The organism is Holdemania filiformis, assembly GCF_003459085.1.
Taxonomy (GTDB): Bacteria; Bacillota_I; Bacilli_A; order Erysipelotrichales; family Erysipelotrichaceae; genus Holdemania; species Holdemania filiformis.
This window is the reverse complement of sequence record NZ_QRUP01000010.1, coordinates 57,672-115,342: the sequence shown is the minus strand read 5'-3', so window position 1 is coordinate 115,342 and position 57,671 is coordinate 57,672. Positions and strand designations below refer to the sequence as shown.

The 57,671-nt window shown below is 51.3% G+C and carries 53 protein-coding genes (1 of these 53 only partly in view); 21 read left to right on the top strand and 32 right to left on the bottom strand.

Annotated elements, in window-relative coordinates; translation table 11 throughout:
- A protein-coding gene (locus DWY25_RS09625) for a M24 family metallopeptidase (protein ID WP_181981777.1) crosses the window boundary here: on the bottom strand, positions 1-955 show its 5' portion. Its footprint begins 428 nt before the window's first position; 955 of the gene's 1,383 nt are visible here — the first part of the coding sequence; the start codon lies at positions 953-955; its stop codon lies beyond the left edge, outside the window.
- A gap of 450 nt (positions 956-1,405) precedes the next feature.
- Here DWY25_RS09625 and DWY25_RS09620 point away from each other — a divergent pair, with 450 nt between their 5' ends.
- Complete coding sequence (locus DWY25_RS09620) at positions 1,406-3,325, top strand: sensor domain-containing diguanylate cyclase (RefSeq protein WP_117895053.1); 1,920 nt, start codon at positions 1,406-1,408, stop codon at positions 3,323-3,325.
- Positions 3,326-3,525: 200 nt separating this feature from the next.
- Positions 3,526-4,440 carry an AEC family transporter gene (locus tag DWY25_RS09615; RefSeq protein WP_181981776.1) on the top strand — a complete coding sequence of 305 codons (915 nt, stop codon included), beginning with the start codon at positions 3,526-3,528 and terminating at the stop codon, positions 4,438-4,440.
- 181 nt (positions 4,441-4,621) lie between these two features.
- On the opposite strand, the gene DWY25_RS09610 is transcribed toward DWY25_RS09615, so the two are convergent.
- The 3 genes from DWY25_RS09610 to DWY25_RS09600 all read right to left on the bottom strand — a co-directional run bounded on the left by DWY25_RS09610 (position 4,622) and on the right by DWY25_RS09600 (position 7,801).
- Entirely contained in the window at positions 4,622-5,833 is a 1,212-nt protein-coding gene (locus tag DWY25_RS09610) for a S8/S53 family peptidase (protein ID WP_117895051.1), read from the bottom strand.
- A gap of 173 nt (positions 5,834-6,006) precedes the next feature.
- Positions 6,007-7,269 (bottom strand): UDP-N-acetylglucosamine 1-carboxyvinyltransferase, encoded by a 1,263-nt coding sequence (locus tag DWY25_RS09605; protein ID WP_039863882.1) that lies wholly within the window; start codon positions 7,267-7,269, stop codon positions 6,007-6,009.
- An 85-nt stretch (positions 7,270-7,354) separates the two neighbouring features.
- Positions 7,355-7,801 carry a DUF3284 domain-containing protein gene (locus DWY25_RS09600; protein ID WP_181981775.1) on the bottom strand — a complete coding sequence of 149 codons (447 nt, stop codon included), beginning with the start codon at positions 7,799-7,801 and terminating at the stop codon, positions 7,355-7,357.
- A 148-nt stretch (positions 7,802-7,949) separates the two neighbouring features.
- Between DWY25_RS09600 and DWY25_RS09595 the strand changes: the two genes are divergently transcribed.
- The 3 genes from DWY25_RS09595 to DWY25_RS09585 are packed head-to-tail and all read left to right on the top strand — an operon-like array spanning position 7,950 to position 10,859.
- Complete coding sequence (locus DWY25_RS09595) at positions 7,950-8,759, top strand: TraX family protein (RefSeq protein WP_117895049.1); 810 nt, start codon at positions 7,950-7,952, stop codon at positions 8,757-8,759.
- Between the two features lie 28 nt (positions 8,760-8,787).
- Positions 8,788-9,465 (top strand): response regulator transcription factor, encoded by a 678-nt coding sequence (locus DWY25_RS09590; RefSeq protein ID WP_117895048.1) that lies wholly within the window; start codon positions 8,788-8,790, stop codon positions 9,463-9,465.
- Entirely contained in the window at positions 9,429-10,859 is a 1,431-nt protein-coding gene (locus tag DWY25_RS09585; protein ID WP_181981774.1) for a HAMP domain-containing sensor histidine kinase, read from the top strand. The genes DWY25_RS09590 and DWY25_RS09585 overlap by 37 nt, the downstream gene beginning before the upstream one ends.
- Positions 10,860-11,021: 162 nt before the next feature.
- Here the strand turns inward: DWY25_RS09585 and DWY25_RS09580 are convergent, their stop codons facing one another.
- The 3 genes from DWY25_RS09580 to fba form a co-directional block, all read right to left on the bottom strand.
- Complete coding sequence (locus DWY25_RS09580; RefSeq protein WP_117895046.1) at positions 11,022-12,302, bottom strand: alkyl/aryl-sulfatase; 1,281 nt, start codon at positions 12,300-12,302, stop codon at positions 11,022-11,024.
- 158 nt (positions 12,303-12,460) lie between these two features.
- The gene (locus tag DWY25_RS09575; RefSeq protein ID WP_117895045.1) at positions 12,461-13,315 is read right to left on the bottom strand and encodes a YitT family protein; all 855 of its coding nucleotides are present in this window, start codon (positions 13,313-13,315) and stop codon (positions 12,461-12,463) included.
- A 115-nt stretch (positions 13,316-13,430) separates the two neighbouring features.
- On the bottom strand, positions 13,431-14,297 hold the full coding sequence (gene fba / locus DWY25_RS09570) for a class II fructose-1,6-bisphosphate aldolase (protein WP_006058291.1): 867 nt from the start codon (positions 14,295-14,297) through the stop codon (positions 13,431-13,433).
- 436 nt (positions 14,298-14,733) lie between these two features.
- On the opposite strand from fba, the gene DWY25_RS09565 reads away from it, so the two are divergent.
- From DWY25_RS09565 to DWY25_RS09555, 3 genes are all read left to right on the top strand, one after another.
- Complete coding sequence (locus DWY25_RS09565) at positions 14,734-15,018, top strand: hypothetical protein (protein ID WP_117895044.1); 285 nt, start codon at positions 14,734-14,736, stop codon at positions 15,016-15,018.
- Between the two features lie 119 nt (positions 15,019-15,137).
- Complete coding sequence (locus tag DWY25_RS09560; protein WP_117895043.1) at positions 15,138-16,760, top strand: DUF885 family protein; 1,623 nt, start codon at positions 15,138-15,140, stop codon at positions 16,758-16,760.
- A gap of 15 nt (positions 16,761-16,775) precedes the next feature.
- Entirely contained in the window at positions 16,776-17,612 is an 837-nt protein-coding gene (locus DWY25_RS09555) for an HAD hydrolase family protein (protein WP_181981773.1), read from the top strand.
- A gap of 290 nt (positions 17,613-17,902) precedes the next feature.
- Here DWY25_RS09555 and DWY25_RS09550 read toward each other — a convergent pair whose 3' ends face one another.
- Positions 17,903-18,091, bottom strand: a complete 189-nt coding sequence (locus tag DWY25_RS09550) for a hypothetical protein (RefSeq protein ID WP_117895041.1) — start codon at positions 18,089-18,091, stop codon at positions 17,903-17,905.
- 409 nt (positions 18,092-18,500) lie between these two features.
- On the opposite strand from DWY25_RS09550, the gene DWY25_RS09545 reads away from it, so the two are divergent.
- The gene (locus DWY25_RS09545; RefSeq protein WP_117895040.1) at positions 18,501-18,710 is read left to right on the top strand and encodes a cold-shock protein; all 210 of its coding nucleotides are present in this window, start codon (positions 18,501-18,503) and stop codon (positions 18,708-18,710) included.
- Positions 18,711-18,903: 193 nt separating this feature from the next.
- On the top strand, positions 18,904-20,388 hold the full coding sequence (locus DWY25_RS09540; RefSeq protein ID WP_006058391.1) for a DUF1846 domain-containing protein: 1,485 nt from the start codon (positions 18,904-18,906) through the stop codon (positions 20,386-20,388).
- Between the two features lie 243 nt (positions 20,389-20,631).
- Here DWY25_RS09540 and DWY25_RS09535 read toward each other — a convergent pair whose 3' ends face one another.
- The 4 genes from DWY25_RS09535 to DWY25_RS09520 all read right to left on the bottom strand — a co-directional run bounded on the left by DWY25_RS09535 (position 20,632) and on the right by DWY25_RS09520 (position 23,800).
- Positions 20,632-21,270, bottom strand: a complete 639-nt coding sequence (locus tag DWY25_RS09535; protein WP_006058392.1) for an HAD family hydrolase — start codon at positions 21,268-21,270, stop codon at positions 20,632-20,634.
- A 114-nt stretch (positions 21,271-21,384) separates the two neighbouring features.
- A complete protein-coding gene (rpoE, locus tag DWY25_RS09530) occupies positions 21,385-21,744 on the bottom strand; it encodes a DNA-directed RNA polymerase subunit delta (protein WP_244925957.1) in 360 nt (119 codons plus the stop codon).
- A gap of 17 nt (positions 21,745-21,761) precedes the next feature.
- Complete coding sequence (gene argS / locus DWY25_RS09525) at positions 21,762-23,408, bottom strand: arginine--tRNA ligase (protein WP_117895038.1); 1,647 nt, start codon at positions 23,406-23,408, stop codon at positions 21,762-21,764.
- On the bottom strand, positions 23,405-23,800 hold the full coding sequence (locus DWY25_RS09520) for a YwiB family protein (protein WP_006058395.1): 396 nt from the start codon (positions 23,798-23,800) through the stop codon (positions 23,405-23,407). Before DWY25_RS09520 ends, argS begins: the two co-directional genes overlap by 4 nt.
- A gap of 118 nt (positions 23,801-23,918) precedes the next feature.
- Here DWY25_RS09520 and DWY25_RS09515 point away from each other — a divergent pair, with 118 nt between their 5' ends.
- Complete coding sequence (locus DWY25_RS09515; RefSeq protein ID WP_117895037.1) at positions 23,919-25,805, top strand: transglycosylase domain-containing protein; 1,887 nt, start codon at positions 23,919-23,921, stop codon at positions 25,803-25,805.
- A 205-nt stretch (positions 25,806-26,010) separates the two neighbouring features.
- Here DWY25_RS09515 and DWY25_RS09510 read toward each other — a convergent pair whose 3' ends face one another.
- Positions 26,011-26,847 carry a hypothetical protein gene (locus tag DWY25_RS09510; protein ID WP_117895036.1) on the bottom strand — a complete coding sequence of 279 codons (837 nt, stop codon included), beginning with the start codon at positions 26,845-26,847 and terminating at the stop codon, positions 26,011-26,013.
- A gap of 240 nt (positions 26,848-27,087) precedes the next feature.
- On the bottom strand, positions 27,088-28,317 hold the full coding sequence (locus tag DWY25_RS09505) for an HD domain-containing protein (protein ID WP_117895035.1): 1,230 nt from the start codon (positions 28,315-28,317) through the stop codon (positions 27,088-27,090).
- Between the two features lie 146 nt (positions 28,318-28,463).
- On the opposite strand from DWY25_RS09505, the gene proC reads away from it, so the two are divergent.
- Complete coding sequence (proC, locus tag DWY25_RS09500) at positions 28,464-29,249, top strand: pyrroline-5-carboxylate reductase (protein ID WP_117895034.1); 786 nt, start codon at positions 28,464-28,466, stop codon at positions 29,247-29,249.
- Positions 29,250-29,485: 236 nt separating this feature from the next.
- Here proC and DWY25_RS09495 read toward each other — a convergent pair whose 3' ends face one another.
- From DWY25_RS09495 to DWY25_RS09485, 3 genes are all read right to left on the bottom strand, one after another.
- On the bottom strand, positions 29,486-29,947 hold the full coding sequence (locus tag DWY25_RS09495; protein ID WP_006058402.1) for a YbaK/EbsC family protein: 462 nt from the start codon (positions 29,945-29,947) through the stop codon (positions 29,486-29,488).
- Positions 29,948-30,335: 388 nt separating this feature from the next.
- The gene (locus tag DWY25_RS09490) at positions 30,336-31,100 is read right to left on the bottom strand and encodes a hypothetical protein (RefSeq protein WP_117895033.1); all 765 of its coding nucleotides are present in this window, start codon (positions 31,098-31,100) and stop codon (positions 30,336-30,338) included.
- Positions 31,097-31,822 (bottom strand): hypothetical protein, encoded by a 726-nt coding sequence (locus tag DWY25_RS09485; protein ID WP_117895032.1) that lies wholly within the window; start codon positions 31,820-31,822, stop codon positions 31,097-31,099. Before DWY25_RS09485 ends, DWY25_RS09490 begins: the two co-directional genes overlap by 4 nt.
- 226 nt (positions 31,823-32,048) lie before the next feature.
- On the opposite strand from DWY25_RS09485, the gene DWY25_RS09480 reads away from it, so the two are divergent.
- From DWY25_RS09480 to pepF, 5 genes are all read left to right on the top strand, one after another.
- On the top strand, positions 32,049-32,294 hold the full coding sequence (locus DWY25_RS09480; protein WP_006058412.1) for a FeoA family protein: 246 nt from the start codon (positions 32,049-32,051) through the stop codon (positions 32,292-32,294).
- A gap of 2 nt (positions 32,295-32,296) precedes the next feature.
- The gene (feoB, locus tag DWY25_RS09475) at positions 32,297-34,417 is read left to right on the top strand and encodes a ferrous iron transport protein B (RefSeq protein ID WP_117895031.1); all 2,121 of its coding nucleotides are present in this window, start codon (positions 32,297-32,299) and stop codon (positions 34,415-34,417) included.
- A gap of 243 nt (positions 34,418-34,660) precedes the next feature.
- The gene (locus DWY25_RS09470; protein ID WP_117895030.1) at positions 34,661-35,359 is read left to right on the top strand and encodes a lysoplasmalogenase family protein; all 699 of its coding nucleotides are present in this window, start codon (positions 34,661-34,663) and stop codon (positions 35,357-35,359) included.
- 188 nt (positions 35,360-35,547) lie between these two features.
- On the top strand, positions 35,548-36,306 hold the full coding sequence (locus tag DWY25_RS09465; RefSeq protein ID WP_117895029.1) for an SDR family NAD(P)-dependent oxidoreductase: 759 nt from the start codon (positions 35,548-35,550) through the stop codon (positions 36,304-36,306).
- Between the two features lie 295 nt (positions 36,307-36,601).
- Complete coding sequence (gene pepF, locus DWY25_RS09460; RefSeq protein WP_117895028.1) at positions 36,602-38,368, top strand: oligoendopeptidase F; 1,767 nt, start codon at positions 36,602-36,604, stop codon at positions 38,366-38,368.
- A 122-nt stretch (positions 38,369-38,490) separates the two neighbouring features.
- Here pepF and DWY25_RS17725 read toward each other — a convergent pair whose 3' ends face one another.
- Both DWY25_RS17725 and DWY25_RS09455 read right to left on the bottom strand, forming a co-directional pair.
- Positions 38,491-38,643, bottom strand: coding sequence for a hypothetical protein (locus DWY25_RS17725; RefSeq protein ID WP_181981772.1), 153 nt, complete (start codon positions 38,641-38,643; stop codon positions 38,491-38,493).
- A gap of 330 nt (positions 38,644-38,973) precedes the next feature.
- Positions 38,974-41,103, bottom strand: a complete 2,130-nt coding sequence (locus DWY25_RS09455; RefSeq protein ID WP_117895027.1) for an FAD-binding protein — start codon at positions 41,101-41,103, stop codon at positions 38,974-38,976.
- A gap of 167 nt (positions 41,104-41,270) precedes the next feature.
- On the opposite strand from DWY25_RS09455, the gene DWY25_RS09450 reads away from it, so the two are divergent.
- Complete coding sequence (locus DWY25_RS09450) at positions 41,271-42,167, top strand: LysR family transcriptional regulator (RefSeq protein ID WP_117895026.1); 897 nt, start codon at positions 41,271-41,273, stop codon at positions 42,165-42,167.
- Positions 42,168-42,452: 285 nt separating this feature from the next.
- On the opposite strand, the gene DWY25_RS09445 is transcribed toward DWY25_RS09450, so the two are convergent.
- From DWY25_RS09445 to DWY25_RS09435, 3 genes are all read right to left on the bottom strand, one after another.
- Entirely contained in the window at positions 42,453-43,316 is an 864-nt protein-coding gene (locus DWY25_RS09445) for a DUF4438 domain-containing protein (protein ID WP_117895025.1), read from the bottom strand.
- Between the two features lie 104 nt (positions 43,317-43,420).
- Entirely contained in the window at positions 43,421-43,894 is a 474-nt protein-coding gene (locus DWY25_RS09440) for a hypothetical protein (RefSeq protein WP_117895024.1), read from the bottom strand.
- Between the two features lie 3 nt (positions 43,895-43,897).
- Complete coding sequence (locus DWY25_RS09435) at positions 43,898-44,374, bottom strand: hypothetical protein (RefSeq protein ID WP_117895023.1); 477 nt, start codon at positions 44,372-44,374, stop codon at positions 43,898-43,900.
- Positions 44,375-44,742: 368 nt separating this feature from the next.
- Here DWY25_RS09435 and DWY25_RS09430 point away from each other — a divergent pair, with 368 nt between their 5' ends.
- Positions 44,743-45,513 (top strand): ZIP family metal transporter, encoded by a 771-nt coding sequence (locus DWY25_RS09430; RefSeq protein ID WP_006058431.1) that lies wholly within the window; start codon positions 44,743-44,745, stop codon positions 45,511-45,513.
- A 74-nt stretch (positions 45,514-45,587) separates the two neighbouring features.
- On the opposite strand, the gene DWY25_RS09425 is transcribed toward DWY25_RS09430, so the two are convergent.
- On the bottom strand, positions 45,588-46,496 hold the full coding sequence (locus DWY25_RS09425) for a YajG family lipoprotein (protein ID WP_117895022.1): 909 nt from the start codon (positions 46,494-46,496) through the stop codon (positions 45,588-45,590).
- A 128-nt stretch (positions 46,497-46,624) separates the two neighbouring features.
- Between DWY25_RS09425 and DWY25_RS09420 the strand changes: the two genes are divergently transcribed.
- Positions 46,625-47,239, top strand: a complete 615-nt coding sequence (locus DWY25_RS09420) for a TetR/AcrR family transcriptional regulator (protein ID WP_117895021.1) — start codon at positions 46,625-46,627, stop codon at positions 47,237-47,239.
- Positions 47,240-47,379: 140 nt separating this feature from the next.
- Here DWY25_RS09420 and DWY25_RS09415 read toward each other — a convergent pair whose 3' ends face one another.
- From DWY25_RS09415 to DWY25_RS09375, 9 genes are all read right to left on the bottom strand, one after another.
- A complete protein-coding gene (locus DWY25_RS09415) occupies positions 47,380-48,630 on the bottom strand; it encodes a glycerate kinase type-2 family protein (protein ID WP_117895020.1) in 1,251 nt (416 codons plus the stop codon).
- Positions 48,627-49,511 carry a 2-hydroxy-3-oxopropionate reductase gene (gene garR, locus DWY25_RS09410; protein WP_117895019.1) on the bottom strand — a complete coding sequence of 295 codons (885 nt, stop codon included), beginning with the start codon at positions 49,509-49,511 and terminating at the stop codon, positions 48,627-48,629. Before garR ends, DWY25_RS09415 begins: the two co-directional genes overlap by 4 nt.
- Before the next feature lie 2 nt (positions 49,512-49,513).
- Positions 49,514-50,173 carry an aspartate/glutamate racemase family protein gene (locus DWY25_RS09405; protein ID WP_117895018.1) on the bottom strand — a complete coding sequence of 220 codons (660 nt, stop codon included), beginning with the start codon at positions 50,171-50,173 and terminating at the stop codon, positions 49,514-49,516.
- The gene (locus DWY25_RS09400; RefSeq protein WP_006058437.1) at positions 50,170-50,835 is read right to left on the bottom strand and encodes a class II aldolase/adducin family protein; all 666 of its coding nucleotides are present in this window, start codon (positions 50,833-50,835) and stop codon (positions 50,170-50,172) included. The genes DWY25_RS09405 and DWY25_RS09400 overlap by 4 nt, the downstream gene beginning before the upstream one ends.
- Positions 50,836-50,931: 96 nt before the next feature.
- Entirely contained in the window at positions 50,932-52,311 is a 1,380-nt protein-coding gene (locus tag DWY25_RS09395) for a PTS galactitol transporter subunit IIC (protein WP_006058438.1), read from the bottom strand.
- A gap of 25 nt (positions 52,312-52,336) precedes the next feature.
- The gene (locus DWY25_RS09390; RefSeq protein ID WP_006058439.1) at positions 52,337-52,621 is read right to left on the bottom strand and encodes a PTS sugar transporter subunit IIB; all 285 of its coding nucleotides are present in this window, start codon (positions 52,619-52,621) and stop codon (positions 52,337-52,339) included.
- Positions 52,622-52,676: 55 nt separating this feature from the next.
- Positions 52,677-53,150 carry a PTS sugar transporter subunit IIA gene (locus tag DWY25_RS09385; protein ID WP_006058440.1) on the bottom strand — a complete coding sequence of 158 codons (474 nt, stop codon included), beginning with the start codon at positions 53,148-53,150 and terminating at the stop codon, positions 52,677-52,679.
- A 1-nt stretch (position 53,151) separates the two neighbouring features.
- A complete protein-coding gene (locus DWY25_RS09380; protein ID WP_117895017.1) occupies positions 53,152-55,197 on the bottom strand; it encodes a BglG family transcription antiterminator in 2,046 nt (681 codons plus the stop codon).
- A 239-nt stretch (positions 55,198-55,436) separates the two neighbouring features.
- Entirely contained in the window at positions 55,437-56,711 is a 1,275-nt protein-coding gene (locus tag DWY25_RS09375; RefSeq protein WP_117895016.1) for a four-carbon acid sugar kinase family protein, read from the bottom strand.
- 143 nt (positions 56,712-56,854) lie between these two features.
- Between DWY25_RS09375 and DWY25_RS09370 the strand changes: the two genes are divergently transcribed.
- A complete protein-coding gene (locus tag DWY25_RS09370) occupies positions 56,855-57,649 on the top strand; it encodes a sugar phosphate isomerase/epimerase family protein (RefSeq protein WP_181981771.1) in 795 nt (264 codons plus the stop codon).
- Positions 57,650-57,671 lie beyond the last annotated feature (22 nt).

Genomic DNA, 57,671 nt, shown 5'->3' with positions numbered 1-57,671 from the left:
GAATAGTTTCCAGCCATTCCGCGACGGCGGCATAATACGGCATGGCCAGCTTTTCCAGATAATCCTGCACGCCTTCCGGCAGCTGCGACGGATCACTGACAGCATAGCCGGCCCGGCTGGTCAGTCCGCCCTTGTACCCGGTCGTTAACGACAGCTTATCGCCAAGTTGGATCGCTTTGCCGCGGGGATACAGGTTTGCTTTTTCAAAGCGGTCGCCGGTGGAAAAGATTGTTACGACGCTCGGACGCTGCCCTTCGGCGTTCATCAGCGAACCGATTTCCAGCTCGGTCTTTCCCGGGGCTAACGCTTCCATCGCCCTCAGCACGCAGTCGGAAGCCAGTGAAGCACCGTATTCATAATGAATCAATTCGTTGGCGTTGTTGGTGATCCGCGCGCCGTTACGCGGATCGACAAACAGCCCCGTGGCGTTGATCAGCCGCCCGCCGGCCTGACGCAAAGCCTCGACGATGAACGACGGCACATCGAACAGCGTGCTGTTTTCCTCTGCCTGGCTGGTGAACAGCTTCCAGCCGGCCACACCGATCTTCATGCCGGCTTCAATCCCGGCCTGCGTGAAAAAATCACACAGGCGGCCGTCATCCGTCATCGGCTGATTCGGCAGTGAGAAAAACGGAACGTGCAGCATCGTCGCCGGAATCCGCGAAGTATGGACCATTTTCGTGTTTTCATTGCCCAGCAGTAAGACCGCCCGGCCCGTTTTGAACAGCAGCAGCACCGACTCCTCAAAGCGGGTCAAAAAACCGGTTAAATACTCAAAATTGGATCCATGTTCCAGATCGCAGTAAACCGCCAGGCAGTCGAGCTGATGTTCTGCCATTCGGGTCAGGATTTTATCCCGGCGCTCCTTCATCGTCTGATCGCTTAAAAAGACCGGCTGGCGTTGTGGATGAAACCGCGGGACAGGCGCGCTGTCCCAGATTACTTTTCGTGTCATGCTTTCTCCTCCTCGAGTTGGAATGTCCGGCTTGCGGATCGCTGATTCGCTTCCCGCACCGGCTTTGATATTTCGATTATAACCGCTTATCTTTGAATATGCGGGACAAGATTCGCTCCAGAAATAAAAATTCATTGCCCTGGATTCCTGGCCAGCGCTGAAACACGCTCCTGTCTTCCCGATGACCTGCGGTCAAAGCGGACGAAACCATCCCTCCGTTTTTTCCTTTTTCCAGCTGTTAGTCCCTGACTGTGAGTTTGGTCGGCAAAGAAGCGATGTTGGAAAAAAAATTGTATTCCCGGTAGGTCCTCCATACAATAAAAATAGAATTTAATCCTTGCGCTGCAGTCAAGAAGGCTTGCTTATGACAGCTGAACGTTTTTCGACATCCAAAACAGAAGAAAGCCGAGGGGAGATTGACTTTCTCACTGAATAAGGAGGGGGATTTCAATGAAGAAAAATATCCTGATCCGCACAAATTTTCTAGTCTGCCTGATCATTATCATCGGCTTTTTGATGACCGCGTTTTTAAGTTATCAGATGAATTACACAGCTTCGCTGGACAATATCGAACAAGTTTCCAGCCTGACTTCCGAAGGGATTTATTATCAGCTCACTACGCTGTTTACCAAACCGGTCAATATCTCGCTGACCATGGCCAACGACAGTCTGCTTCGCTCGACGCTGTCGCAGGAACTCGAAAATCTTGAGAATCCGGATTATATCGACACGCTGCGCGAATATCTGAACAGCTATCGCTTAAAATACAACTATGACTCGGTCTTTCTTGTTTCGACGGCGACGCATCGCTATTACAATTTTGAAGGGCTGGACCGGACGCTGGAACCTGGAAATCCGGAAAATGACTGGTATTATGATTCGTTAAGTTTGTCGCAGGATTACTGGATCAATGTGGATAACGACGAAGTCGCCGGTGCGGATAACAAGATTACGGTCTTTATTAATTGCAATATTTACGAGGATAACGGCGCGCTGTTGGGCACTGTCGGCGTCGGCTTACAGATCGACTCGCTGCAGGCGCTGATTCAGGAATATGAAAATCAATATCATGTCGAAGCCTACCTCGTCGATCAAGACGGCCTGATCGAAATTGCTTCGCACTATACCGGCTATGAAAAGGTCAATTTCTTTTCTCTTTTCGACTATCCGGAAGAAATCCGGCAATCGTTGTTATATTGGAACAAAGGGGAAGCCGCCGACAGCTTCTGGACAACGCAGGGGGATAAAAGCTCCAGCGAGGATTATCTGATCACCCGGTATATTCCGGAGCTGAACTGGCATCTGGTTGTCCGGCAGGACACCGGCAAGCTGATGACAGAACTGCAGCAGGAAATGCTTCGTTCCGCGATCATCATCCTGTTGATTATCGTGTTCATCCTGATCGTCATCACCCACGTCATCCGCACCTTTAACCGCCAGATCGTTGCGCTGACGCAATCCATGGAACAGGAAAAACGATCAATTTTCAAGAAAGCGACCGAGGAATTATTCGACGATATTTACGAGCTGGATATCACGCGCAACCGGCCGGCTAACGAAGCGACGATTCAATATTTCATGAGTCTGGGCGCACAAGCGAATACGCCGTATGACGAAGCACTGAAAATTGTTGCGGAAAAACAGATCAAAGAAGAATTCCGGCAGGGTTATATCGACACATTTAAACCTGAAAATGTAATCCGTGCTTATGAAGCGGGACAGGACACGTTAAAATATGAATTCATGATGTCGACTGGCGGCGCTTATTTCTGGATGCGGATTACAGCCCGGATCCTCCGCCAGAAAAGCGACGGTTCGCTGCACATGCTGACCTACCGGCAGAATATCGACGCGGAAAAGCGGCAGGAAAACCGGCTTCAAGAATTGGCCCAGCTGGATGAAATGACCGGCTTACTGACAAAAACCGCGACCCGCCGGCACATTGAACATCTATTGAAAGAAAAGCCAGACCAGCTGTACGCTTTCTTCATTCTGGATATCGACACGTTCAAGCAAGCGAACGATCTCTACGGTCATGCCTTTGGGGATTCGGTCATTGAGCGATTTGCGGCGGTGCTGCGCACGCAGTTCCGGGAACAGGATATGATCGGCCGGATCGGCGGCGATGAATTTGCGGTCTTCATCCCGGTCCCGGATCTTGCCTGGGTCAAAACCAGAGCCCAGCAGTTGTTAAAAGCTTTGCATTACACGCACACAGCAATGGGAAACAGCTGGGGCGTCAGCGCCAGTATCGGCATCGCGTTGACCTCTCGGGAGGCAAAGGACTTTGAAACGTTGTACCAGAAAGCGGATGACGCCTTGTACATGTCGAAGAAAAACGGCCGGAACAATTACACATTAAAACCGTAACTTTTCTGTTATTCAAGAGAGAAGCGGTCTGGGAATTCCATCGCGGAATTCCTTTTTCTTTAAATGGAAAAAGATAGTATCCGCAGCAGGATGCCGCTAACATCCCCTTCCGTACCTTTTGGCTTTCTTACTTTCCTTTTCCTATGGAAATCCGTTATAATGTCCCTAAGCAAAAAGTAAGCCCAGAGGGAGAAGCAATCATGGAATCCGCAATCACAATTTTTAATCAGATCCTTAAAATGTTTCTGATGATGAGCGTCGGTTATCTGCTTTACCGGAAACAGACGATTAACGACGATACAACCGCCCGGCTGTCCAACATCCTGTTGATGGTCGCCACGCCCTGTACCATCATAACGTCCTTTAACCAGACGTATACGCCTGAAAAGTTCAAAGGTCTGATCCTCGCCTTTCTGTTAAGTCTGGCGGTTTATGCCGCCAACATTCTCATCGCCCGGCTGATTTACAAACCGGAACAGCGTGTGGAAAAATTCGGGATGGTATTTTCCAACGCCGGTTTTCTGGGAATTCCGTTAGTCACCGGATTACTCGGAATCGAAGCGGTATTCTATCTGTCCCCGTTTATCGTCTGCTTTTATTTGTACGCCTGGACGTATGGTGTCATTCTGATGTCCGGGGATAAAAACAGTGTGACGATTAAAAAAATCGTGGTCAATCCATGTATCTGGGCAATGATCATCGGCGTCATTATTTTCCTGCTTCCCGTGAAGCCGGCGCAGCCGATCATGGAAGCTGTGAATTCGTTAGGCTCCATGAACACGCCGTTAGCGATGCTGGTGCTGGGCGCGTATCTGGCAAAAAGTCCGCTCATCCACATGTTTAAAAATAAAACCGCCTATCACGTCAGCGTCGTTCGTTTAGTTCTGGTTCCCGCGGCTTTATTAGCGGCTTTCAGCCTCATTCCGGACTCCTTCGCCACCATCCGCACTGTGATTCTCGTTTCCGCCGCCGCTCCTTCCGCGGTGCTGGCGCCAGTCTTTGCCCAGATGTTTGACCGGGATATCACCTTAGGCGCAGAGATTGTCAGTCTCTCTACGATTCTCTGTCTGTTTACCTTACCGCTGGTCCTGTTGATCGCGGAAATGATCTGGTAAACGGTTTCCACATACGTAGTAAAAAATCTGGCGCTTAAAATCCAGATTTTTTTATTGCGGCAAAAGTCCCATCCGGATCCATTGTTCCGGCGGCACTTCCACCTCGATCATTTTTCGTTTTAATAATTTGATCATCCGCTCCCGTTCCTGCGGTCCGCCCTCAATTCATATTGATCTTCTGTTATTTTTCTTTCAATGCCGCCAAATGATCGTAAAGGCGTGACGGATAAATCACGTTTTCCAATCCTGTCACCCGGTATTCCTTGTCCGGTCTTAATGTGATCGTCGAATCGGCGACAATCTCGACAAATTCATCCAGCGTTAAGCTCGGATCCATCTGCAGAGCCAGCGCGTAAAAACCAGCCAGAGTGGATATCGTGCCATAGTTTACATCGAAACTGCTCGGATAATAAACATACGTTTCTTCTCCCGGAAAAGCCAGGACCCGGTTAGCGTAAGGAAGATACAGCACATGATCTGGAGTTTCTCCAGCCTTGTCAAAATAGTAGGAATTCACATCATCCAGCGGGGCATACGGAATTTTCGCCACGGTTGTGAAGTAATGACCGTTAAAATAAGGCATTTTAGTCATCACTTCGATCCCTGCTTGTTTTAATTCCTCGACTTTCGCCCGATACGTATCATAGGCACGGTCCTGAGTGTTTATATCAGAAAGAATGAGAATCATCCGAATCGGATCTTTTTTCAAGGTTTTGTTATATTCCAACAAGGAATCCATATTCTCAAGGATGGAGGAAAGGTCTTGCTTCCCCTTTTCATCATATCCTGAATTGACGATATAAGCGATTGAAGCCTCCGGGGCATACCCCAGCGACTTCCCTGCCAGATTGGACAACATTGCGCCGCTTCCAAGCGTACTGAACAAATTTTGAGATAAGGGATCTTCACTCCCATAAAAGAGTTTCAAATTATCTTTGTATTCAGGATGATCAACGTAAAGCTGCGGTCCGATGATCGCGATCCCCACGCCCTTTCCGGTGATTCCGTTTTCATGGAAAAGCGCCGCGCCCAATGGTTTGCCCCAGGCTTGTTCCCAAAATTGTTCAATGTCCAGGTTTGGTAATGTAGCCGGCCATTTTGTGCTTGCGGTAAACATCGTTTCATTCGCAAGTTCGGATAACGTCAGCGAAGATAAATCCAATGTTGAAAGATCCTTCGCTATAAAATTATAAAAATAAAAATTTTGGGATGTCTTAATCTGATAATCGGATAGACTTGGGTTTGACAGACTCTTATCCGGCCTGGATTCCAGAAATTCTTCCATTTCCTTTCCCGCGGAGGTCCCGTGAATCCCTGGTTTCAGTCCGTCTTCGCTAAAACAGCCGCTTAAGCACAACGTTAATAACAGACTCAGGATCAACACTTTTTTCATTTTCGATCCCTCCTTATTTCTCTCTGCCTTAATCATACTTCAAATTTCAGACAATTGGGAACAAGGATCATCATTTTGATTCAATAACTTTTCCCAAACTTAAAACTTGCGGAATAACACAAAAAAAGACCTGAACGGACTGTCTGCTCAGATCTTCTGACTTCATAATGGCGTTATTCGATCGTTTCCCGCCAGATGTTTGCACCCAATGCCCGCAGCTTGCCATCCAGGTCGTCGTAGCCTCGTTCAATGTGATAGATTTCATGAATCTCCGTCACGCCTTCCGCTAACAAGCCGGCCACAACCAGACTGGCACCGCAGCGCAGGTCCGTTGCGGTGACCCGGTCGCCGTAGAGCGGCGTGATACCTTCGATTGTACAGCTGCCCTGACCGACGCTGATATCCGCGCCCATCCGCTGCAGCTCGATACAATGCTTGAACCGTTCCGGATAAATCGTCTCCCGGATCGTCGACTTGCCTTCCGCCTGGGTTAACAACGCCGATAACGGCTGCTGCAAATCTGTCGCAAACCCAGGATACGGCAGCGTTTTGATATCCACGCCCTGCAGCTTGCCGCCGCCGCGGATCGTCACGCTGTCCACGTCGACTTCCATATCCACGCCCATTTCCTGCAGCTTTGACAATAACGATTCCAGATGCTGCGGAATGATGTTGGTAATCTTCATCTCCTTGGCCGCCGCGGCCGCCATGATGATAAACGTACCCGCTTCAATCCGATCCGGGATAATTTCATGGAAACAGCCGGATAAATGATCCACGCCGTCAATCGTAATCACATTCGTTCCCGCGCCGCGGATATGCGCGCCCATCTTGTTCAAAAGTGTCGCGACGTCGATAATTTCCGGCTCCTTCGCCGCGTTTTCAATCGTGGTGCGGCCTTTTGCGTACACCGCCGCCATCATGATATTGATTGTTGCGCCGACTGAGGAAATATCCAGGAAGATTTTTGTGCCGATCAACTCTTCCGCTTCGATAGTATAACAACCTTTCTGATAATCAACCTTCGCTCCCAGCGCTTCAAAGCCCTTGAGATGCAGATCGATCGGCCTCGGCCCCAGATAACAGCCGCCCGACATTTTGATTTTTACATGCTTGTATTTGCCTAACAACGCTCCCATAAAATAATAGGAAGCACGCAGCTTCGTGACCGCCGGATGTTCCAACGGCCGGTTGACCATTTCCGTCGGATCGATGATCAGATGCCCCCGATCCTTGTGCACCACTGCGACGTTCAATTCCTCTAACAAGGTGGATAACGACTCCACGTCCGCGATATCCGGCACGCCGCAGATCGTTACCGGGCCGTTGGCCAGAATCGAGGCCGGGATCAGAGCGACCGTCGCGTTCTTCGCTCCGCTGATTCTAACCTCTCCGTTCAGCTGATGACCGCCTTCAATCTTAAATACTTCTTCCATCGGTTGGGCTCCTTTCATTGCACTATCATACTATTAAGTTTTGATAAAAACGTGATTGTTCTGTAGTTTTTAAAATACTGAACACTCATTCACCGTACAGCTGACGAATTTCGGTTTCCCATTGTTCCATCAGCCGCTGCAGCTTCTTCTTGTTATTCTTTCTTCCCATCCAGGAAAAACTTGCGATCGCCAGTTTTTTCTCCATGTTGGAGGGTAAAAATTCCTCGCTGTACGTCACCTGACAGCGATCCTTGCCCAGCGCGGCGCATTGAGTATCAATGACCTGCGTGCCATCAAACATCTCGACGCGTAGCTGCACATGACCCGGCTTATCGAAAACGGCGACCTGCGCCTTGCCGATGCGCTGTTTCTTTTCGGAAACCAGAACCTTCTTATCATATTTCATGCCCTGATGAATCTCAGCAATCGTCAATTTCTTATCGGTTTCTATCTGAATGTCCTGTGCGATCCGGCGTGCCATAAAATTGAAAAACTGCACGGCGGAACAGGGAAACTGGTGTTCTATCTGCATAAACCTCATCCTTACCTTTTCCGTACCTATTATACCGTGAACTCCCCGGCATTGCCACCCTTTCCAAATCACGGCCGGCAGTTTTCGCTTTCCTTAGAATTTCCTTAGATTTCCGGTTTATGCTCAAACTATCAAGGAGGAATCTTCAATGAAAACAAAAAAACACTTTCGAGGACTGTCGGGATTGGATCTGAAATGCCTGGCGATGGTTCTGATGGTCCTGGATCACCTGCATTATTTCTTTGAATTTACCGGACGAATTCCGCTGTTTTTTTCCCAATTGGGCCGCTTATCCGGCTGGTTGTTTCTGTTCTGCGCCGCGGAGGGCTTTGCGCATACCTCCAACCGCAAGCGTTATTTCTTACGCTGTTATGGTATCGCGGCGGCCATGGGCTTGATTCAGTATTTGATTCAGTTCTTCGGCTGGACCCGGGCCGACGGTTTTTATCCCGCAAACAATATATTTGCGACGTTTGTCCTTTGTTTTATCCTGTGGCAGGGGCTGGATGAATGCAAAAAGAAACGCTGGCTGCCGGGAATCGGCCTGTTGGCGCTGCCTTGGGTCTGGTATTTCAGCTTTGCCCGGCTGCCGCTTTCAATTATGCCTTACGCTTACTTTCTGCAATGCACGCTGTTCCCGCTGCCTTTCTTAAACGAAGGCGGGATTTACTATCTGATCGGCGGCTTGATCCTTTACGGTCTGCGCCGTCACCGCGCCGTTCAGCTGAGCGTGTTCGTGCTGACGCTTGCCGGCTTATACGGTCTGATGCTTCTGCAGATGAATCTGAGCCATTTTACGGAGATCTTTACGCTCGCTTATGAATGGATGGGCGTGTTCGCCGTCATTTTCATGGCGCTCTACAACGGAAAGCGGGGACCGCGGAATCAACGGTTTTTCTACTGGTTTTATCCGCTGCACGTCTATCTGTTTTATTTGTTGTCGTGCTTGATGGTATAATAGAAGCAACAGGACAGGAGGCGGAACGATGGCGACGCTGATCGCAGTGGACGATGACCTGGATTTACTCCGGCTGATCCGGATCGCGCTGGAAAAAGACGGACATCGGGTGCTGACCTTTGCGAATCCCGAAGAAGTCGGCGAAGACGACTGGGCGCAGGCTGATCTGATTCTGCTGGATGTGATGATGCCGCAGCAATCCGGTTTCGAGCTGTGTCAGAAAATCCGCGGCCGGCTGAGCTGTCCGATCTTATTTCTCAGCGCCCGCAGTGAGGAGGAAATGATGATTGAAGGCCTGGGGTACGGCGCGGATGATTATCTGACCAAGCCGTTCAGCCTGAGCGTTCTGCGCAGCCGCATTCAGGCCCATCTGCGCAGAGAACAGCGGCGTTCTTGGATCCGCCAGGACGGCTGGCAGATCGATCGGCAGCAGGACGTCGCTTTCCGCGGACAGCCGCTGGCACTGACCCGCAGCGAAAAAGAAATTCTGATTGCGCTGCGCCGACAGCCCGGCCGGATCTGGACCAAGGATCAGCTGCTGGCGCTGATCAACGGCTGGGATCGCGACAGCGGACCGGCGGCGATTACCGAGCATATTAAAAACATCCGGTCAAAATGCCGGAAATTGAATGAAGATCCGATAGAAACCGTATGGGGGATAGGCTACCGATGGAAAAAAGAAGACGCAGAAAAACCCGGACTCTAGCGCAATTCTTGCGGCGTTATTTTTTAACGACCGCTTTCGGCGTGCTCGCGATCCTGGCCGCGGCAGTGTTTCTGTTTATGGCCGGCTTGAACGCCGGCTTCTACACAAGCGCCGATTACAATGAAAAACAGGCGCAGGAGCTGATCGGCAAAATTCAGCAGCAGGATTTTTTTGACCCTGCGGAGGTTCCCGACGGCATCCATTACCTGTTGTTCAGTCATGAACAGCTGGCGGACAGTTCCCTGCCGGCGGACAGCGGGCTGGCTGATTTTTCCTTCTATACCGGAAGTTACACCGGAAGAATCGGGGCCGAAACCTGGTTTCGCACCGACCTGCGGGCAGAAGTTGTCATTCTTCTGTTCCGCTATGAAGTGCGTCCGGCCGTTCCGGGGATCGCCGCCCTGATCAGCGATCTGCAGGGACTTTTTATCAGTGTGACCGCCGTTCTCCTTCTCCTTTATTTATGGATGACAACCAACCGCTACGGAAAAAAACTGGTTCAGGCGCTGAACGCACTGGAGGAATCCGCGACGCAGATCGCGTCGGGAAACCTTGATTTTACACTTCACGACACCCCGCTGACGGAGTTCAACCAGGCGTTGGATTCCGTCGATACGATGCGCTCTGCCCTGAAGGATTCGCTGGTCCAGCAATGGGATATGCAGAATCAGCGGGAAATCCAGATCGCCGCGCTGGCGCATGATCTGAAGACGCCGCTGGCTGTGATCCAGGGCAACGTCGAACTGCTGCAGGAGGAAGCTCTGTCTGAAACAGCGGGGGAAAGTCTGGAAGCGATACAGCGGCGGTTAGGCCAATTAAGCCAGTATGTGCTTCAGCTTCAACAAGCCGCCTGCAGCCAAAATCAGGCGGAACAACCGAAAGTAACGCCGATCCATGAGCTGATCCGGCGCTGTACTGAAGAAGTGTCCGGATTGTGCCGCAACAAAGAAATCACGTTAACCGTGTTCTGCCCGCCATTCTCAGCCCGGGTGCATACCGAAACACTGAGACGGGCGCTGATCAATCTGCTCGATAACGCGATCCGCTACTGTCCGCCGGGTAAAACCGTCCAGCTGATGGGCGCGGTGACAGAAACAAACTGGATCCTGAAGGTCAGCGACGAAGGGCCGGGCTTCCAGGCTGAAAGTTTGAAGCATATCGGCGAACCATTTTACCGCTATGAATCCGCCCGCAGCAGCAACGGCCATGCGGGGTTAGGCTTATATACCGTGTCGCAGGCAATGCAGATCGAAGGCGGACGGATGATCCCCGGCAATGTCCCGGACGGCAGCGGCGCGCAGGTGATCCTGGAATTTCCGCTGTCATCTCTGGCGGAGGATTCAAAAACAGCTTCCGCCCCGGATCTAAAATATCCTCTTGAAGATCAAAACTAATTTTTGATTCGCGGCTCCTTGAATTCTTCTTTCAAGGGGCTGGTTTTCATTATCAGCAAGAAAAAAGTTACGACTTTCTTTTCAAAGCTAAATGACTTTCCCATTTTTTAACGATTTTTCAGGACTCAGACTATCAGCTTTATTCAATTCTATCTCCATTCCTTAGTCCAATCCGGCAGTTTTCCTCAGTTCTTTCGCGCAGGCTTTATAATAATGCCGTCCGTTTGCGCTTGTTTCCTCCTCCGCCAGTCGATCCAGCGCGGCGGCTTTGAGTCTCAGGATAGCGGCGTCCGGTTCTGCTTCATAACACAAATCGCACAGTTCCAGACACCATTGATCTTCGTGCTTCTCAAAAGCCATTCGGGCCGCAGCTTCAGTCCTATCCTTCCCGCCCATCAATTCCAGCATTTTCTGTGACCGGATTTGCGGTGCGAGTGGATGCAGATGCGTTGGATTTCCATCAAACCAACCTAAATAGGCCGCATAGATTTCCCGGACCGCCCATTCCGCGCAGCCGTAATATTCCCCAAGATATGGCAGCTGGGAGAGTTCCTCAGGCAGCTGAATTTCCGCGGCCAGTTGATCGGCGCTTTTTCCTTCATTCATTCCTTCTAACGTTTTCGTCAGAAAAAAATCGAGCGCATTTCTAAAATTGCCAACGGTTTCCCGGATTCGTTCCCTTCCACAAACCGCAGCCGTATGGCCGGGCAGAAGGATCTGGGCCGGATAGGAAAGGATGACGTCCAGGCTGTCAATCCAGGAGGCCAGATCGCGGTATTGTCCGCCCCGGATCGCATATAAATTCGGAAAACAGCCAAAGTAGTTATCACCGCAGCAAAGCACTGCTTTTTGCGGCAGCCAGACGAGCATTTGATCCTCAGCCTCACCCGGAACCCGCACTAACTCCAGTTCGATCCCATCGATCGCGCGGGTTACACAGTCTTGATCATAAACTATTGTCGGAGAAACAAAACTACGATGCTCGCCGTAATTTATTCCTTCTCGCGGACCAATCCCCTGCGAAAGTGCTTCTTCGTCGCTCAGCGTATAGCCAAATTGCCGTGCTCCCCGCCTTGTTTGTATTTCCTGCAACGCTTCTGTTCTTTTTAATTCCTGATTTTTCGGTTTAAACGCGATGATTTCCGAGACTTCCTCCTGAAAGGCTCCGGCTCCGCCCCGGTGGTCAGGATGTCCATGCGTATAGAGAAGGGTCCTGACCGGCTTCCCCGTCGTTTTTTGAATCCAGGATTTTAAACAATCTCCCCGCTCCCGGCTATCCAGTGTATCGATCAAAATCACGCTGGTCTGTCCTTCAATAAAAATCGCATTGCTGTGGCCGTAGCCTAAAACGAACCACACGCCCGAAGTCACTTCCATTACTGTTTTTTTATAACTTCTTTCCGTAAATTCCCGCAGTTTTTGACATCCATTATGGCTCAGCATCTTTCTGCTCCTCCGTTCATTCAAGTCTGTTCTACCGCATTACAATCTTGTTCAGAATCCGCTCTGCCTTGTTTCGTGAAGCCGGAAATTTCTTAACTGTTTATCTTGAATTGTCCGCTTGTCGTTGCAGCACAGATTTCAAAAGACTTCATCCAACCTCAAACCTTGAATTCAAAGCTGAAGCCGAAGCCCTTGACCTCATGCGTATCGTTGGCGATCACAAACGCCTCCTTATCGATCGCCGTCACCATTTCCATCAGCGCCGGATATTGATTCTTGGTGATGACCACCAGAACAATCTTCCGTTTTTCATGCGTATAACCGCCCTGTGCTTCGATCAGCGTCGTCCCGCGTTCCAGTTCGGAATGAATTCGTTCGATGATCTGTTCGTATTGATCGGAAATAATCTGAATCGCCTTGGCCTGCTGACCGCCGAACATCAGCACCTTATCGATCGCGACCGAGGACGCCCACACGGAAACAAAACCGATCAGCACCGCTTCCAAGCCATAGGTAAATGCCCCCAGCAGCACGGTCAGCGCATCGGTGATCAGCACCAGCTTGGCGATTTCGATATGCGTCAGCTTATGAACGATCAACGGCGGAATATCCATGCCGCCCGTACTCGCTCCGGTTCTTAACGCCATCCCAACCCCCATGCCGCCTAAAAGTCCGCCGTACAGGGAAGCCAGGATCGGGTCAAGATCCAGCACCGGCACCCGGCCGCTGAAAAAGGTCAGAAATACCGGATAGATCAGCGAGCTTAGTATTGTCTTCATCGCAAATTCTTTCCCCAGGAAACAGGCGCCGAGGATAAACAAGCCGACCACTAACAGATTGACCATCAGCGTGACCGGCAGCGGAATCAGCGGCTGCAGCGCTACCGCGATGCCTGCGACCCCGCCGGATAAAATATCATAGGGCAGAATGAACATACTGACAGCCAGCGCCAGCACCGCGTTCCCCGCGACAACCCAAACGATATCCTTCCCTTTTTGCTTCAACGTTCTCATAAGCAACCTCCTCGTTCTCAATTCATCCCTCTTATTATAAGCTGTATGAGATCAGAAAAAAAAGAAAACCCGCAGATTTCTCCGCCGGTTTTCAAGAATATCAGATTTTAAACGATTACGCCTTGTTAGCGGAACCAAACTGGTTCATCATTTCGATGACCTTCTTGGTGATCGCATCTGCGCCTGGTTTCAGCAGTTTGCGCGGATCATAGCCCTTGCCGGCCAGATCTTTGCCTTCTTCAATGTACTTCCGGGTTGCGGCCGCAAAGACCAGCTGCAGTTCGGTATTGACATTAATCTTGGAAACGCCCAGGGAGATTGCCTTAGCCACCTGATCCGCCGGGATACCGCTGCCGCCGTGCAGAACTAACGGTTTGCCATTGGTCGAAGCCTGGATTTCAGCCAGACGATCAAAGTTCAGACCCTGCCAGTCAGCCGGATATTTGCCGTGGATGTTGCCGATGCCGGCTGCCAGGAAATCAACGCCCAGCGCCGCGATGTTCGCGCATTCCTGCGGATCCGCTAATTCACCCATGCTGGCAACGCCGTCTTCTTCGCCGCCGATGCCGCCGACTTCACATTCAACGGAAATGCCCTTCGAATGAGCCAGTTCCAGAATTTCTTTCGACTTCGCGACATTTTCCTCGAAATCGTAATGCGAACCGTCAAACATGACAGAAGTGAATCCCGCTTCAATGCAGGCCTTGGCTCCTTCAAATGAACCATGATCCAGATGCAGCGCAACAGGTACGGTGATGCCCATCGAGTCATGGATTTCTCTAACCATGGCAACGACATTCTTAAATCCAGCCATATACTTGCCTGCGCCTTCCGAAACACCTAACATGACTGGTGACTTGGCTTCTTCAGCTGCGGCCAGGATGGATTTAATCCATTCCATGTTATTGATGTTGAATGCGCCTACTGCATAATGACCTTCATGAGCTTTTTCGATCATTTCTTTTGCGGAAACTAATGCCATAAATGTATCCTCCTATTTTCTACGCCCTTATTCTACTCCATTTTTCATAATTTGAGAAGTCCGCAACCGTGCTTTTATGGTTAAAAAGCAGACATCCCGAACAATCGTCAGATTTCGGTCGAAATGCGGATATGCTGCCTCGCGAAAAAATTCTAAGAAAGTACAAAATGAAACCTTACTAAGATAAACGCCATGAAAAAATCAAATTACTTTCAAAAAAAAGTGATAATTCTACCCATTTTTGGTTAACTTATGAAGAAATATTACCTTTTTTGTGTATAATAATATCGTTAGGGTGTAATATAAAGAGGGTTTATATATAAGGATTGCTTATTTCATGTTACCACCCGATTTAGTGAATTTTTTACTCAATTTCACTAAAAAAATGATTGTCATAAAAGAAATTGTTGGATATAATTCCAACCGGAGGAATAGTATGAATAAAAGTTCAGAAATTTACGACATCGCTTGGGATCTCGCTTCGATCGTAGACAACCTGGATGATTCCGTCCTTAATGTTATTCGCAAAGGGACGCAGGGTACAGATCCGAATGCTTCCGCGTCGCTGGAGCTGGCCTGCACAACGCTGAACAAGAACATCGAGCAGTTGAAAAGTCTGGTTGCATCCCTGGAGGACATCACTTTCAGTCTGGAGGAAGAACTGGAAAAAAGAGGACCGAACGAAATAGAGAACTCCTCGGCGCCGTCAAATTTATCGTAAACTTAAAAGAGCTGTCAGAGCTTCCTGCTTTGCGACAGTTCTTTTTTATTATCCGCGGAAGTGCTTGCCAACCGTTTTGAATTTCATTATAGTTATAGCCAAGTTAACAGGAGGATTCCATGATGCAATCACCGCAGGAAATTATGATCATCCGACAGCTGGACCGCGATTTGGCGCTGGCCGGCGACCGGCTGCACAGCCGCCAGATTTACCAACGCTCGCTTTGGATCCCGGACGAAGAACACCGTCAGACTCTGGCCACGACGTTGGACCAGCTCCGACGCCGTGTCGATCAGCTGACAGACGACAATGAAGTTTCTCACTTTTTCATTCACCATTTTCATGACGTTCTTGATTTTCTGACCTGGGAAGCGGAAGATTTCTGGATGCATCCGCAGGTTCATCTGGGGGAAATTCAGCACACTTTAAAACAACTGTGGTCCTCAGATCAGCGCCGCCGTGATCTGCGCCTTGCGATTCTTAGCGATCAATGGGCTGCACTGCCGGCTTGCCTGCAAGCCCTGGAACATCGGTTTCCGGAATTGGATGAAATGGATTTGCCAATTCTCTTATCCCGCAGCCAGGCTCTCCAACGCCAGGCTGAACAGATCATCCCTCAGCTGGACGCCCAGGCAACGGAACTCAAGCTCCGTCTGAATGAAGGCGTTCAAGCGCTGTCCCGCTGGATTGAACAGCTGCGCGAAGCCGGTGTGCATGAAGATCAGGAAATCAAAGGCGAGGATCAACGGCTGAACACCGATCCGGAAAGCTACCGGCGCACACTGGCGATGAAGCTGGGCGTGAAGCTGGACGATCTGCTTTCCTGGTATCAGGAGGAAATTGAAGCTACGCGCGCCAACGTCTTCGCGATTGCCAATCGGTTAAGCGAAACGCCGGTGACCACGATGACTCAGGTCCGGGCGCTGCTGGATGAAAAAGCCGGAGCCTGCGAAAGCGCCGAGGAAATGTTCCGCCGCGGCCATGAATATTTAGCTCGGGTCAAAGCGGTCAGCAAGCAGAAGCTATGGCATCCGATCGACGAGCTGTGCGATTTAACCGGAGTTCCGGAAGAACTGCGGGAATCCTTCCCCTGGGGCGGTTACATGGACGGCTGTCCGTACGAACGTCCGCTGCATGGCCGGATGTTCTTAAACGAAACCAACTACACCGCCGTCAGCGACGGCTGGATTAAGGTCAATACGATTCATGAAGCCTATTTCGGCCATCACATCCAGTTCTTGCGGGTGAACAGCGATCCGCTGCCGGAAACAATGCGCCGGGGTCCGAAGGCTGACCCGCTGATCGAAGGCACCGCTCACCGCAGCGAGCATGTTTATGAGTCGATCTTTGCGGAAGACCCTTACTTTCCACTGTTCACGGCTTACCGCCGGCATCATACGTCCGTGCGGATCCAGGCTGATCTGATGCTTCGGTGGGAAAACCGCACGATCGGCGAAGTGGTCGAGTTATACCAGCGGGAACTGGGTTTTGATGCGAAAACCGCGCGCGGCCAGGTTCTGGCTCAGGAAGAAATGTTCGGTTATTTCACCTGTTACTGCTACGGTTTGAAGAAGATCGAGCAGTTGGAGAAAGAGCTTGGCTTACCCGCGGATGAGATGACCCGGCGCTTATTTGAGGCGGGACAGATCAGCATGGAAAGCCTGCGGATTCTGCTGAACTGCAGCGATGAAGCTCGCTGGTCCATTCTGCATGATTATCCAAGCTTATACCGCTTTGCTTAGATGGCAGATAAAACGATGAACGATGAAAAAACAATAATCCGGGCCTTATTCTTTGATCTGGACGGAACGTTGTTAACCTCAGAGAAAACCTTGGCGCCTTCCACAAGGGAAGCGCTGCGCGCTTGCCGGGAGAAAGGCATTTCATTATTTATTGCCACGGCCCGGACTCCGCTGCTGGAAACAATGCTCGGCTGGACGGAAATAGAACTGGGCTTCTTCGACGGAGGAATCTATTGCAACGGCGCCTGTGAAAAGCTGCATGGTCAGACGCGATACGCTTTTTTGCCCGCAGCGGTGGTCGCTGGCTGTGTCAAAGCCGTTGAAAGTTTTCCCGGGCTGCACCTGGCGCTGCAGTTGAAGGATGAACTCCATGCCTTCAATTGTCCATTAGCCAACTTTGCTTATCCGTTATGGGGCATTGATCCCCAACTCAGTGTTCCGCTGAATCCCAACGTCTTCAATCAAACGGTAAAAATTCTGATTTACTTTGAAAATCTTGTCGATTCCGTCACGGATCTTCCTTCATCACTGGTTAACCTCTGCCAAACAATTTGCATGGATCAGGCAAACGTCTATCTGACTGATCAAGGCAAGGTGCTGCAAATCACAAATAGCCAGACAAGCAAATTCAAAAGCATTGACCACTTACGCCGTCAGTTGAATCTGAAGCCGGAAGAAATCGCGGTGTTCGGCGATGACTGGAACGATCTGGAAATGTTGACCGGATTCCCCAACGGCGTCGTCATGGGAAATGCCGATCGGGAATTGCGCTGTCAGATCCGTTACCAAACACAAAGCAACGATGAAGATGGGATCGCCTATGCATTGCACACACTCTTGGGACTGATCTGATCCTGAATTTATACGAAGTATTCTATACTTTTTCTATTCCACGGGAAATTAAGTGTCCTCAGTGGGGGTATGTCCGCTGATCAGAACTGAAAAATGATTTGATTAAAAGCCGTCTGAATTCAGAATGAACTCAGGATTGAAAGGTTAAACAGAATCCTGTTTCTTTTCTCCCGCTCCCCATTGAATCGATACTGAAAGATTGAAAAACAGGAAAATAACGATATGCCCTTGAAATAACTCAAGAATGGCATATACTATAAGCGTAGGGACGCTTGAGAAAGCGATACCCGTCAGACACTATCTCTTATTCGAGAAGTGGTGGACAGATAAGTGCCGGTTTGCTTGGGAATGCGCTGCGGCACTTTTTTTCTGAGTTCTATAATTTTTAAGATGCAGTCCAGGCTGGTTGTCAGAAGCTGGGCAATCGCCAGAATGCACCTTATCGTTAAAGAAGACAAAAGTTCCATGAAAAATTTCATAGAAAGCCCCTCCTTTCCAGAGCTGAGAAAACAAGCTCGAAAAACAAATGAATCAAAAGAATGATCCATCCAGGACGGGCAACCGCCTTATCAAAGACCCTACATCTTTAATATTGCGCAAAATTCAAAAAAGCCTCCTGAGAAAATGGAAAAAGTAAAATTACTTTTGAATTTTACTAAAACTTGACAGAATAAATCCATTATTGACAAGAGGATGACCCTCAAAAAAATATTTTTTTATTTGTTTGACATCAGGCTAAAACCTGTTATACTGAAGAAGTAATATTAAGCAATAGCTATGATCGCGTAACGGGATTGTAATTATCACTCAATGTACAAAAATCCCTGAAGTTATGCGATTTTTTATACCTTGAGTAGCTTCTTATTTCCACTAAAGGAGGTACTTAAAATGAGTACAGGAAAAGTAAAATGGTTTAACGGCGACAAGGGCTACGGATTCATCACGGATGATCAGGGCCAGGGCGATATCTTCGTTCATTTCTCAGGCATCAACGGTAGTGGCTATAAGTCATTAGAAGAGGGCCAGAAGGTTTCCTTCGAAGTTGAAAATGATGCTCGCAGCAACAAGTCCCGCGCTGTTAACGTCACAGTTCTCTAAAAAACTGAAAAACCCGAAAGGGTTTTTTTCTATGTTCTCACTGACAGTCTCGTCAGTTTTCCAGTCCTGCCTGCCCCTCAGATCGTCCTGTTTTGAAGGCTTCGCAGAACCTTCCTATTTTACCATTTCTTCAATGGCATTCTCGATCTCTTTCTGATATAATATGAAATTGAGTTTTTAAGGGGTATAGACTATGAAAAGACTGGCTTTCGACAACGAAAAATACGTGCAGATGCAGTCTGCCAAAATCAAAGAACGGATCAAACAGTTTGACAACAAGCTTTATCTGGAGTTCGGCGGCAAGCTTTTTGACGACTATCATGCCTCCCGCGTACTCCCGGGATTCCAGCCGGACAGTAAAATTAAAATGTTAATGGAACTGCGGGATTCCGTTGAAATCGTCATCGTCATCAACGCGACCGATATTGAAAAGAATAAAGTCCGCAGCGACTTGGGCATCACCTACGATCTGGATGTTCTGCGTCTGATCGACGCTTTCCGCAGCATCGATCTGTATGTCGGTAGCGTCGTCATCGCGCAGTATGCCGGGCAGATCACCGCGGATCAGTTTAAGAAAAAGCTGGAAAATCTGGGCATCAACGTCGTTCTGCATTATCCGATTCCCGGTTATCCAAGCAACGTGTCCTACATCGTTTCCGATGAAGGGTATGGTAAAAACGAATACATCGAAACCACCCGCGAACTGATCGTCGTCACTGCCCCGGGACCGGGCAGCGGCAAGATGGCAACCTGTCTGTCGCAGCTGTATCATGATTACAAGCGCGGCATCAAAGCGGGCTACGCAAAATTTGAAACCTTTCCGATCTGGAATCTGTCGTTAAAGCATCCGGTCAATCTGGCCTATGAAGCGGCGACGGCGGATCTCAACGACGTCAACATGATCGACCCGTTCCACCTTGAAGCGTACGGCGAAACTGCGGTGAACTACAACCGCGATGTGGAGGTATTCCCGGTCTTGAATACTTTATTTGAAAAGATTGCGGGCGTATCCCCGTACAAATCGCCGACGGACATGGGCGTGAATATGGTCGGCAACTGCATCATCGATGATGAAGCGGCGTGCCGGGCCAGCGAGGATGAAATTCTGCGCCGGTACTATCAGGCGCTGTGCGATTATCGCCGCGATATGGCGACCGAGGAGTCCGTTCAGAAAATCGAACTGATCATGAATCAGGCCGGGATTGTGAAGGAAGACCGCAAGGTTGTCACCGCCGCCTTAAACAAAGCGGCGGAAACCGAAGCACCTGCCGTCGCCATTGAATTAAACGACGGTCGGATCATCACCGGGAAAACCTCCGATCTGTTAGGCGCTTCCAGCGCCGCGCTGTTAAACGCGTTAAAGGAAATCGGCGGCATCAACGACAACATCCCGCTGATCTCCCCCAATGTCATCGAACCGATCCAGAAGCTGAAGGTCCAGCATCTCGGCAATCATAACCCAAGATTACATACCGACGAGATTCTGATCGCCCTGGCGATTGCCGCGACGAACAATCCGGTATCCCATCTGGCCATGCAGCAGCTGAAAAAGCTGAAAGACTGCGAAGTCCATTCCACCGTACTGCTTTCGGAAGTTGATTCGTCAACCTTCAAAAAGCTGGGCATGAATCTGACCTGCGAGCCGGTTTATCAGAAGAAAAGATTGTATCACCGGTGAGCCGTAAGCGTAAATCTGATCTGATCAAGGAGATTCCGATCTCCTTTTTTTTATTGTTCTGACATTCTTTGCGGCCATTCCTGGTATAATGTCAAAGCTGTTTTGCTTTTTGAGGAAAAAAGAAGGCATCACATTTCATTATCATGGCTTTTTAGCCTATCGAAAAGTGAAGCTTTCTAATAGGCTATCAATAAAAAAGCATCATTTCCCGGGAAATAAGGAGATGACGCAAAATTTGTTTATTTAACCTAAAATCAGCGGTATTGCTTCCAGAATATTGGACACGACCGGCTTGCCGGAAGTGACAAGAAGCCTGCGGCTTTGATGACCGCGATCAATCAGAATACAGTCCCAGCCCAGCGCTTCCGCAACCTCCGCATCATGCAGGGAATCCCCGATCATGATCATTTCCCGGTCCGGCTGCGGATTTTTCCTCAGCCACGCCTGCGCGGCGCTTAGCTTCTCCTTGGCATAGATATCGGATATTCCGATCAGATCGCTGAACCATTCCGTACAGCCGCATTGTTCTGTCTGCATGCGCAGATGATCCTGGCGGGAAGCGGACAGAATCAGCGACGGCACACCCTGTTCCCGCAGCTGCTTGATCCCCGGCTCAGCGTCCGCGAACAGCCCGCAGCGCACTGCCCGTTCATGATACCCGCGCATATATTCCTCCGATAACGCCTCAAAACTTTCCCGTTCCAGGTCAAAACCGACCCGGCGGTAATAATCGATCACCGGAAACGTGAACACATTCTGGTATTGATCCACGCTTTCCAGCGCCGGCAGATTCCTTTGACGAAGCATCGCGTTGACCGTTTCAATACAGACTTCCACATCATCCAATAACGTTCCATTCCAATCCCAGACTACTGTTTTCATTGGCTTCACCTTTCCTTCATCATGACTTAAGCCCACTATTCCTTGATCCTCCGATTCTCTGGGTCAGACTTGGCTTTCCCAAACGAAAAGGCAGACTGCGCTGCCCTTTCTCCATCAGAAGCTTTCTTCGTTTGTTTCTTCAAACGGAACTTTTTCCACTTCCGCCTCTTCCTCGAAGCTGTCCAGTTCGTCCAGCTCGTCGTTATTGTCGTCCTCGAGAACGATCGCACTGGTATCAAAGTGCGTTTCGTTATACGTATGCCGCGACCGCAGATCCCATTTGTTGTTGCCCAGGGAAGTAAAGCGGTTGTCCAGCATCATCGATGTGTAGAACGAGGCAATTTTCCGTTCCGCTACATTTTCGGAATAACCCATGATTTGAGAAACCTCATCCCACAGCTTGTTGAAGGTGACGCTGTTTTTCTTTTTGCTTAACAGTTGATAAGCAACATCAGTCATTGAACGATTTGACACTTTGAAACAGTCCTTTCTTACATTTTTTCAGGGGCGCTGACGCCGATCAGCGTCAGTGCGTTGCGCAGGGTCATTTCAGAAGCCTTCACCAGCGCCAGACGTTGAGCGCTTAATTCCAGGTTCGTCCGGTCCAGGACTTTGCAGTCCGCATAGAACGTGTGGAACAGCTGCGCCAAACGGGTGATATAATTGCACATTTTGTGCGGCTGGCGGGTTTTGGCGGCATCGGCGACCGTAGAAGCAAATTCATTGATATGCTTAAGCAGATCCAGTTCTTTTTCGTGCGTGATCAGTTCGTAATGATCCGCAAGCGGGATATCCGCTCCCGAGCGCAGAATCGAACACATCCGCGCGTGAGCGTACTGAGCATAGTAGACCGGGTTTTCGTTAGTCTGCTTCTTCGCCATGTCGATATCGAAATCCATGTGCGTATCCGCAGCGCGGGAAACGAAGAAGTACCGGACGGCATCAACGCCCGCTTCCTCGACCAGATCTTTTAAGGCAACGGCCTTGCCGGTCCGTTTGGACATCTTAAATTCTTCGCCGTCTTTCACCATCCGGGCCATCTGGATAATGTCCACTTCCAGATCGTCTTTATTTTTACCCAGCGACTGCACCGCCGCCTTCAGCCGGGCAATGTAGCCATGATGATCGGCACCGAAGAAATCGATCAGCTTATCATAGCCACGGTCAAACTTGTCGACATGGTACGCGATATCCGGCGTCAGATACGTATAGCTGCCGTCGCTCTTGACGAGCACGCGGTCCTTATCATCGCCGAAATCGGTTGTGCGCAGCCACAGGGCGCCTTCGCTTTCATACGTCATGCCCTGGGCTTTCAGCGTGTTCAGCGCTTTGTCCACCATGCCGCGGTCATAAATACTCTGTTCACTGGTCCAGACATCAAACTCAACGCCGAAGGCCGCCAGATCGGCTTTCAGCTTCGCCAGCTCGGCCTGCAGTCCCTGTTGGCGGAAAAAGGAATAAGTTTCTGCTTTATCCTTATGCGCCAGGTCTTCGCCGTATTCCTGTTTGAGGTCCTGCGCGATTTTAATCAGGTCCGGACCGTGGTAGCCGTCTTCCGGCACCTCCGCCTCCACGCCGCACGCCTGCAGGTAACGCGCCTGCAGCGACAACGCCATGTTGCGGATCTGATTGCCCGCGTCATTCACATAGTATTCGCGCGTCACGTTATAGCCCGCAAATTTCATCAGCCGCGTGACAGAATCGCCCATCGCCGCTCCCCGGGCATGGCCCGGATGCAGATCCCCGGTCGGATTCGCCGAAACATATTCAACGTCGACCTTCAGTCCCTGGCCTGCGTCGGAACGTCCGTAGTTTTCATTTTCCTGCAGCACGACGCCGATCACCGACGCCAGACTTGCGCTTTCCATAAAGAAATTGATAAAACCCGGACCCGCGATTTCACATTTAGCGACTGAACCCTGCTTCAGATCCAGATGATCGATCAGCTGCTGCGCGATCATCCGCGGATTCTGCCGCAGCTGCTTTGTCAGCCGCATCGCCGCATTCGTCGAGTAATCGCCGTGGATCTTTTCCTTTGGAATTTCGATGACGACGTCGCCGCTTTCCCAATCCAGGTCAAAAGCCTGTTTCACTGCATTTATAATGCAGGTTTTGAGGTTTGTTTCAATTTGATTCACGCTTCTGCCTCCTTAAAAAACCATTCGATCTGGAAGCGGTCGGACGGCTGTCCCGGCTCGCCGATTTCATACGCGACGCGCCAACAGTCCTCCGTTTGTTCCAGAAGAGTCGTAAGATTGCCGATTTCAAAAACACCGAACTCCGTTTGAATGCGGGAGACGGATCGTTGATGAAGCACCAGGAACATCGTGGTTACCGCTTCACCTTGACGTTGGATCGTTATGCTTTGACTTTGTATTTCAACCCGGACCGGACACCGGTCAGGCCCGGTCTCGGTATAAAAAAGCTGATTCCCGCCGGCGACCTCGCATGCGCATTCGCACAGGCATTCGGTCTGCCCGGTATTCAGATCGGTTCGTACAACGCGAACTTGTTTTGGTTTTGAAATCATGTTTCTTTTTCCTTTATTCCCTATGATTATAACGGTTGTTGAATAGTTGTCAATAGTCAATTTCAATAAGTTTAAAATTCTTTCTACGGGCCACAATAAACCTACGAGGTGATGGACGATGAAAAAACTGATCACGGCCGGATGCGTCCTGACATTGTGCGGATTACTGGCGCTTTTGGGCTTCTACGGCTACGCTTATTTGTCGTATGTCCCGCTGCTGGGACAGGACAGCCGGATCCGTCTTTATAATAACCAGGGCGGTTTAATTTATGAATCGACCTATCAGAAAAACAGCGAATGGATAAATTTGGAGGAGGTTCCGCAGACGATGATCGACGCGGTGATCTCGATTGAGGACCGGCGTTTTTATCAACATTACGGTCTGGATCCAATCCGGATTGCCAAAGCGGTGCTGGTCAATGCTGAAAACGGCGATATCGTGGAAGGCGGTTCGACGATCACCCAGCAGCTGGCGCGCAATCTGTTTCTGACGCTCGACCAGACCTGGTCGCGGAAGTTTCAGGAGGCGGTGTACGCCGCGAAGCTGGAAATGCATTTCTCCAAGGATCAGATTCTGGAAACCTACCTGAACACCATCTATTACGGGCATGGCGTCTACGGCATCCAGAAGGCCGCCGCGTTTTTCTTCGGCAAGGAGCTGGACGACTGCACCTTAGGCGAAATGGCGATGCTGGCGGGAATTCCCAACGGGCCCTCTTTATTCTCCCCTTTTATTTCGATGGACAACGCCCGTTCGCGGCAGGCCGTCGTCTTGCAGGCGATGGTCGACAATGAGAAGCTTTCCCAGAGTGAAGCCGACAGTGCAAAAGCACAGCCGGTGCTGCTGGCGGACTTTTCCACCCAGAAAATCATGGGCTCCAGCGGGTATTATAAGGACGCCGTGCTGGCGCAGCTGAAAGAGATGGGCTTCCTCGATCAGGAAACGCTGGAAAAGGGGCTGAACGTCTATACCTATCTGGATCCGGAAATGCAGACGATTTTGCAGGATGCCGTCGACGATCACATGCCGGATACCGATCAACAAATCGCCGGATTAATCCTGGAGCCGTTCACCTTCAACGTCCTGGCGATGGTCGGCGGCCGGGATTACACAACCTCGCAATACAACCGCGCGCTGCATTCCACCCGACAGGTCGGCTCGACGATCAAGCCGCTGCTTTACTACATCGCTCTGCAGCAGGGGTTATCCCCCTCCTCGACCTTTCTTTCCACCGCGACCCAGTTTCAGATCTCCCAAAGCGTGTTTTATGCCCCGACCAATTACCGCAACGTGTATCCGGAAAAGGAAATCTCAATGATCAACGCGATCGGCGTGTCGGATAATATCTACGCCGTGAAAACGCATTTGTTTCTGGGCATGGATTTGTTGGCGGACGGTCTGGCCGCCTTCGGCATCGAATCCGAGGAAGCCACGGCCGCGATGGCTTTAGGCGCGACGCATTTTCCGCTGATCGACCTGGCGAAAATTTACAACACGTTCGCCTCGGAGGGGCTGGTGGATGAACCGTCGATGATCCGGTTAGTCACCGATAACGCCGGCAACATCCTCTATCAACGCCAGGAAAATCCAAAACAACTGCTGCACCGCGATGAAACGCTGATGCTATCCCAGCTGCTGCGGGCGCCGTTTGATATCAAAAATCTGCAGGTGATGACGCCTTCCCTGTTGGGCTACGAGCCCTATACAACGACGGCCGCAAAGTCCGGATCCAGCGACTGGGACAGCCTGATCGCCGGGTATAATCCGCAGATGACCGTCGTGCTGTGGAGCGGGTATGATGAAAATGAAAAGCTGGAAACCAACGAGGAACGGCGGGTGCCGAAACAGATCTGGAAGCAGATCTTCAACACCGTCTATCCTCAGGATTCCCCCGGTCCCTGGTACACGCTCAGCCCCCAGCTGGAGGAACGGCGCGTGGATCCGATCAGCGGTCAGCCCAATCCGGCCGGTTCGCTCTACTGGTTCCGCCGCACCGATCCGTAAGTTTGACGCAAAGCTTTTCCAGACGCTTGGTCAGCTCGCCCTGTAAAAGCCAGACAACAGAAAGAAAAAGAAAGACCGAAAGGCGAGGGAGCGAACCTTCCGGTTTCATTTCACATAGACTGGGGCAGGAGGTACAACGATGATCCGAGGACTATGTACCGCGCTGGCCGGAGCACTGACGCTTTTCGCTCTGTTGGCAGCCGGCTTATGGCCGCCGCTGCTGTGGGCAAATGCCAGCGCCGGTCTGGCCTGTTTGACGTGCCAAATGGCGCTGCTTGTCTTTTTGATGCGTAAACATGAATAACCGGCGGCGCCAGCGAACAACATCCACCGTGGGTTCCGGGCACAGAGTGATGCCCAGCGCCGCCAGCTGCCGGGCCAGCTGATCCCGCAGATATTCAGGATCCGCGGCCTGCGGCGAGGGAATCGGCATACTGATCCAGGCCTGAGCCTTCCGGCTGACAAACCGCAGGCCGCCGGCATCGATCAGGGGGCCGAGCTTCTTGGCCAGCTGGTCCCAATGATGAATTTGAGCGATCACTTCGCCACGCCGTTCCACATCCAACAGCTTCGCCGTCATGACCTGTGCTTCCAGCCGGTTCCGCTGAACCAGCGGATCGATCTGACAGCGCAGCACACCGATTTTGATGCTTCCTTCTTCGAGTTCCCATTCGATCCGGCATGCGCCCTCCCTGCATCGGCCGGACTTTTTCTGTTTCCAGACCGTTTTTTCCTCCTCCAAGGTTAGCGCGTTTGCGGCGCTCTCCAACTGACCGCTCCGGCAGCCCCATTGCCACATCAGGCGGTTGGCAAAGCGCAGCACCAGCGGCATCACGGCGGGATCGCCGCTGGTTAAGCCGCCCAGAAACAGCTGTTTTTCCTGCTTGCTGACAACGCCGGCGACGCATACCCCATGCGCTTCCACCTGGAAACACCGCCGGGAAGCCGCCGGAAAGGCAGGATCCAGAAACCGCGGATCTATCCGTCCATACACTTCCGCCGCTGTCCGGTATTCCTTTTCTGCCAACCATTTCCATCGCATTGCCCATTCCCCCTTTTTTTCACGACTGTCAATTTAATTAGACATTTTATGACAGCGAAAAAACGAAAGAAAAAGCCCGGTTTCCAGAAAATTTCCGGATTCTCAGGGCTGTCAGGGAAAGTCTACTTTTTGCGTTTGAGCCGCATGCATTAAAAACCACGCTGATCAATAGCCGTATTATATCATTATTTCCAATCTTTGGGAGGCTCTCTGGTAAGAATTTCCGCAAGTTTATTAGGCTTATCGGTCCCTCTCCATTTCCCGCGGGTAGTACATCCGCAAGTCATTCTTGGATTCCCCATGCACCAGGGCCGCCACGATGACCGAGGCATCGGATAGTTCCTGAATCGTACCGTCCTCCATCAAAACCCAGACCATCGAATTTTCATTTCCCTGATAAGGTTGGTACGGCCGCTGCCGGACTTCGTCAACGGTCAGATAGTACGCCGGATCCCAGCCATTTTCCACTAACCGTGCGCGCATCGCTTCCAGCTGCTCGTGCTTATGGATTTCGCACGACTGGAACAGGTCGCGATCCAGAAGCCGCCGCGCCAGATCCGCGGCGATCGGATCCGCGCTTTGCCGGAACAGCGTAAACCCGTAGTTGCAGGCGGGTTCATCCATCAGGAAATGATCCTCGACGCTGACGTCGCGTCCCTCCAGGAAAGCGTTGAAAATTGGAATTTGTTCCAAAATCGGACTGTGCTGATCCCGCAGCTGCTTTAACCGTGCGAACATCAGCGTCAGCATCGACTCAAAGCTGCGCGATACCGGATGAAAATAAACCTGCCAGTACATGTGATAGCGGGCCATAATGTAATCCTCGACGGAATGCATGCCGCTTTCCTTGACGACCATTTTATGATCGCGCACGCGGATGGTCCGCAGGATCCGCTCCAGATCAAATTCGCCGTATTTCGTCCCGGTAAAGTAAGCATCCCGAAGCAGATAGTCCATCCGGTCGGCATCCAGCTGCCCGCTGATCATCTGAACGAGAATTTTATTGGGATGGGTATGGTCGATCACCGCCGCCACTTTTTCCGGCAGCGATGGACTGCAGCGGACTAACGCGCGATGGACTTCTGTCTCTTCCAGAATGATCCGGCGCGTCATTTCCTCATGCTTGGCGAGGGTCACGGATTCAAACGCATGGGAGAACGGACCATGCCCCAAATCATGAAGCAGACCGGCGGCCATGACCGTTATCTTTTCTTCCTCGCTCAGTGTTTCCCGCAAATCGCGGATTTCCTCAACCATCCGCCGGGCGATCTCATAAACCCCTAAAGAGTGCGCGAACCGGGAATGCTCCGCGGTATGATAGACTTGAAACGCCCCGCCCAGCTGCCGGATTCGTTTCAGCCGCTGAACCTCGCGGCTGTTGATACAATCCCAGATCACTTTCAGATCGACGTGAATATAGCCATGAATTGGATCGCGAAGCACTTTGACTTCGTTCAGTTTCTCAAACATTGTTTCCCACCTGGCCTTTCTGCTTTTATTTTAATGGTTTCGCGGGATAATTACAATTCACGAGCGGTCGAAGTTGACGGTTTGTTGTATAATGAAACCAAATCGAAGAAAACCGGGAAGACCGGATAAAAAAGGAGGACTTTTCTATGACGACAATCGGATGGATTGGCACAGGCAATATGGCCTCGGCGATCATTCGCGGGATTACCCAGAAAACGCAGGATTACACGATGGCGGCCTATTCGCCTCATTTAGCGGAAAAAACGGATTTTCCGGCCCAGAAATACGACTCGGCGGCCGAAGTGGCAAAGGTGAGCGACGTTTTATTTCTGGCGGTCAAACCGGTTAAAATGGCGGAAGTGCTCGCCGATATCAAACCCGCGCTGCGGCCGGAAACGCTCGTTGTGACGATCGCCGTTTCTTTAACGCTGGACTGGTACGCCCAGCGCTTAGGAGAAGACGTCCATCTGGTCCGCACCCTGCCCAACACCTGCGCCGCCGTCGGAGAAGGGTTTACCGCCTTAACCTTTAACGCTCAGGTCACAGAATCGGAAAAGCAGCTGGCGCTTTCCCTCTTGGCTATGACTGGAAAAACCGTCGTGATCGAGGAAGCGCAGATGAATGCGGTGTCCGCCCTGACCGGCAGCACCCCGGCTTTGATCTATATGATGATCGAAGCGATGGCCGACGCTGCCGTTAAACATGGAATTCCGCGCGTCCAGGCGTATGCGATGGCAGCCCAGGCCGTGAAAGGCGCCGGGGCGATGGTGAGCGAAACCGGACTGCATCCGGGGATCTTAAAGGATCAGGTTTGTTCCCCGGCCGGCAGTACGATCGTCGGCGTCGAAAAAGCGGAAGCCCTGGGCTTACGTTCGGCGATGCTGGAAGCGGTCGACGCGATCATTGAAAAAACAAACCAGATTTCCGGCTGACCCTTGAGTTCACGGCTGTCCTGCTTCTTATTTTATTCGGCTTTATGATTTCAGAAATAAGCACTGAACATTTTTCTCAGTTCAGTGCTTTTTGTTTTTCCGCCATTTAATTAAGCTATCCCCCCGTCTTTGCGAAGAAGATGGAGATTTCTGTTAGGCCGGGGATGACCAAAACATTTTCTCCAAATAAGACCGGAGGAGATCCTTTTTTTCTTATTCGCGTTAATTCTTATCCTCTATTTACAGACGTTAATCCAGGCTTGCGCCTGTGCGATTTCAAACAACCGGTCAGGCGTCAGCTCGATCGCGCTGTTGCCGCTGCCGCAGGCAGGAAACACCGTTTCAAACCGTTTGAGCGATTCATCCAAATAAACTGGAATTCCCGGATGAATGCCGAACGGACAGACGCCGCCGACCGGATGACCGATCACCGGTTCCACTTCCTCATAACTTAACATTTTCGCTTTGACATGAAAGAACGCTTTATACTTCGCGTTGTCGATTTTCTGATCACCGGCCGTCACGACCAATACCGGCTGTTCCTGCACCCAAAACGACAGGGTTTTCGCAATCCGAGCTTCTTCCGTTCCCAGGGCTTCCGCCGCTAACGCCACCGTTGCGCTGGAATGCTCCAGCTCAATAATCTGATCGGCGCAGCCCCATGCTTTCAGATAGTCCCGGGCTTGTTCAATCGCCATAAAATCACTCCAATCTGTTTTTAATCCTACCTCATTTTAAATCGTTGTCAATCTCTGTCAGTTTTCCACAATTCTTTTATCCCATGAAAGACGGGTGTACATCAAGGAAGTCCCGCCGTTATTTCCTACCTGTTATTTCCAGATCAAAACGACAAAACCAGACTGCCGCAGTCGTCGCACTGTGTCCGTCTGTTTTTTTATGTCAGCTTGAGTTCAAAAAAGCATCGCACACACCAATTCTTTTTTTAAATCCAAAGACCCCTCTAAAAATCGCAATTCATTTTTCGTCAATACCTCCAATAATCGCAATTCGTTGAATGCACTAATATCCAAAAATCGCAATAGAGAATGATCGTTTTAGAAAGAATCGTTTTCACCTTTTTCTCGTCTACAAACGGCTGAGCATCCATTCCATTTCCTCGATCCGCATCGAAGCGCCTTCGATTCGTGGCAGAGGGGTCGCATGATATTCCGGCCAATCCTCGTCAGGCGGCAGGCCAAGCTCGCAAAAATCAGTAGAATAGCCAAACTGATCGTTCCAGTAAACCCAGCGGTTCTTTGCCTGATGGAGATTGTGAATCACTAAAACAAAGGTTTTCGGTTCTTCCTGTTTTTCCTGATCTTCCCTCACCCAGGCCAGCAGCTGCGCCGTATTGCCCAGCTCCGAATCAATGAAATACGCCTTTTCAATTGTCAGCGTGCCTTCAGAATTCGGATGGCAGCGCAAACTGGCAAAACGAAACAGGATTTCCTCCAAGGCAGTCTGAACGTCCGGCGTCAGAGCTTCTTCCCGGGTTAATAAAGGGATCGAGCCTTGCAGCCGGGGTTCGTCAGTCAACTGGATATTGCATGCCGGATACCAGTTATACTGGGGCGTCTGACATCGGGCCGCGGCCTGGACGCGTTTGAGCTGATCGAGCCATTCCAGATCGCCTGCCTGCCGGGCATAGCGCAGATCGTCTTCCAATAACCGCGAATTCCAATCTTTCCGATTCGGCGTCGAAGGATAACCAGAATATAAAGACGTATGATAATATTCCCAGGTTTCGCGGCTGATCTGGACAACAGGTCTTTGCCTTGTACGATAGACAAGCACCCCCAGCGTCATGGCCGCGGCAGCCAGAAGCATGATATTGATTCCTTTTCGTTTCATTCGCCTGCCTGCTCCTTTTCCTTCTCCCGGATCCCGGATGGATCTGCTTCCGCCTGCCGCGCAAATTCCTGATCGTCAGCCAGGCGCAGTTCTTTTTCCTCAAAATGAAAAATATCCTGCTCATCAAAATAAGCGCCTTTGACCTCCGCGGCATAGACCCTTTCAGAATCCAGATCTTCAAAGTAAATGATCAACGTCGTTTCATTCTTCTCATCCTCGCGCAAGGCAAGCGTAATCCAGTTTGGCTGCCCTGTAAAACGCGGCGTCAGAGCCCGCAGAATCTCTGCTTTCTGATCCTCCAGGCGCGGATCCTGACCGGTCAGCCCCGCAGGCAGGCCTTCCACCTGCAGCGTCAGCGGCGAGGCGTCGGGCTTCACCTTTAACAGTTCGGTGTAGACTGAATCATAGACTGGCATCACGGTCAGCGAATCCCCGTTATGCAGCCGGTTCAGCGCGGTGATCGGAACCAGCCCGGTTTCTGATTTTGCGAAAAACTCCAAGTTGGCGCAGAATTCCCCTTCCCGTGTAAGATTATAAACGGACTCGTGATTGGTAAATTCAACATGGCCGTAACCGTCAGTCCCGCTGAACTGAAAAACGCCGCAATGCCGATAATCAGTCGGTGTTAACGAATGGTTTAAAAGACCATAGACATTGCCTGCGATGAAAAGCCCAAGCGCGACAGTCAGAATTTTCGATTCCAGAAATTTTGTTTTCTTCATCCTTTTTCATTTCCCTCTTTTTAAATTATATCATTCCCGCTCTCCTTCTTTCGGCCGTCACCGAAATTGTAAGAATTCCTTCATGATCGAACAGATGGCATACCGCTGCTTTTTAGGGCTTTCTTTTTGACAGCGGTTCCGTAAGCCTAGCAGCACCGGCTGTCAACTCATAAGTTGGTAGTGGGAAACAAACTTTCCCATCACCAACTTAAAGGAGGAATTGACTATGAGTATCGTCCAATGTTCATTAAATCAGATCCCGTTGGGTAAGCGCTGCAAAGTCACCCAGCTCAACAGCACCGGCTCGATCCGCACCCGCTTGCAGGATATCGGATTAGTCCAGGGTACCGAATTGATCCCGCTGGTCAAAAGCTGCGCCGGCGATCCGGTCGCCTATCTGATCCGCGGCACAGTCATTGCCATTCGCGACAAAGATTCCCGTTCCATCCTTGTCGAGCATGACGAGGAATAAGTATGGGACTCACTGTTCAGTCAACCAGTGCGAAAGCCAGCCGTAACTTCCGGTTTGCGGACTCGGAAATTCTGGTTGCGCTGGCCGGCAATCCCAATGTCGGCAAAAGCACCGTGTTCAACGAACTGACCGGCATGAACCAGCACACCGGCAACTGGCCGGGGAAAACCGTCGCGCTGGCGAAAGGCACGGCACGGCATCAGGAAACGGACTATACGCTGGTCGACCTGCCGGGAACGTATTCCCTGATCGCCAACAGCGCTGAGGAAGCGATCGCCAGCGAATTCATCTGCTTCCAAAAACCCGCCGTAACGATCGTGGTCTGCGACGCAACGGCGCTGCAAAGGAACCTCAACCTCGTCCTTCAAATTCTCCAGATGACCGCGAACGTCGTCGTCTGTGTTAATCTGATGGATGAAGCGCGCAAGAAGAAAATCGAAATCGACCTGAAAAAGCTAAGCGAACTGCTTCAGGTGCCGGTCGTTGCCGCCAGCGCCCGCAGTCATCAGGGATTAGACGCGTTGATGGACGCCGTTGCCCAGCTAACGGAGCATCCCCGCACGCAGATCGCCTGTCTGGATTACCCATTTGTGATTCAGAACGAACTGGACCGCCTGCGCGGACAGCTGCGGATGCTCGATCCAGCCTATGACATTCCCTGGATTGCCTTGCAGATCCTGAACAATCCGGAATCTACGCTGAAATCGTTATATGAATCAACCTCGCTGAGCCAGGCGGATATCGAAACGCTCCACAGTCTGGCCCTGCGCAGCCGCAAGGTCCTCGATCAGGCCTACAAAAACGATCGCTGGCCGGATCAGTTAATCCAATGTCCAATCCAGCAGGCGCAGCGGCTGGCCGAACAGACCGTGACGATGAACGAAGCCGAGGCGATGAAACGTGACCGGCAGATCGACCGGATTTTGTTCTCCCGCTGGGCCGGGATTCCTCTGATGATCCTGCTTCTGTGCCTGGTGTTGTGGATCACGCTGGCCGGCGCGAATATTCCCTCGCAGATGCTGGCGGAATTCTTATTCTCCCTGGAAGCGCCGCTGGCAGAATTTCTGACGGCGCTGCATCTGCCGGGTGTCATCGTCACCATGCTGAGCGAGGGGATGTACCGGGTATTAGCCTGGGTGGTCGCGGTTATGCTTCCGCCGATGGCAATCTTCTTCCCGTTGTTTACCTATCTTGAGGATCTTGGTTATCTGCCCCGCGTCGCGTTCAATCTGGACAAAACTTTTGCCAAAGCGCATGCCTGCGGCAAACAGGCGCTGACGACCTGCATGGGCTTCGGCTGCAACGCCGCCGGCGTAATCGGCTGCCGGATTATCGATTCTCCGCGGGAACGGCTGATCGCGATCCTGACAAATAATTTTGCTCCTTGTAATGGAAGATTTCCCACACTGATCAGCATTCTGACCATGTTCTTTCTCGGCTCAGCCGCGGGGCTGACGCAGTCGCTGCAGTCGGCGCTGCTTTTAACCCTGACGATCCTGCTGGGACTGGGCATGACGTTTCTGGTCAGCCGGCTGTTGTCAGCCACGGTCTTGAAAGGTGTACCATCCTCGTTCACGCTGGAGCTGCCGCCTTACCGCCGGCCGCAGCTGGGCAAGGTGCTGGTCCGCTCGGTCTTTGACCGCACGTTGTTCGTGCTGGGGCGGGCGATCACCGTGGCCGCGCCGGCTGGCATTCTGTTGTGGGTGATGGCGAACGTCGGCATCCAAGGTCAGTCGCTGCTCGCCTGGGCGTCGGGATTCCTCGATCCGTTAGGCCGCTTCATGGGACTGGACGGCGTGATCCTGATCGCCTTCATCCTTGGATTCCCGGCGAATGAAATCGTCATCCCGATCATCATCATGGCGTATATGGCCAATGGCTCATTGATCGAAATGAGCAGTCTGAGCGCGATGAAGGACTTGTTTCTGGCGCAGGGCTGGACGTTGACGACAGCGGTATGCACTTTGATCTTCGTGCTGTTTCACTGGCCTTGTTCGACGACCTGCCTGACCATTTACAAGGAAACCAAGAGTATTAAATGGACGGCTGCGGCGATCCTGATCCCGACGGTCTGCGGCGTCGTCTGCTGCAGCTTGGCAGCGTTTATCCTGCGGATGTTCTGAGTCTGATCGGACAGTTACAGCCGGCTTGAAAAGGAATATCGAAAATCTTTCCAAGTTCATGAATCAGCCCAATGTTTCTTTCTTCCCTCCCTTTGGGAGCGCCCCGCGCGCTCCTTTTCTTTTTCTTTCTATTCTGTTTCAGGTCGATCTTTGCCAAGCTGGAAAAATAGGATCAGCGCTGTCTTTCAGCGAACTGATAGGACCGTGCGGAATGGGGAAGGCTAAACCGCGGAGGTGGCGCTGATGTTTCTGCTTGCGGTCTTTTTCAGCGGTTTGATCCTGGCAATGGAGAACGGCCTCCTGCCGGGTGCCGCGGAGATTGAATATTGGAAGTGGACCGAGGTTGTCCTGTGTCTGGCGAGCGCGCTGATATCCAGGCGCAAGGGCAAGCCTGGGAATCCGCTGCCGATCTTCGTTCTGACCGGCTGTGCCCTGGCCGATTTGTTTCTGTTGTTTACGACGCAATGGGAAATCGGGGTTGCAGCCTTTTGCCTTGTTCAGCTTTGTCTGAGTTTCATTCTGATTTCCCGCGAACAAACGATCCGGCTGTGTCTGATCATTGCCGGCCTTGTCTTTATCGCGGGGCTGCTTCTAAAACTCCCCAAACTGATCTGTCTGGCCCTGTTCTACACAATCCAGACAACCTTCAATCTCAGCGCGGCGCTGGGAATTCTGATCGATACTTTTCCGTTAAAGCGGACAGCGGACAGGCGGAAGGAGATCAAATCAGAGTTTCAGTCCTCGGATATTCAAACCCGGATCTGGACAGCAGTTGGGGTTGTGTTGTTAGCCTTGTGTGATCTGAATGTCGTGCTTTTCCAACTGGGCGGTTCACGGACGGCAGCTGGCGCGTGGATCTGGCCCTTTTATATGCCGGCCCTGCTTTGCTTCGCTCAGGCCGCAAGACTAAGCAAGCCTGCTCTCCATGACAAAAGATCGTGAATTTCTCCCTGGAAAGACAATGGCATTCGATCTCATTTCATCGCCGCCAGAATCGTATGGATCCATCAAGTATAAGTCATGACTTCACTTTTCAATTCAGGCTTTGTGAAAACAATACTTTGTTAAAATTTGTTCTTTCTTCACGAACCAGCGATATAATGAAACTAAGAAAAGGGTAGGTGATTTGTATGCTTAAACTCTCTGGAAAAGTGGCCATTGTTACCGGCGCCAGCTCGGGCGTCGGCGCGGGCGTCGCTAAAGTTTTAGCCGCCCACGGGGCTTCCGTTGTACTCTGTGCCCGCCGGCAGGAAAAACTGGATCAAATCCGGCAGGAAATCGAAAGTCAGAAGCCGGAAGGCCAGGTGCTGACCGTCGTCTGCGACGTTGCGGACGAAGCACAGATCCGGCATGTCGTCGATGAAACTATCGCTCATTTCCACACGGTCCACATTCTGATCAACTGCGCCCAGGGTGCTATGCTTTACCGGCCGATTGAGGACATCGATACGGATTACGCGCTGCTGGCGTACAAGACCGGCCCGCTGGCCAGCCTGAAATTCATGCAGCTGTGCTTCCCGTACATGAAAGAAAACCACTGGGGCCGCATCATCAACACGGCTTCCGCGGCTGGTTATGACGGCAGCGGCGGCTTCGGTGCTTACGGCATGGCCAAGGAAGCGATCCGCGCAATCACCCGCACCGCCGCCAACGAATGGGGACAATACGGGATTACATCCAACGTCTTCCTGCCGATCATTGCGACGGAGAATTTCCGTACTACTCAGCCAGCCGCACTGAAAGCGCTGGAAGAAAGATCGCCGCTGCACCGCATCGGGACGACGGAAGAAGACTGCGGACCGATCATCGCCTTCTTAGCTTCAGAGGATTCCGGTTATTTCAACGGTCAGAGCTTCATGCTCGACGGCGGTCTGCACATGCACTCCTGATCCGCTTTTAGAAATTCATCTGCGGAGAAGCTGACAACATCCGGATTTTCCCATCATCATAGAAAAAAACAAACGTGTCTGAACACAAGCGGAGGGGTGACGATCAATCAACCCTTCCGTTTTTCTATACCTATTGATAAACGAGCCGGACGCTAATCTTCTCTGGAGAAAGGATCAACGCTCAACGATGCCCGCTTTCTTCTGAAACTTTCTTGTCCATTGTCATTTTGTCGAGCGGAAGAAATAGGAAAATCTGAAAATGATGATACAATAAAAGACAGAGGTGAAATCAACGATGGAAAGAAAAGAAATTAGAATTGAAGATACCTGGGATCTGAGCGGTTTGTTCGCCGATCAGGCCCAGTTTGACACCGCGATGGAACAAGCGAAGCAGCTGCTGAGTGAGATTACACAGGCGCAGGGACACATCACAGAATCCCGTGAAAGCTTCCGGCAGTTTATGGACAAACAGGAAGCGCTGCAGCGGCAGTGTGAAAATCTGACGGTCTACGCTCAGATGCGTGCCGACGTCGAGCCGGAGGATCCGCAGGTCCAGCAAAACTTGGCCAAATCCGTTGCCTTTGTCAACCAGGCCGCGGCCGCTACGACTTTTGTTGATCAGGAATTCATCGAACATCAGAAAACCGTCGAGGCTTATCTGACGGAAGAGGACTGCGCAGATTACCGTTATCCGATGGAAGAAACATTCCGCACGATTCCGCATCGTCCGGACGCCCCGACAGAGCATCTGCTGGCACAGATGAGCGAGCTGTTCCAGAACCCGCAGAAAACCTTCAAGGCGTTTGTGCCGGAATTTAAACCAGTGATGATCGATGGAAAAGAAGAGTTCTTAAACCAGGCGATCATGAACCAGCTGCTTCACAATCCGGACAGGGAAATCCGCAAACAGGCGTTTGAGCATTTCTATGAGGAATACCGCCGGCACCAGAACGTCTTCTGTTCCACGCTGACCGGCCATGCCCAGGGCCAGGTGCTTCAGGCAAAGCTGCATCATTTCTCCAGCGCATTGGAAGCAAGTCTGTTTGAGGATGGCGCGGATATACCGCTGTTTAATCAGGTGCTGGAGATGGCGAATACCAAATATCATCCAGCCTTCTGGCGCTATAATGAACTGAAAAAGAAAATCATGAAGCTGGACGACTGCACCAGCTATGACCTGAATGTCCCGTTAGTCCAAGCTGTCGATGGACATTATGATCTCGATCAGTGCTTTGAAATTCTTGATCAGGCGTTAGCGCCGTTAGGCGAAGAGTATCAGGCGTTGTTAAAGCGGGCGCGGACTGAGCGCTGGATTGATTATTATCCGCATCAGGGCAAGCGCGGCGGCGCGTATTCGTGGGGCACCTACGATTCCAATCCATTTGTGCTGACCAACTTCACCGGTGGTTATGATTCTTTAAGCACGCTGGCGCATGAGCTGGGACATTCGATGCATTCGTTCTTCTCCCACCGGGCTAACCGGCCGCTGTTAGCGGATTACCGCATCTTTGTCGCCGAAGTCGCCTCCACCGTCAACGAAGTGCTGCTGAATCAATACATGCTTCAGCACAGCGACGATCCGAAAATGAAGGCTTCGTTGTTATACAACATGCTGGAACAGCTGGTCGGCACGCTGTACCGTCAGCCGATGTTCGCTCAGTTTGAGGCCTGGCTGCACGAGCAGCTGGAAGCCGGAGAGGCCTTATCTTCCTCGGATTTAACAGAATATTATTACAAGCTGAATCAGGACTACTATGGCCCGGCGGTCACTGTGCATGAACTCGAAAAATACAAGTGTTATTCCGTTCCGCATTTCTATTACAACTTCTATGTTTATAAATACACGATCGGCATGTCCGTTGCCTTATCCTTCGCATCCCGGATTCTCAAGGGAGAAACCGAAGATTACCTGCGGTTCTTAACGCGCGGGGGCAGCTGCGCTCCCATCGATCAGCTGGTCGAAGCCGGTGCGGATCCGCGGGGAGAACAGGTCTATGACGACGCGTTCCGCTATTTTGAAGAAACGCTGGATCAGTTTGAAAAGCTGATGCAGGAAATATAAGTCCGTTTCCCGCATTCTTCCCGCATCCATTTTATAAATCCTGCTTTTATCCCCGAGGGTCCTGGGGAAGGCAGGATTTTTTTACTTTTCTTGATTGATTCTCCTGGTCCGTTGTTCCCGGTTCAGTCTTCTGCCGATGCGGCCTTGGGGGAAATGGTGAAAGCCAGGCTTGGAAGTTTCTTATTCAGAGGCAGCGCGGCTTTCTGTACGATCTGGAAAAACCGTTTGGCAATCCGGCGGAATCGGCAGTCCATGATCGCAGCTAAAGTGACCAAAAAGAAGCAAATTCTCCTCTGAAAACACTCTACTTTTTCCTTTTTCTCCTTTTTAATGGCATGGGATAGTAACCAATTCCTCTGCTGATTTAAACGTCACTCACGATAAATTTCAGAATTCCTTTCCAAAATAAAACGTAAGTCTCAATTAGAGATCATTATTCTTTTCTCCATTCATGCCGATCATTGTGTAGATATAGAACCTGTATATGCCAAGCCAACACCAGATAAAATTTCGAATTTTTTTCCATCCCTAATCTCTTTTTATGAACACAAAAAAGACCTCACTTCAAATTAGAAATGAGATCTTCTTCCTGAATTAAGCGCTGGTTATTCAGCCATTCCGACTTCTGCCGCAGCTTTACCGCCTAAATAGCCGGAGACAAACGTCCAAGACTGAGCCTGTCCGCCCCATGGGGTATACGGCTTGCCTTCGATGTTTTCCACGCCCATCGAATCCGTGCCCACTGCGAACAGGTTGGCAATCGGTGTGCCGTCTTCGCGCAGCACATTCATGTTGACGTCAACGTCCAGACCGCCGACGGTGCCGTAAGTGTAGCCGGATACGATCACAGCGTAATACGTCGTGTCTTCGCCGCCCAGTGTTTCCGCCAAAACGGCGGCATCGCAGCCAATCTGTTCCGCAAGACTCTGAATCGAATCCGCTTTTAACACGTTCTTGTACTGCTGGCCGACTTCCAGGATCGTGTCCAGATCCGCAATCGGCTGGCCGACTTCAAAGCTGCCGCCCTGGCCTAAGAACATGCTGGTCGCCGTCGCGAAGTTTTCACTCAGGCCTTCGTTTTTATAGGCCTCAATCTGTTCTGCGGTATACACGTTGTAGTATTTATATTCCGGAATCATGGCTTCTGATAATGTTGGATCCAGCGCTTCTCCGTTCACGGTGACGCTGGTTTCCCCCTTGACCAAAGCCAGCGCGGACAGGATTGCCTTCTGATCGGCAGTCAGATCGTCGTTTTTGATCAGATTCGGAACCTGCAGGATATGAATCATCGGCGCCACGCCCATCATATAGGTTGTACCGCCGGCCGCCAGTCCCATCTGAATGCCTGTTCCGTCGTTGACTAAGGAAGCAACCGTGTTCGGCATGGCCTCCCAATTTTCCAATACCATTTCCTCGTTGCCGATATACCCGCCGGTCGCCAGAATCACAGCATCGCCATAGATTTCATAAACTGTTCCGTCATAGGAAACGGCCTTAACGCCTGCGATTTCACCGTTGTCAAACAACAGCTCCTGCGCCGTCAGCTCCAGCTGATAGCCGTTCTTCTCGTTCAGCGACGTTGCTTTGTCCATCGCCCGGTTGAACTGGTTGGTTTTGGTCGGTCCAAAGATATTCGAGGTTCCATTTTCCCCGACATACCGGGTCCAGAACTGCGACCATTCAGGTTTCGCGAAGCTCATGATCATGCCCGCGAATTCAAAGCCGAACTGATCGATATAATAATCCAGATAGGTTCCGCTGTTATACACGGCTTCGTGGATAATATCCGCTTTCTCCTCGGTTTCCACATAATCAATCCAGGTCTTGTAGACGTCATCCGGATTCGCAAACGTCACATCCTGATAGGCTTCATTTTTTGAGTTGATGACCATCGGACCGGTCGTCGTCGCGGATTGTCCGCCCAGCTTGGCTGTCGTTTCAATCCCGAAGACCGTCGCGCCGGATTCCGCCGCCGCGCAATAGGATAAGATTCCCGATCCGCCCAAACCAACAACAATGACGTCGTAGCCTTCCAGCTTGACGGTATCTGATTTCTTTTCCACCGGGGTCTGCCACTGAGCCGGATCCCCGCCGGCCGCAGTAATCGCCTGGGCCGCTAAATCGCGAATCGCATTGGACGTTGCCGTCGCGCCGCTGATGTTGTCCACGGCCAGACTCTGCGCTTCGATCATCCGCGGGATTAACGCGTCAAATGCGGTCTGCGCCATTTCTCCGGTCTCGCTTTCGTGTTCCTCAGTAATCGCGATGCCGGCCAGCTTACCGCCTTCAATTGTAACATCGGCGCTGATCATGCCGGTCCAGCTGTAACCGGTGCTTTTGACCGGATAGGTTCCGGCTTTCAGCTCCGCCTTGGCGGTTTCTTTTCCCTGGGCCTGATCCAGGGCCTGGCTGACGGCGGTTTTCACCGCGTTGCTGGTCACGGTCGCGCCGCTGACGCCATCGATCTCCGCGCTGCCGGTTTCCTTAATAGCCGCAGCCAGCGTTTCCAGCGCTGCGCCCCCAACGGCCGGTGTCTCCTCCGCACCTTCCAGAACAACTTCGGTCACGGCATTGGCGTCCGTGGTGATCGTGGCGGTTACCGTGCCGCCGAATCCCTGGGCCTGTGCGCTGTAGGTTCCCGGCGTGTATTTCCCTTCCGCCGGCTTCTGCGTCTGGCAGGCTGTCATCGAGATCAGCAGCGTCAGACTCAGAATCATAGTCAAAACTTTCTTCATTTTCTTCCTCCCGCTTTCTTCTTTACGAAGAATTCGCTGTCTTCATTGTATTTGATTTTATTTTCACAGGCAATCAACCTTTTTCTTCACCTTTGAAACTTTGAGTTTCATTCGCGATTGACAAGGCTGATCGGGTATGTTTCACTAAGAGCGAGGAGAGTGCAAAGATGGAACTTCGACAAATGATTTATTTTAAGGAACTTTCGGAATGTCTGAATCTTCCCGCAGCCGCCCGGGCGCTGTACATCACGCCCCAGGCGTTAAGCAAGTCGATGCGCGTTCTGGCCCGGGAATTTGATACTGAAATTTTCTATCGTGATCAGGGAAAACTGCGGCTGACGACCTTCGGCCAGGCGCTGCTCAGCGAAGTCACGGTCTTGCTTAATCAGATCAACGCGATGGAGGACCGGCTGAAAAACATCGCCAGCCAGGAAAATAATCATCTCCGCGTCGCCTGCAGCCATGGTATTCTCCAGGGTCATTTCAATTCCGTCTTCAATGCGTTCAAAGCCCAACACCCAGAGATAGAAATTGAATTTCTGGAACTGCCCGACGTCTTTGCCGAGCAAATGGTGGAACAGGAGGACTGCGACCTCGGACTGTCGATCAATCTGCCCAACAAGCCGGAATTGTTTGAAACAACCGTGCTTCAGCATTATCAGCTGTGCGCCGTCGTTCATCCCGATCATCCGCTGGCCCGTCAGACAACAACGACGCTGAAGCAATGCAGCCAGTATCCGCTGATCACCAAAAACCGGATTTTTAAAATCTGGCAGGCCGTGGAACAGTGCGCGCTGCGCCAGCAGCTGCATCTTTCCTACGCGCTAAGTTCACCCAATGAAATCGCCTGGAAAGAGCTGGTCCTCAGCAACCAGGGCGTCGGCATCGGCACGACGTATTACCGCCGGGATGATCAGCCGGACGAGCTGCCCGTGATTCCGTTTACGGAGAAAGAACTGACCTGGGATATCTGTCTGATCCGCCGGCGCGATCATTATTGTTCGCACAGCGCCAGTCTGTTAATCGAAGCATTGAAGCAGGCGCAGGATCCGGAGCTTCGTTGATCGCCTTACTTCATGAATTTCAAAACTAAATTCCTGACGGCGATCCGGACTGGAGTTTGTCCATCTCGCATTCTCGTATTCCAGAGTTCTCTCCGTTCAGGCGAGATAAGCTTTGATCAATCTTGTCTTACTCTGAGGAACTGATCAGTCAGGCCTCTGATAAGTCATTTAAAAACCGGCTGACCCGCCGGTTTTTCTTGTTTGTTTTGATTTTCCGATTCTTTGACCATTCCGAGCTTGTTCATCGCGTTGCTTAACTTGCTTTGAAAGCTGGGATTCTGACGCTTATTTCTTAAAATTCAAATAGTTTGCCAGATTGGCGTTCGGATCCAGCTTGGCTTTGATCTTCGGTGTGCGGCAGCTCATCAAGACGGTGACACCCGGGCCATGACCGGAAATATAGCTGTCGCCATGAATGATCACGCCGATCGTGACCGCGCCCTGGCAGTAGTCCGGTCCGTGATCGTTGCAGTGATCCTGAATCATTACGATATCCCCGAACCGCAGTTCCTGTAATCCCAGCTCCGCAAACGATTTCGCGTCGCGCGTCATGATATCATAATCGCCGCTCAGCATCGTATCGCTGCCTAAGCCCGAACCCATTAACGCCGCCGGAATCACCTTCGTAACCGGCACAACCAGACAGCCGTCCTGTTCCTCAATCCCCATTTTATTAATCAGCTCCGGATCCAGATTCATCACCGTGATTTCCGGATAATCCGTCAGCGTCATGCCCTGCCCGCAGGCTTTGACTAAAAATTGATCGTCGATCGTCAGTTTTTCCAAGACTTCCTGTTCAAAGGCAATCATGACATGATCGATGCCGCCGTGTTTGCCCGTGACGTAGCCTACTGCGCCTTTTGCTTCACCGGTGATGACCTTGGCCTGATTGCCGACACAGGTCAAGGTGTTGTACGCCATATCCATGGCCGGATCCGGATTCTTCGTACTGACGCCCGGTTCGACATGATCGCCGGCCAAGCCCATACAACCATCGCCAATCTGAAAATTATACGTGATCCCGCCGGTCGCCGGCAGAATCCATGGCCGGCCATCGCTGCCGACACGGTACTGGCGCTTCATTACCGGCGGATGAACCTTGCCCTGAACGGATTGCATGACTAATTGTTCCTTGTTAAATTTGATCATTGAAATTCCTCACTTTCTCATTGAGCCTATTATATCATTTAATTTTCCTTGTATAAAAGCGAGGATTGTCCCCGCCGTTAATATTTGTGCCTTATGCCTCTGTATTATCGCCGGCGCAGCGACGTGATTCGCCAGCCGTCTGCCGTTTCCTTAAAGTTCAGCAGCAGCTTCACCGTCTGCTCGTCCGCAGTATAGGTAACCGTGACGTCATAATCCCCGCCGCTGAGTTTTTCCACATTCGAGATCTGACGGCAGTCCTGAGTTTGTATTGTCTCTTCAAAGCCAAGAAACCGGTTAAACCCTTCCGGCATTCGGTTGGCGACAAAGGCCTCAATCGCCTTATCCGTCATCACCGGCGAAAGATAATCCTGCAGCTGCGCAGCCCAATCTTCTGCCAGCGCCGTCCGCTCTTCCAGCGTTTTCGCATCGTCGAATAGATCCTCCGGCATGACGGGAAGCGTGTCTGTCAATTCCAGAAAATGTTCCGTTTGAGTCCGCAGAATTTCCTCGGTTGTGGGTTTCGTCTGGCAGCCAACCAGACACAGAGTGATGATAAGACATAAGAACGCTTTTTTCATAATCTACTCCTCCTGATTTGGATAAGAAATCCTTACATAAGCCGCATCGATCAGCCATCGCGGCGAATCTACCACAGGGTTAGGAACAAATGAGAAAATCAGTTCCCGTACCCACATATAGCCCGGATGCGTTATCTTGATCGCATAACTTACGTTTTCACCCAGCCAAATGATTCCCAATGGCTTTTTCGTATAGGTGATATATTCTTTCCAGCTTAACCCAGTTAAACCTTGCAGCGTATACGCCTGATCCTGAACTAACTGTTTCAACCCAGCTTCGCTCATCATCGGACCTAAAACAGCCTCGACTTGTTGATCAAGATCTTCATCTTTTTGATGAAAATCCAGGATAATTACTTCCCGCAAAAAATGCTGAGCGAGCGTCTCAATTTCTTTATCCTCTTCCTGATGGGAACATCCGATTAAACTGAATCCCAGCAGAATCCAACACATCATCGTAATGAAACCTTTGTTTTTCATAATGATCCCCCTCTATTCAGAGTCATGGGACTTCATATATCTTGATCTATCCATCTTTTCTTTAATTCCACAAATCATAATCTTTCATTGCAGATAAATTCTTATTCTAATGATCAATTTCATATTTTCGTTTGTTTTTACACTTTATTCTTTAATTCTATTATAGATGAAAACAGGGTGAACGGTAAACCCTTTTTATTTTCACAGGATTTATCATCAGTTCTCATAATGGTTCTTTCATCTCTTTATCATCGGATTATTCGGGAATTGTCTATGATGGAGTGAAACGGGCAGAATAGAATCATAAGAAACAGGATGTTCTTGACACGTTTGATATAATTAAAGACGCTGAAGGGAAGGCGATCAACATGGTTATGGCAGTCGTATTGACATTTGTTGCGGGGGTGCTGGGCACGCTCTTAGGCGGGGTTCTCGGATTGCGGATCGATCCGAAGTCTTCGAAATCATTAAGCTGTCTGTTGGCCTTTTCGGCGGGGATGATGATCAGCATGATCTGCTTTGATCTGATGCCGGAAGCCTTGGAACAGGCAGGTCTGGCAATCGCGGTCGCCGGCTGCGGATTGGGCGTGCTGCTTCTATTAAAATTTGACGGTTTGTTTCATCATCACGACGAACATCCCGATGAACTGGATGATCTGCATCATCACCATCACGCAATGGAAGAAGTCAATACTAAAAAATTAATGCAGCTGGGCATGATGATGATCGGCTCGGTTGCTCTGCATAATTTCCCGGAGGGTATGGCGGTGGGATCCAGCGCGTTATATGAAGTGAAAACGGGGATGATGATGGCGCTGCTTTTAGCCCTGCATAATCTTCCGGAAGGCATGGGCATGATCGTCCCGCTGCGCAGCGGCGGGGTTGGCAAAGGCAAAGCGTTGTTTCTGGTCGCGTTAAGCGGACTGCCGACCTTGATCGGCGGGATCGCCGGCGTCCTGCTGGGTTCGATCAGTCCGGTATTCATCGGATTCACCCTGGCGCTGGCGGCTGGATGTATGTTATATGTTACTTATTATGAAATTCTGCCGCAGGTCACGCTGATGGAAAAAGGCCGGCGTCCGCTGGTATTCCAGCTGGCTGGTTTCCTGTTAGGCTTCGTGCTGATTTCGATCATGTAAAATTAAAAGCTGAAATTGATAACGGGATTCCTGGCTGAATCCTCGTTCAATCTCAGCTTTTTCTTTTCGCGTCTTTATTCTGCGGTAAACGGTGTTCCCTGTCCTGATTCAATCAGCTCATAGGCCTGTTTGATCAGATTGAAATAGTTCGGCGCTCCCGCTAACGTAGCACCGGTCGTTACATCCGCAACCGCCCATTCGCCTGCGTCATTTTTAGCGATATCCGAGGTTTCCGGATAAGTTCCAAAATTGACGCCGTGATCGTAAACATAATTTTTGATCAATTCAATATTCCCCGGGAAGGTAATCGGACTCGGCCAGAAACCAACGCCGTGCTCAATGGAGGCTTTTGTTCCAATCTGAATTTCCGCTGCCGGTTTCCCTTCCTTGTCCAGCAGCTGCGCTGGTTTCGCTAACGACTCGTGATACCAGGCTCCGCCCTCCTGTGTCGCAATATAGCTCATAAACTCGATGTCTTCACCTTCAATTTCCGTGGTATAAACGACGGAATCCGCTGAGGCTGCCGCCGTCCAGGTCAGCCCATTCAGCTCAAAGGCTGCCGGATAACGCTTTTCACCTGCCGTGATGACGGCCTCATCGCCTAAGGCTTCCGCTTTTTCATCGTCGAGAATAGCCCAGCCATCTGCTCCGCCGGCCGAGACCGGAAGCAGAGCTTCGACAAAATCAATAAAGACGACTTCCTTGGTTTCATCATTGACGTAAACCGTTGTTTGAATCGAGCTGTCGACCGAATCGCCTTCCTGATTGTAAACGCCATAGACCGTTGCGGAAGTGAGCTTCATTCCCTCCTTGGCCAGTTGCTGAACATCGATGTTCCGGTAATCCACCACCGTCGGTTCTGCGCTGGCTGTCGGCTCCGGCGTTATTTCCGGAGTTGGGGTTGAACTGGCGGCTGGGGATGTGGAACAAGCGGTCATCAGCAAACCCGCGATCAGTAAAGCAAGACTTTGTTTATTCTTCATTTCTTTCCCTCCTAAATTAGTACGTTGTACTAATTTAGAGTTTAAGCGTTTGTTACTTATTTGTCAAGACCCAGGTTAATTTGTCAGAATGGAAACCGCATGCTAGAATTAAAGCCGGGTGATGCCTCATGAATAAGAATCTGAAACACGAAATTTTAGCGGCTGCACAATCCTTTTTTAATGAAAAGGGATACCAGGAAACGACGATGCGCGATATTGCCTCCGCTCTGGGAATCAGTCTGGGTAATTTAACTTATCATTTTCATAAAAAAGAAGACTTGATGATCGCTTTGCTGAAATGGCCGGATTTTATGAATCAGCTGCCGGCTTCCACTTTTACTGAATTTTTTGAGTTGATCGAAGCGATGATTGATAGTTTGATTGTCAACCGCTTCTTCTATACGGTCGATGAACTCGGCCGCGCGACGCCGGAGTTTTACCGGCACAACGTCGATATGGTAAATCAGATTGAAAATCATCTGGAGTTGTCTTTGCAGCGGTTAAGCGACCGCGAATTATTAGTTCCTTGGCTGAGTGATGATGAACGGCATGCTTTTACGCGGATGATCATGAACAGTCATCTTATCTGGATTAAGAATTCTTTTTACCGGGAGGTTCAGGATCAGCTTTCTTATGCGGATTTTCTGGATATTCACTGGCATTTGCTTGAAAGTCATGTTCGAAAAGAAAAAATATCTGAATATCAAAAGTGCCGATCATGGCTTTCTTTTGAACAAGATTGAAAATGAAGGGAACATGGCAATTTTTATTCATACAGAAAGGATCATGCTTTCGGATTTTTATAAATTTCCGATTCATGATCCTTTTTTATACTTTAGTTTTCGATTCCGGAACTTTTAATGCCCAGACAACGGGTTATCCTTTACTCCCGTTCAATCAAGGCGATGATCAGATCGTTGACATTGGTTCCTGTCGGGCCTGTGACGATCAGACTTCCAGCCTTCGCTAAAGCCGGATAGGCGTCAAAATTCGTGATCGCGGCTTCCCCGCTGCCTTCAAGCCGGTTCCATGTTGTTTCGTCCGCCAGTCCCCCGGCTGCGTCTGTCGGTCCGTCCGTTCCGTCCGAACCGGCTGCCAAAATCGTAATCCCAGGTTGTCCCTGAAGTTTTTGCGCGCAAAGCAAGGCCAGATGTTGGTTTCTCCCGCCCATGCCGGATCCGCTCACTTCCACTGTGGGTTCGCCGCCAAAGATCAGCGCCTGCTTTTCGTTGGAGGCCAATCCTTTTTGTGTTTCCTCACAGGCTTTGATCAAGCGCTTAGCCAACGATGAAACAGAATCGGTCACAGCGGCGGAAACAATGTGCGCCGGATAACCGTGATGCTCACTTGCCGCTCGGGCGGCTTCGCACAGTTCTTCTCCACTGCCTACAAGCTGCCAGCGTACCGGCCCGCAATCTGACGCTTCCGTACTCGAAAGGTAGGGAAGCAATGCGGGATCCAGCTTTAGCTGATATTTCCGGATCAGCGGCATCAGCGACTGCCCGGCGAAGGGATCCGCAAAAACGGGTCCCGACGCGACATCCCGCGGATCGCCGTTGACAATATCCGATAGTATCAATACTTCAATCGGATGCGGTCTCAGCAGGGCTGCCAGTTTTCCGCCTTTGAGCCGGGATATCCGGCGGCGGATCCGGTTGAGTTCCTCAATCGGTGCGCCGCTGCGCAAAAGCTGTTCATTCAAGTGCTGAACTTGCTTTAAGGTAACACCCTCAGGCAGGACTTCGGCCAGCGCGGAACCGCCGCCGGACAACAGAATCAGCACCCGGCTGTCCGGCTTCAGCCGCCGCGCAAATTCCAGGATCGCATGGCCTGCTGTCAGGCTGGTTTCATCCAGAACAGGATGCGAAGCTTCGATAATCGTCAGCGGCGGAAGCGGTCCCCGGCTGTGTCCATGCTTCGTGATCACCAGACCTTCCCGCAGACCATCGCCCAAGGTTTCCCGCACCGCCTCCGCCATTGTCCAGGCAGCTTTGCCTATCGCCAAGAGCGAACAAGGCACATCCTGCGGCCAATCCGCCAGCGCCTCGCTTACACGTTTTTGCGGCTGAACCTGCGCCAGGGCTTCCCTTAGAATCGCAAGCGCTTCCGCTTTCCGCTCCGCCGATGAATTCATGAATGCAGCGCAACGCCGCTCAGCAGCTCATAATAACGGGCCAGCGCGCTGTGATCCTCCGCGCCGAAGCCCTGATTGGAAAGCAGCTCCAGCATTTCCATGACCTGCGCCGTCAGGGGCAGCGGCGCACCGGCCGCATGTCCTGTTTCCAGCGCGTTATTCAGATCCTTGATATGCAGATCAATCCGGAAGCCTGGCTGACGATGACCCGTGATCATCATCGGCGCCTTAGCTTCCATCACAGTAGAGCCGGCCAATCCGCCACGGATCGCTTCAAACAAGACTTCCGGCTTCACTTCCGTCCGTACAGCCAGAGTGAAAGCTTCCGCGACCGCCGCTATGTTCACCGCGACGATAATCTGATTCGCCAGTTTCACGGTATTGCCCGCACCGCATGGTCCGCAATGAACGGCTGAGGAACCCATTTCCAGCAACAGGCTTTTTACTTCTTCAAAAGTTTCCGCATCACCGCCCGCCATGATGGATAACGTGCCGTCAATCGCTTTCGGCTCGCCTCCGGAAACCGGGGCGTCCAACATCGTCACACCTGCCTGCCGGCATCTCTCTGCCAGAGAGTGGCTGGCCAGCGGGGCGATCGAACTCATATCAATGAGAATCTGGCCTGGATGGGAACCAGCCAGAATTCCGTCTTCATCGCACACCGCGGCTTCCACCTGCGGCGAATTCGGCAGCATTGTGATCACAACTTCAGCACCCTCCGCCGCTTCTTTCCCGCACGCTGCCGGTTTGGCCCCCAGCTCAACAAGCTCCGCGATATGCTCCGGATGATGATCCGCGACGGTTAGTTCATGTCCCGCCCGGATTAAATTTTTGGCCATTGGACGTCCCATGACGCCCAACCCGATAAATCCAATTTTCATTCTTATTCCTGCCTTTCCGCAATCGGGATCAACTGACGCACGCCGGCTTCCAGCGAAGCCAGCACCGGGACGGCCAAGGTCTTGCACAACGGCAGTAAAATCGCCATGCTTCCCTGCGCCATCACCACGACGTCATTTTCTCCGGCTGCTTTTTGAATTGTATCAAAAACCATCCGGTTGTGTCCTTCCTGATCCTGGGTTTCCATCAGATACGCCAGCGCGCCGGGAACCAGATACTCTTGAACCGTCACAGTCCGGTTCTGCTTTAGTGCCTCGGCCTCGATCAGCCGCCGGCTGGGCGGCAGCGTCGTTTCCACCGTCGCGACCAAACCGATCCGCGGTCCGGTTTCGACCGCTTGCTTCGCCATCGGTTCGTCGATTTTGAAATAGGGAATCCGCAGGCATGACCGCGCGACGTCGACCGCTTCAGAAACTGAGGAACACTGGTTCAGGATGGCGCCGCAGCCCATCTCCTGCGCCATCAGCGCGTAACGGACAATCCGGGAGGTAACCGCCTCCGTGAGATGGCCTGCCTTCATGACATCGTTGAGCAAACTGTCGTCAACGATGTTGACCATCTCCACCTCCGGCAGCCATTGCTTAAACAAGGCTTTGATCGGATTCAGCGTTACAGGTCCGGTGTGGATCACCGCGATCTTCATGCTTTCTTCTCCCGATGGAATTTGCAGTACCGCTCAAACGAACCCGCTTTGTATTCTTCCGGAAAACGATAAGGCGTGCCGATCGCCCGGATCAAAAATAATGAATAACAGGTTTTTTCCACAATCTCAGCGACAGTCATCGCCATCTGCATATCACCGCCGACGCAGCAGGAGCCATGATTGCGCATCAGAACCCCGGCCAGTTCACCGAGCTGATCACGGACCGCCTCCGCCAGTTCATCGCTGCCCGGCGGCGCAAAAGCTGCGATTTTCAAATCACCGCCCAAGTAGTTAGCCGCTTCAATATCCAGCGCCAGCATTTCCTCAATTCCTTCGATGGAGGCGTAAGCGGTGGCATACGTCGAATGTACATGAACAACGGCGTTGACGTCCGGCCGGTTCTTGAAGATATAGCGGTGCAAGTTGTGTTCGATCGACGGTTTCCATTTACCTTCCACTACATGGCCGTCCATATCTATGACGACTAAGTCCTCTTCCGTTAACCGATTATAATCCATTGAAGTCGGGGTGATAACGAATCGGTCTTCCCCCAAAACGCGGGCGCTGATGTTGCCGGCAGTGCCGACGGTGAAGTTCTTCTCGCAGGTCAGACGGCAGCCCTTGAGCACTTCCTGTTTTGCTTGTTTCAATGCTTCGCTCATGTTTGAGTCCTCCTTTGAAAAGGAAACAAAGGCAAGCTGACTTTGTTTCCTTGTTTCATTTGCTGAATACCGCAGGTTGAATCTGATTTTGATTCTCTACTGAATCTCGGATGAAGCCTGCGCTTGTTCTTCCTGTTCCATTAACGCGTCTTCCTTTTTCAGCCAGCGTGTATACAGAACCCAGCAGGTTCCCCATACGACTGCGACGATCAACGGCAGGAAGTTGCCCTGCAGGAAAGCGAACAGCTGTGTCGCGTAGGTGAAAACCGGAGCGTTAATTGAGGAATTGGAAATCAGTTCTCCAGCCGCCAGTTCAACGGCGCCTGTCTGCATCGCCAGCTGCGACATATACGGAGCGATCGCGGTTCCGACATACAGGAAGACCGGAGCGCCGATCGCGCACAGAATCAGCATCCGCGGCACGTTGCCCTTGGTGACGATCCAGGCCGGAACGGCCAGCGACAGATTGATAACGCCGGCAAACGGAAGCAGATTGTTGCCTGGCAAAATAAACGAATAGATAACCAGCATCGGCACAATCGCGATGACGGCGATCCAGATTTCATTCGCACCACCTAAGTACGGCCAGTCCAAACCGACATACAGCTCGCGGTCCTTAAAGCGCTTCTGCATATACGCCTGCACCGCCTCGCTGATCGGCGCCAGCGCCTGCATGAACAGCTTCGTGACCATCGGGAACAGTGTCATCGCCGTGCCCGCAACCAATCCCAGCTTGAGGATATTGACGATGTCATACCGGCCGATAATGCCGAACACGCAGCCCAGGATGAAACCCAGCACATGATTTTCCGCAAAAATACCGATCTTGTCGCGCAGCTGAGCGACGCCGAATTCTTTATTCAAGAACGGAATCTTCCGCAGAATCATATCAAACGGCCACAGAATGCAGCTGAAGAACAGTGTTCTGTGAGAACAGGTAACGCCTGGAATTCCTGACATTTTCTGCAGACGTTTCTGATGCGCGTCGCTCGACCACAATTCCAGAACGATCTGAATCGAAGCGACGACAAATGCCAGTACGACGGAATTGGTTGTCCCCATCACGATGACCGCGGTAAAGATTTTACCCCAGACATTCCACAGGTCGGCGTTGAACGTCTTTGTTTTCCCCAGTGCCAGAAGCAGGATATTAATTCCGATCTGCAGCGGGAACATCGCAAAGGCATACGGCCAGGCCCATGAGATAACGGACATTGTTGTCCAGCCGCCGTCCATGATGGAAAGCTGAACGCCGGTGGCTTTGATCATCGCTTCCGCGACCGGCGTGATCGCTCCGCGCATAAAATTGATAACCTCGCTCATGCCGGTAAAAGCAATGCCCAAAAGCAAGCCGGCGGAGATAGCGTCCTTCGGTTTCATCTTGACGATCAGCCCCGCGATGATCATGATGATCGGCACAAAAACAGAAGCGCCGAAGCCTAAAATCCAGTTGATTAAATCCTGAAACATTTGCATTATTTTCCACTCCCTCCTGGTTGGACTACCGCTTCAGATCCGTGATGATCTTCTGCAGTTCTTCTTCTTGTTTCATCCCCGTCAAAAACGCGATGCCGTTATAAACCGGCACTTTATAATCCTTCAGCGGACGGGTGATGTACACATAGCCCGCCACATCCGGGCCGGCCAGATAACGGTCCAGTGATTTCATATCCACGGCTTCCACCGTGCAGGAACAGCCTCTTTCCTTCAACAGCCGGCTCAGCTTACTGGCGACAGTTTGGGATGTCGCGACGCCGCTGCCGCAGGCAACGATCAATTTTTTCATAAATTCTCCTTTTTCACACAATGCGTTGTTTTCTGAATCAGCGGAAATGAGCGAATCATTCCAGATTGCCGATCTCCGCACAGGCCAGCCGGTAACATTCCTCGACATTTTCCGCCTTTAACAGCTGGTCTGGAAAATCCGTGCCGGAAAACAGATCCATCAGCTTCTGCAGCAGGCGGATGTGATATTCGCTGTGATGATGGAATCCCAGCAGGAACACGGCTTTCACCGCAATGACTTCCTCGGATACCATCTGTTTCCACAAAAGCTTGTCCCGCAGCCGGATCACGGCCACGAACGGTTTTATAATGTGTTCCGGGTCGGTATGCGGAATCGCGATCGGAAAGGGTTCCGTCGGCAAAGCCGTCGGATATTTTCCCTCCCGTTCCTCGATTGCCTGTAAAAAGCTGGCCTGTACAAAACCCTTTTCGTAAAGTTGTTGAAAGAGAGATTCAAACAGGTCGTGCTGACTCGTATACGTCGGATCCAGGTAAATCAGATCGCGGTAAATCATCGGTTCTTTCTGCATCTTATCCCTCCTTCCCAATCAAGACTGCCCGCAAGGCGTCCGCGTCAGCCGCCCTGCGGATCCGAGCCAGGCCTTCCGGCTCCGATACCCGTTCGTTAAACTGCGATAAAGCTTTCAGATGATTCTGGAAATCAACCGTTGCCAGAATCAGGATGATATCGGCTTGCAGATAGTCGTGAATAGCGATCTTATGCGGCAGCCGGACCAGACTCATGCACGTTTCGTTGACGCCGGCGTCAATCGCAGCATGGGCGATGATTACTCCGTCCGCAACCATGATGTAGGGTCGCTGAATCAGGATCTGACGGATCATCGTCTGAAGATAGCGTTCCTGAATCAGGCCTTTTTCCAGCAGCGGTCTGGCGCCCAGACTCACCGCCTCTTTCCAGTCAGTCACCTCCGCCAGCATCACATGTCCCGGAACCAACAGATCAGCCAGATCCGGCTGCGCCGGATTTTTCGCAGCCGGCAGTTTTTCATTTTGCCGATACAGCAGCCGGCTCAGGCCTTTGCGTAATTCTTCCTTGTTTTCCACCTTGGCGTACTGCTCGATCACATCCATATAATCGTCCACCTCGTTGACCTGAAGATTGAATCCGGCCAGATACATCTGGACCTGATGGGCAAAGCTCTGCTTTTCCGGCTCGCTCATCATCGGCTGCAGCACAAACGTCTTCACCGGCACTTCCAGCGGCACAGTGGAGAAGATCAGATCACATTCGATCTTCTGATTGCGGAATTCCCGGACGGAGTAAACGCCGCCGAAATCAAGCTGGGGAAGCAGGTCCTTCAGTTCCAGATACATGTAGCTGGAAATCGCCACGCCATTTTCACAGACGAAGATCGCGCGGGGATTCGCCGCCGCCTGATCCATCTGCTTTTCCCGCCGCAGCCAGCCGCCGTAAAGAATCGTGATAAACCCGATCTCTTCCTCGGGAATCGGTTTGTTGAGCGTCTTTTCCAGCGGATAGATCGACCGCCGGGTCAGATCGAACAGATAGGTATAGCGGTTTTTGATCGCTTCGAGCATTTCATTTTCAATGTGAAAGTCGTAGAGGATCCGGTAATAAGCTGCTTTCCAATGCTGAAAGATGTAATCGACCAACTGTTCCTTGTGATTAAAGCGAATGCAGCTGACTGTTTCAAAAGCTTCGATCATTTCATAAACGGACAGATAAATATCCATATCCTTCGCATCGTGGTTGTCGGACATAAACCGGAAGTTTGAAGTCAATAACAACAAGGTCAGATACAAGTATTCCTCATCCGGGCAGGTATTCACATTGGACAACAGATCCCGCGCCACCTCATATTCCCGTGTGTGACGGAAGGAATGCGCGCTGACTTCAAAGTCTTCAATGATCTGTCCCTGCTGGATGCGGCGGAAGACGATCGTTAAAAAATACGGCAGAAACTTCATCACTTGATCGGTAAACCGGATTTTCAGCTGCTTCTCAATCAGATTCAGCTGACGGTCCAGCGTTTGAATCTGTTCCGGACGGATCTGGAGAATGCGGTTGAGGCGCGGACTTTCCAGCTGATTGATGACGCTGTTGAGCGCTTCGCTAAGCAGCTGGCGGCGGTTAAATTCGCGGCCGGTCAGCTGATATCCGAATTCCCGGGAATAGCGCAGTTCCAGATTAAACCGGCGTATCAGGATCTGAAGTTGTTTCAAGGTACTCAAAGCGGTGTTCTTGGAGATTTCCAGAATCGAAACGAAGTGATTCAGCGTCACGTCCTGCATTCCCAGTAGAATCAGGATACTGATCTGCAGGCGCTCCTCATGCGAATAGACATAGCCGCTTTCCGGTTCAGCCTTCTGCGTAAACAGCTTCACCGAAGCTTGTTCATTCAGAATGAAGCCGCCCTGCTTTGTCCGCTGGATGACCGGCAGATGTTCCCATTGCAGCCAGGCGTTGATCTTCCGCATCGAGTAGTTTAATTGTTTGCGGGAAAGGCCCAGCATTTTTTCAATGTCGCTGCTTTTGATCATCGGGTTTTGTCGAATCAACATTACGATCTGGGTACTCCGTTTATCCAATATCAAGGCTTTCCCTCCTTTCCGACCCCCGCCTTGGATGATTCCATTATAGCGGCGGGAGAATTTTGCTGCCGGGCGGTTGATCCCGGATTTGGGGTCAGGCTGTACCCCGGAATTGGTCTGTCAGCGAAACAAGAAACAGCTTCGCCCTTGTTTTTCTGATAAGGCCCCGGCGATCTTTCGCTCACGGCGTTATTCGCGGATTAAAGCGCAATTGTCTTAAAACCCTTCCCACAGGGTCTTGCTTAACGATGGCGCAGGTAGTCCGCCGCGCTGATAAAGAAAGAATCAGAACCGAAGCTGCCCGATTTCAGGATGAAAAGCAAGGGGCCGCAATCGCTGTAAGCAAAGGTGGAGCACAATCCGGGTTCCAGCTCGTCGACAATGTCCATCATCTCCATCTTCATGTGTTCGATAAACCGTGCGGAAGTATCTCCGCCCGCGGACAAAACCCGGGAAACGGAGTTGTCCTGAATCACATCGTGAACCAGACTGGCCAATGCTGATGAGAGTTCCTGCGCAGTCCGCGTTTCCGTCCAGCCACATTGCCGGCCCCGGTCTTTGGTCTGCCGCACCACGGCGGCGTCATTTTGAAAATAAACGAGCGGGATCAAGTCTTTGTCCAATGCGGCCTTCATTCGAGCTTTCGCCTGTTCTGCCTGACGCAAGGCGGTCTGCTTATCAAACAGTGCGAGCGGGTCAAGCACCACTGAACAGCTCTGCGGCGTCTGTTCAAACAGCTGGATCTGCTTGTGCGTCTGCGGCGTCAGACTGCCGGCTAAAATCATCGTTCTTGTTCCTAACGTCGGGAACGTTCGCGGCTGAGGCGCATGTTCCGCCCAATAAACGGCCAGTTCCTCAGCCAGTCCGCTGCCGCCCAGGAAGATTTTCTCCTGATGTACCGCGGCGGCGATGATTTTTAAGTCATCCTGCGTTTCCCCGTCAAAAATCAGATAGCTGCATTCTTGTTTCGACCGCTCGACGAAAGCTTTCAGCGCTTCAGGACCGCGGCGGATTTCCGCCAGCGTCGCGATCTTCGTTTTCCGTCGGGATTGTTCCTGAATGATCCGGGCCAGTTCCGATTCATAGATGGGATTCACCGGATCGCTGCGGAAGGGACTGTCCGCGATTTTCTGACCGTGGACATAATGAATTCCCTGGATCGTCTGCCGTCCGTTTTTGATAAAAGCGGCGCTGACAATGCCAAAATCTTCGCCGGTTTCATCGAACAGCGCGTCGAACTCCGCGCCGATGTTGCCGCGAAAAACTGAGCAGGTCTTCTTATAGAAACGTCCGCAGCCTTCCGCTTTCATTTGGGACGCAGCCTGCCTGACCTTGCGGTAAGCCGTTACAGACGAATCGAACCGCGAATCGGTATCTTGAATCAGAACCTCTGTATCCGCGGGAAAACGGCCGGCGGTCTTCTGCGTAATCCGCGTTATCAGGCCTTGTTTTGCCAACATCACGCCGATATCCTGCGCGCCGGTAATATCGTCTGCGATTATTCCTGTTTTAATCATTACAATCACCCTTTTTATCGTATGACACCCCAAGAGGGAATGCAATTTCAATGTCGGGGCAAGCGTTTGACAATATTTGGATTGAACGTCCGGGGGAAACTAAATCGGAATTTTATAATAAGGACCAGAAAAGGAGGTCTTTTATGAAATTAGGTTGTTGTACGACGATCGGGAACTACCGTCAGGTTTACGAAATGGGTTACGATTATATCGAATTGCCGGGTTTTGAGGTGGCGGCTCAGTCAGAGACGCAATGGCAGGCATTCCTGCAGGAAAAGAATGAGCTCGGCTTGCCCGTTCTCGGTTTTAACGCTTACAGCGCAGGCCAGCCGGCAATCGTCGGTCCCTCCTGCGACGATCAGGCCACTGCCGATTACGCGCGTCGGCTTGTTCAGCGGGGCGCACAGGCGGGGATCGTCAATCTGGGAATCGGGGCTCCGGCCGCCCGGAAACTACCCGCAACGTTTTCCCGCGATGAGGCCGCCCGTCAGCTGATTCGATTTTTACAGATCACTGCAGATATCGCCCGGCCTTACCATCAACAGGTCTTATTGGAAGCGCTGCATGACCAGTGCTGCGACTTGGGTCATGATCCGGTCGAAGCTTTGGCGTGGATTCAGGAAGCGAACCGGGATAACATCGGTCTGGTTCTGGATTTTTATCACAGCGCGGCGATGGGTCAGACCGTCGATGACCTGCGTCCGTTTGTTCCCTGGCTGCGGCACCTGCATTACAGTCAATGCGGCGATCATCTGTACCGTGGTTATCCCGACGCTTCAGATCTTCCCGCATTGCGGAAAATCCGCCACCTGATCCAGCAGGCAAACTACGATCTGACGTTCAGTCTGGAATCGGATAACGCTGATTTCATGCGCTGCGCCCAAACTTCGCTGACCTTGCTTCATCAGGTCTTCGACGAACCTAAATCAGAATTTTGACGCAAAAAAGCGACGCTGTTTC

Bases quoted from the DNA above. Each gene is read 5' to 3' on its own strand.
- DWY25_RS09620 (WP_117895053.1), top strand. From the start codon at position 1,406: ATGAAGAAAAATATCCTGATCCGCACAAATTTTCTAGTCTGCCTGATC.
- DWY25_RS09615 (WP_181981776.1), top strand. From the start codon at position 3,526: ATGGAATCCGCAATCACAATTTTTAATCAGATCCTTAAAATGTTTCTG.
- DWY25_RS09610 (WP_117895051.1), bottom strand. From the start codon at position 5,833: ATGAAAAAAGTGTTGATCCTGAGTCTGTTATTAACGTTGTGCTTAAGC.
- DWY25_RS09605 (WP_039863882.1), bottom strand. From the start codon at position 7,269: ATGGAAGAAGTATTTAAGATTGAAGGCGGTCATCAGCTGAACGGAGAG.
- DWY25_RS09600 (WP_181981775.1), bottom strand. From the start codon at position 7,801: ATGCAGATAGAACACCAGTTTCCCTGTTCCGCCGTGCAGTTTTTCAAT.
- DWY25_RS09595 (WP_117895049.1), top strand. From the start codon at position 7,950: ATGAAAACAAAAAAACACTTTCGAGGACTGTCGGGATTGGATCTGAAA.
- DWY25_RS09590 (WP_117895048.1), top strand. From the start codon at position 8,788: ATGGCGACGCTGATCGCAGTGGACGATGACCTGGATTTACTCCGGCTG.
- DWY25_RS09585 (WP_181981774.1), top strand. From the start codon at position 9,429: ATGGAAAAAAGAAGACGCAGAAAAACCCGGACTCTAGCGCAATTCTTG.
- DWY25_RS09580 (WP_117895046.1), bottom strand. From the start codon at position 12,302: ATGCTGAGCCATAATGGATGTCAAAAACTGCGGGAATTTACGGAAAGA.
- DWY25_RS09575 (WP_117895045.1), bottom strand. From the start codon at position 13,315: ATGAGAACGTTGAAGCAAAAAGGGAAGGATATCGTTTGGGTTGTCGCG.
- fba (WP_006058291.1), bottom strand. From the start codon at position 14,297: ATGGCATTAGTTTCCGCAAAAGAAATGATCGAAAAAGCTCATGAAGGT.
- DWY25_RS09565 (WP_117895044.1), top strand. From the start codon at position 14,734: ATGAATAAAAGTTCAGAAATTTACGACATCGCTTGGGATCTCGCTTCG.
- DWY25_RS09560 (WP_117895043.1), top strand. From the start codon at position 15,138: ATGATGCAATCACCGCAGGAAATTATGATCATCCGACAGCTGGACCGC.
- DWY25_RS09555 (WP_181981773.1), top strand. From the start codon at position 16,776: ATGAACGATGAAAAAACAATAATCCGGGCCTTATTCTTTGATCTGGAC.
- DWY25_RS09550 (WP_117895041.1), bottom strand. From the start codon at position 18,091: ATGAAATTTTTCATGGAACTTTTGTCTTCTTTAACGATAAGGTGCATT.
- DWY25_RS09545 (WP_117895040.1), top strand. From the start codon at position 18,501: ATGAGTACAGGAAAAGTAAAATGGTTTAACGGCGACAAGGGCTACGGA.
- DWY25_RS09540 (WP_006058391.1), top strand. From the start codon at position 18,904: ATGAAAAGACTGGCTTTCGACAACGAAAAATACGTGCAGATGCAGTCT.
- DWY25_RS09535 (WP_006058392.1), bottom strand. From the start codon at position 21,270: ATGAAAACAGTAGTCTGGGATTGGAATGGAACGTTATTGGATGATGTG.
- DWY25_RS09520 (WP_006058395.1), bottom strand. From the start codon at position 23,800: ATGATTTCAAAACCAAAACAAGTTCGCGTTGTACGAACCGATCTGAAT.
- DWY25_RS09515 (WP_117895037.1), top strand. From the start codon at position 23,919: ATGAAAAAACTGATCACGGCCGGATGCGTCCTGACATTGTGCGGATTA.
- DWY25_RS09510 (WP_117895036.1), bottom strand. From the start codon at position 26,847: ATGCGATGGAAATGGTTGGCAGAAAAGGAATACCGGACAGCGGCGGAA.
- DWY25_RS09505 (WP_117895035.1), bottom strand. From the start codon at position 28,317: ATGTTTGAGAAACTGAACGAAGTCAAAGTGCTTCGCGATCCAATTCAT.
- proC (WP_117895034.1), top strand. From the start codon at position 28,464: ATGACGACAATCGGATGGATTGGCACAGGCAATATGGCCTCGGCGATC.
- DWY25_RS09495 (WP_006058402.1), bottom strand. From the start codon at position 29,947: ATGGCGATTGAACAAGCCCGGGACTATCTGAAAGCATGGGGCTGCGCC.
- DWY25_RS09490 (WP_117895033.1), bottom strand. From the start codon at position 31,100: ATGAAACGAAAAGGAATCAATATCATGCTTCTGGCTGCCGCGGCCATG.
- DWY25_RS09485 (WP_117895032.1), bottom strand. From the start codon at position 31,822: ATGAAGAAAACAAAATTTCTGGAATCGAAAATTCTGACTGTCGCGCTT.
- DWY25_RS09480 (WP_006058412.1), top strand. From the start codon at position 32,049: ATGAGTATCGTCCAATGTTCATTAAATCAGATCCCGTTGGGTAAGCGC.
- feoB (WP_117895031.1), top strand. From the start codon at position 32,297: ATGGGACTCACTGTTCAGTCAACCAGTGCGAAAGCCAGCCGTAACTTC.
- DWY25_RS09470 (WP_117895030.1), top strand. From the start codon at position 34,661: ATGTTTCTGCTTGCGGTCTTTTTCAGCGGTTTGATCCTGGCAATGGAG.
- DWY25_RS09465 (WP_117895029.1), top strand. From the start codon at position 35,548: ATGCTTAAACTCTCTGGAAAAGTGGCCATTGTTACCGGCGCCAGCTCG.
- pepF (WP_117895028.1), top strand. From the start codon at position 36,602: ATGGAAAGAAAAGAAATTAGAATTGAAGATACCTGGGATCTGAGCGGT.
- DWY25_RS09455 (WP_117895027.1), bottom strand. From the start codon at position 41,103: ATGAAGAAAGTTTTGACTATGATTCTGAGTCTGACGCTGCTGATCTCG.
- DWY25_RS09450 (WP_117895026.1), top strand. From the start codon at position 41,271: ATGGAACTTCGACAAATGATTTATTTTAAGGAACTTTCGGAATGTCTG.
- DWY25_RS09445 (WP_117895025.1), bottom strand. From the start codon at position 43,316: ATGATCAAATTTAACAAGGAACAATTAGTCATGCAATCCGTTCAGGGC.
- DWY25_RS09440 (WP_117895024.1), bottom strand. From the start codon at position 43,894: ATGAAAAAAGCGTTCTTATGTCTTATCATCACTCTGTGTCTGGTTGGC.
- DWY25_RS09435 (WP_117895023.1), bottom strand. From the start codon at position 44,374: ATGAAAAACAAAGGTTTCATTACGATGATGTGTTGGATTCTGCTGGGA.
- DWY25_RS09430 (WP_006058431.1), top strand. From the start codon at position 44,743: ATGGTTATGGCAGTCGTATTGACATTTGTTGCGGGGGTGCTGGGCACG.
- DWY25_RS09425 (WP_117895022.1), bottom strand. From the start codon at position 46,496: ATGAAGAATAAACAAAGTCTTGCTTTACTGATCGCGGGTTTGCTGATG.
- DWY25_RS09420 (WP_117895021.1), top strand. From the start codon at position 46,625: ATGAATAAGAATCTGAAACACGAAATTTTAGCGGCTGCACAATCCTTT.
- DWY25_RS09415 (WP_117895020.1), bottom strand. From the start codon at position 48,630: ATGAATTCATCGGCGGAGCGGAAAGCGGAAGCGCTTGCGATTCTAAGG.
- garR (WP_117895019.1), bottom strand. From the start codon at position 49,511: ATGAAAATTGGATTTATCGGGTTGGGCGTCATGGGACGTCCAATGGCC.
- DWY25_RS09405 (WP_117895018.1), bottom strand. From the start codon at position 50,173: ATGAAGATCGCGGTGATCCACACCGGACCTGTAACGCTGAATCCGATC.
- DWY25_RS09400 (WP_006058437.1), bottom strand. From the start codon at position 50,835: ATGAGCGAAGCATTGAAACAAGCAAAACAGGAAGTGCTCAAGGGCTGC.
- DWY25_RS09395 (WP_006058438.1), bottom strand. From the start codon at position 52,311: ATGCAAATGTTTCAGGATTTAATCAACTGGATTTTAGGCTTCGGCGCT.
- DWY25_RS09390 (WP_006058439.1), bottom strand. From the start codon at position 52,621: ATGAAAAAATTGATCGTTGCCTGCGGCAGCGGCGTCGCGACATCCCAA.
- DWY25_RS09385 (WP_006058440.1), bottom strand. From the start codon at position 53,150: ATGCAGAAAGAACCGATGATTTACCGCGATCTGATTTACCTGGATCCG.
- DWY25_RS09375 (WP_117895016.1), bottom strand. From the start codon at position 56,711: ATGATTAAAACAGGAATAATCGCAGACGATATTACCGGCGCGCAGGAT.
- DWY25_RS09370 (WP_181981771.1), top strand. From the start codon at position 56,855: ATGAAATTAGGTTGTTGTACGACGATCGGGAACTACCGTCAGGTTTAC.